This is a genomic window from Mycobacterium sp. E3247 (genome assembly GCF_001667785.1).
Taxonomy (GTDB): Bacteria; Actinomycetota; Actinomycetes; order Mycobacteriales; family Mycobacteriaceae; genus Mycobacterium.
This window is the reverse complement of record NZ_LZJG01000491.1, coordinates 1-41837: the sequence shown is the minus strand read 5'-3', so window position 1 is coordinate 41837 and position 41837 is coordinate 1. Positions and strand designations below refer to the sequence as shown.

Genomic DNA, 41837 nt, shown 5'->3' with positions numbered 1-41837 from the left:
TTCGCGCTGGTCGGACTCGATGTCCATGTCGATGTCGGGCGGCCCGTCGCGGGCGGGCGACAGGAAGCGCTCGAACAGCAGCTCGTTGGCCACCGGGTCCACCGCGGTGACACCCAGGGCGTAACAGACCGCGGAGTTGGCCGCCGATCCCCTGCCCTGACACAGGATGTTGTTTTCCCGGCAAAACCGGGCGATGTCGTGGACCACCAGAAAGTAGCCCGGAAACCGCAGCTGCGCAATCACTTTAAGCTCGTGTTCGATCTGGGCGTACGCGCGCGGCGCGGCGTCGGGCAGCCCGTAGCGGTCACGCGCGCCCGTCATGGTCAGCTGCCGCAGCCAGCTGTCCTCGGTGTGCCCGCCGGGCACGTCGAAGGGCGGCAGCTGCGGGGCGATCAACGCCAGCCCGAACGCGCACTGTTCGCCGAGCTCGGCGGCGGCGCTCACCGCGTCGGGGCACCAGGCGAACAGCCGGGCCATCTCCTCGCCGGACCGCAGGTGCGAGCCCCCCAGCGGGGCCAGCCACCCGGCGGCGGCGTCCAGGGACTGCCGCGCCCGGATGGCGCCCATCGCCATGGCCAGCCGGCGCCGCGACGGGCCCGCGAAATGCGCCCCGGTGGTGGCGACGACGCCGACACCGAAGCGCGGCGCGATCCCGGCCAGCGCCGCGTTGCGCTCGTCGTCGAGGGGTTGACCGTGGTGGGTCAGCTCGATGCTGACCCTTTGCGAGCCGAACCGGTCCACCAGGTCGGCCAGCGCGCGGGCCGCCGCGTCCGGGCCGCCGTCGGAAAGGGCTTGGCGGACATGGCCTTTGCGGCATCCGGTCAGGATGTGCCAGTGCCCGCCGGCGGCCTCGGTCAGCGCGTCGATCCCGTAGCGCGGCTTGCCCTTCTCCCCGCCGGCCAGGTGCGCCGCGGCCAGCTGACGGGACAGCCGCCGGTAGCCTTCCGGGCCGCGGGCCAGCACCAGCAGGTGCGGGCCAGGCGGGTCGGGGGCCTCGGTGCGGGCTGTGGATCTTTGCGAGGGCCCCAACGACAGTTCCGCGCCGAACACGGTGCGCAGCTCGAGTTCGGCGGCCGCCTCGGCGAACCGCACCGCCCCGTACAGGCCGTCGTGGTCGGTCAGCGCCAGGGCGCGCAACCCCAGCCGGGCGGCCTCCTCCACCAGCTCCTCCGGCGTACCGGCCCCGTCGAGAAAGCTGAACGCCGAATGCGCGTGCAGCTCGGCATACGGAACGGAATGAGTGACGGACGAGCGGGCCGCCCGGGTACCGTCCGGCGGCCGGTACGTTCCGCGCTTGGGCGACAGGGGGGCATCCTCCCCTGGCGCCACCGGCACGCCGGCATGGCGCGGCTTGCCGTTGAGCACCCGCTCCATCTCCGCCCAGCTCGGCGGGCCATTAAACCAACCCACGGTTCGCAGTCTATCGAAAATATGTTCGAATTGCCTCTCGCCTGCGCCAACCGTTGTTAAACCGATCTTCAACTCCTAAACAAGGTCTTAACGCCGCGTGCCTACCGCGGAAGCGGGGCAGGGCAGACACTGGTAACCGGGCAAAATTTCCGGCGGGGGCGAGCATGGCGCAGGTGAGGGTATTGGATACGGCACTCCTGAAGGCTCAGGATCCCGACCAGCACGCCGGCCTGGCGATCGGCGCGGTGGCCATCGTCGATGGCGGCACACCCGATTACCGTCGACTCGAATGCCTTCTGGCCGAACGCATTCGGTCAATACCCCGCTGCACGCAATTGCTGCGGCCCCACCCGGCGCACCACGAGTGGGTCGACTGCCCGGGATTCGACCTCGGCCGCCACGTGCGCCGGGTGGCGATCCCCCGGCCGGGTGACGAGGCCGAGCTGGCCGCGGCCATCGCCCACGCCCTCGAGCGACCCCTACGCCCGGACCGTCCGCCCTGGGAATGCTGGGTGATAGAAGGCCTGAAGGGCAACCGCTGGGCGATCCTGATGAAGACCCATCACCGCCTGACGGACGGCAACTCGCCCGCGCAGCTGCTCACCCGGCTGTGCGACGACGCCGACGCCGCCGCCTTCGCCAACACCCCTGCCGCCGAACCCGTTTCGCGCGCGCCACGGCGCCGAAACGACTGGCCCGACGCGCTGTGGCGGATGTCCTGGACCGCGACCGGCGCCGTCCTCGGCGCGGTCTGGCCCGCCTTGCGGACACACGACCGGGCCGCCGTCCTGCGGCGCTACGCCACGGTGCGCGTCCCGATCGCCGACGTCGACCGGGTCTGCCGCAGGTTCGGTGCCACCGTCAACGACGTCGCGCTCGCCGCGACCGCCGAGGGCTTCCGCACGGTCCTGCTCGGCCGCGGCGAGGAACCGCGGGCGGACTCGCTGCGCGCCCTGGTGCCGACGCCGGTCCGGTCACCGTACCTGCCCGTCGAACACGACGACCCGGTCCAGCGGTTGCGCACCGTGCAGACCCGCTGGGGCGCCGGGGGAACCGACCCCACACCGTCCGGCGGCATCGTCGAGGCGGCGCTCAACTGCCTGCCGAACATGGTGCGCGACGGCGTGATCCAACTGCTGTCGCGACTGCCGCAGCGTCCCATCGTGACGTTGACCACGAACGCGCCTGGGCCGCGGCACCGGCTGCGGCTGATGGGTCAGACGATGGAGCGCGTGCTGCCCATCCCGCCGACCGCCGTCGAGTTGAGCACCGGGGTCGCGGTGCTCAGCTACGGCGACGAACTCGTGTTCGGTATCACCGCCGAGCGCGGCGCCGCGTTCGACGTCAAGCAATTGGCCGCCGGCATCGAGCTCGGCATGGCACGCCTCGTCGCGCTCAGCCAGGACTCGGTCCTGCTGTTCGGCGATCGTCGCCGCAAGCGTTCCCACCGCGCCTTCCCCGGCCGCACACCGGGGCCGCGCCCGCCTTTCCCGGGACAAGCGCGGCACTGACCCACTCCCGGCCGGACCGATCCTCGTGAGAAGGTTGGGTCATGCCAGAGTCGGGGTCGGTCGTCATCGACCCGCGTCGCCACGACGCGGTGCTGTTCGACGCGCCAGAGCCCGCGCTGGACGGCCGGTTGCATGAGATCGGCGTGGCCACCGCCGTTTTCTCCTCGGCCGAGGACCTGTCGAGGGCTGCCGACGACGTCGGCGCGCTCCCCGGGCGGGGCGTGGTCGTCACGACCCACGAAGCGGTCGTCAAGGCCGCGCGCGCCGGCGGGTTCGCGTTGGTCATCGGCGTCGGGCACGGTGACGCGCTGGCAGACGCCGGCGCGGATGCGGTCGTCGCCGACGCTCGCGAGGTCACGGTGCGCACCGGGGACCTCCGGATGTCGCAGCTGCCCGACGCGCTGACGGTGCTCGACGACCTGGCCGAGCGCAGGCCGGCGGTGTTCTTCGACTTCGACGGCACACTCTCCGACATCGTCAACGACCCCGACGCCGCCGTCCCGGTCGCCGGGGCCACCGAGGCGCTGCGGCAGCTGGCGGCGCGGTGCCCGGTCGCGGTGCTGTCGGGCCGCGATCTGGCCGATGTGACGAAACGTGTTGGCGTTCCCGGGATTTGGTATGCCGGCAGCCATGGTTTCGAGTTGACCGCGCCCGACGGCGCGCACCATCAGAACGACGAGGCGGCGACGGCCGTCCCAGTGCTGGAACACGCGGCCGCCCAGCTGCAGGAGCGGCTGGGCTCCATCCCCGGTGTGGTGGTGGAGCACAAGCGTTTTGGCGTCGCCGTGCACTACCGCAACGCCGCGCGGGACCGCGTCGGCGAGGCGGCGGCCGCCGTGCGCGCGGCGGGCCGTCGCGACGGCCTCCGGGTGACCACCGGACGCGAGGTCATCGAGCTGCGCCCGGACCTGGACTGGGACAAGGGAAAGACGTTGCGCTGGGTGCTCTCTCACCTGACCGAGGCCGAGTCCGGCGCCCTGACGCCGGTCTATCTCGGCGACGACATCACCGACGAGGACGCGTTCGACGCGGTCCGCGACGGCGGGGTGCCGATCCTGGTGCGGCACTACGACGACGGTGACCGCGCCACCGCGGCGCGGTTCGCCCTGGACAGCCCGGCGAAGGCCGGCGAGTTCACCGCCCGCCTGGCGGGCCGGCTGTCGGGCTAGGCCTGGACGTATTCCACCGCGCCGTCGTCGAGCGCCACGCGAGGGCCGGAACCCTCGGCGCCCGAGGCCTCGGTGCGAAAGACCGCCTTGCCCGGTTCGGTGCGCCAGATCAGCGTGGTCAGCGTCTCGCCGGGGAACACCGGTGAGGTGAACCGCGCGTCGATCGACGTGACGTTGGCCGCGACGCCGCCGCCGAGCTCGGCGACCAGCGCGCGACCGGCCACCCCGTAGCTGCACAGCCCGTGCAGGATCGGCTTGGGGAATCCGGCCAGCTCCTTGGCGAACCAGGGATCGCTGTGCAGCGGGTTGCGGTCACCGGACAGCCGGTAGATCAGGGCCTGATCCTCGCGGGTGGGCAGGGCGACGCGGGCGTCCGGCTCGCGGTCCGGGAACTCGGGGGCGATCGGGCGCTGGCCCGGCGATCCGCCGAAACCGCCCGCCTGGCGGATGACCAGCGTGGTCAACGTCTCGGCGATCAACTCGCCCGAGTCGGGGTCGGTGCCCCGGCCGCGCAGCACGATGATGGCGTTCTTGCCCTCGCCCTTGTCCTGAATGTCCGCGACCTCCGAGACCACCGACAGCTTCCCGGCGGGCGGCAGCGGCGCGTGCAGCCGGATGCCCTGCGAGCCGTGCAGCAGGAGGGCGTGGTTGAACGTCCCGATCTTGCCCGCCGCGGCGAAGGCCGGGGAGCAGATCACCGCGTAGGTGGGCAGCACCTGCTGGTCGATGTCGTGGCTGTTCTCGGTGGTGAACGACAGGTCGTCGATGCCGGCGCCGACACCGAGCGCATAGAGCATGGTGTCGCGGTCGGTCCATTCGAACAGCATGGGTTCGGTCACCGCGCCGACGGCACTCGGTTCAATCGCCATCTGAGTCTCCTTCTGACGTATTTTCTCCACCTAACCATCGCAAACCCTTCCCACCGAAGCCGTCGGCAGGGCAGGCTATCGACATGCCGAAGCGCAGGTTGGTCCGGAATGTGTCGAAGGCGGTCGCGGCGCTCACCGCGGCCGTAATCGTCGGCGCCTGTGGCGGATCGCCGCAGGCACGCAGCATCACGGTGACGTTCATCCGGCACGCCGAGTCCGAAGCCAACGCCAGCGGGATCATCGACACCTCGGTGCCGGGCCCCGGCCTGAGCCCGGAGGGCAAGGGGCAGGCCCAGCAGGTCGCCCACCAGGCGGGCCACAAGGACTACGACGGCATCTACGCCTCGACCATGGCCCGAACCCAGCAGACCGCCGCGCCGTTGGCCGCCGAACTGGGCAAGCAGGTCGAGGTATTGCAAGGCATCCAGGAGATCAACGCCGGCTGGTTCGAGGGCAAGCCGGTTGCCCAGGAGAACGCGACGTACCTGCTGGCCCCGGCGGACTGGCTCAGGGGGGACGTCCAGGACAGCATCCCCGGGTCGATCAACGGCAAGCAGTTCAACGACGGATTCACCGCGGCCATCCAAAAGGTCTACAACAGCGGCCAGCACAATCCGGTGGTGTTCTCGCACAAGTTCGCCATCGAGTACTGGACGCTGATGAACGCGAGGAACGCAAAGGACACCCTGCTGACCAGTCACCCGCTGCCCAACATCGGGCGCGTGGTGATCACGGGTAACCCGATGACCGGCTGGACTCTGGTGGACTGGGACGGCATCCGCGACTTCCACAGCTAGTTGACGGTGGCGACCCGCCGCGCCCGGCTCACGCAAGCAATAGGACGCCACTTTGAGTATTAGCTTATCGGGTTCATGGGTCAGTCGCCGATCACGCCGGCGACCATCCGATGCCTCGCACCGATGGAGGTCAGGTGAAACGCAAGAGCTTCGAGCCCGAACGCAATGAGTTCGGCAACACCGCGCGCTCGTTCTTCGAAACCTCCTTTGTGCCGCCTATCGAGGAGTCGTAGCAACGCGGCCACGTCGACCGAGAAGTAGGCAAGCTGGGTCTGCTGAACTGGGAGACGCCCGAGAAGCACGGCGGTGCCGACATCGTCGACTTCCGCTTCAACGCAATCATCACCGAGGAGTTCCGACTCGCCGATGCCGTGGGCTGGGCATCGCTCTGCAGAACGCATCGTGTTTGGCTAGCTATGCGATCTCACTACGGCAGCGGTGCCGCACCTGGCATATAGTACACTCTTTATTGGGGCGTCGGCCGTGGCTCACGGACGATTACCGCCAAGCCCCGTGGGCCGAAACGCCGAGAAAAATGCCGTTTCGCCGCCCGCCGATGAGCGCATTCGACCGCGAGCACATGGGAGCCAGCACCGCAATGAGCAGACTCAAGGGACAGGTGGCCATCGTGACCGGCGCCGGCCAGGGCATCGGCCGAGGGATCGCCGTGCGGTTGGCCGCCGAGGGCGCATCGGTGTGCGCGGCGAGCCGCACGCACTCCCGGGTGGCTGACGTCGTCGAGCAGATCACCACCTCTGGCGGAACGGCGATCGCCATCGGTTGCGACGTGTCCGACATCGACGCGCTGAAGGGCGTTATCGACCGCACGGTGTCAGAATTCGGCTCACCGACAATCTTGGTCAACAATGCCCAGAGCGGGGTGAGCGCGGGAGTACCCGTCCCGTTGGAGGACACCACCAGTGACATGGTGCGGTCGGCGATGAATGGCGGACTGTTCCCCACCTTCCATGCCATGCAAATGTGCTTGCCGTACATGAAGGAGACCGGCGGCACCATCGTGAACATGGCGTCGTCCACCGGTGTCGACGGTGACCCGGGGTTCTCCGCGTACGGCACCAATAAGGAAGCGATCCGCGGGCTCACGAAGCACGCGGCCAAGGAATGGGGCCGCTACGGGATTACGGTCAACGTCTTGTGCCCTGCCGCCCTGACCGAGAACGTGGCGAAATACGCCCAGCAGCATTCCCGCTGGTTCGACGGTGTGCTGAAGAAGGTCCCACTCGGTCGGCTGGGCGATTCCGAAACTGACATCGCACCGGTCATCGTGTCTTTGGCCACGGATCTGCGCTACGTGACGGGGGCCACTCTCATGGTGGACGGTGGCCGCACCCTGCTCCGCTGAGCGCCCGATAGCTAGCGAACCGCGAAGGACACCGCATGCGGACATACGACCGCCTATTCATCGACGGACAGTGGCTCAAGCCGCACACCGACACCTACGTCGAGGTTCAGTCACCCGCCACCGAATTGCCGATCGGCCAAGTGCCGCTAGCCGCTGTCGCTGACGTCGATCGGGCGGTGCGCGCGGCCCGGGCGGCCCACGAGAGTCGTGAGTGGCTCGAGCTTGGGCCCGCAGAGCGCGGCGAGCGCCTCGCCCGATTGGCCAAGGCGCTCAAAGCGCGCGGTGACGAACTGGCGGAACTCATCTCCGACGAGGTGGGCAGCCCGCGCGCCTGGGCCGCCAATGCCCAAGTCGGCTCGGCGATCGGCGTACTTCGCGTGCATCAACGACTCGCCACCACCTATCCATGGCGGGAGACACGCCCGGCACTGACCGGCGGGACCGTGCTGGTCCGACGTGAGCCGGTCGGTGTCGTCGCCGCCGTAGTCCCATGGAACGCACCACTATTCACCACTGCACTCAAGATCGCACCGGCGTTGCTGGCCGGCTGCCCGGTGGTACTCAAACCGTCGCTAGAGGCCCCCCTGTCGCTGTTCGTGCTCGCTGAAACCGCCGAGCAGGCTGGAATCCCGCGGGGCATCCTCAACGTCGTCCCCGCCGACGACGCCGTCAGCGCACATCTGGTGGCTCACCCGGAAATCGACAAGGTCAGCTTCACCGGATCGACGGCAGTGGGCCGCCGAATAGCGGAGGCTTGCGGCCGCGACCTTCGCCGCCTCACCCTGGAACTCGGGGGCAAGTCCGCCGCGATCGTCGCCGACGATGCCGAAATCTCCGACGCGCTAATCGACGCGCTGGTGCTCGGCGCGATGGCTGGTAGCGGCCAAGTATGTACATCGTTGTCCCGCATACTGATTCCCAGGACACGGTATGACGACATAGTCCGCGCGCTCGCCGAGCGTGTCCGGTCCCTTCGCGTCGGAGATCCCGCGGATCGCGCCACCGAAATCGGCCCCGTCATCTCGGCACAGGCACTGGAACGGATCGAAGCCACTGTCCAGCAGGGCGCAAAGACCGCCCGACTCGTCGCCGGCGGACGTCGACCGGCGGACCTGACCACCGGCCACTACTTCGAGCCGACGTTGTTCGCCGACGTCGACACCACGTCCGCGCTGGCCCGCAACGAGATCTTCGGCCCGGTGGCGCTCGCCATCGAATACTCCGACGACGACGACGCCGTCCGGATCGCCAATGACACGCCCTACGGTTTGGCGGCCAGCGTGTGGACCTCCGACCCGACCCGCGCCGAACGCCTCGCCGCCCGGCTACGAGCCGGTTCAGTCGCCGTAAACTCCTCAGCCCCAATCGATCTAGGTAGCCCCTTCGGCGGTTTCAAAGAATCAGGCATCGGCCGCGAAGGTGGCCCCGAGGGCGTCACCGGCTTCATCGAATACCAATCGATCCTGCTAGCCGGGGCCACCGGCGAATGACCCAAACCCACGACCGTCCGACCGACACGAAGGTAGCGCGCGATGGCATCCGTTGACAGCACACCCACAATTGACCTCGACGACCTGAGCTGGTGGACCAGACCGGCCAACGAGCGAGACGCCGCGTTCGCATGGCTGCGCGCCAACGAACCCCGCCCGTACTGTCCAGAGCGCGACACGCAAGGCAACCCGCGCGGCGGCGGCTTTTGGGCGTTGACGCGCTACGACGACATCCGGGAGGTAAGCCGCCGCGCCGGAGACTTCTGCTCGGGGCAGGGCACGCTCATCTTCGATCAGTCGCAGGCCATGCTCGAGTACCGCAGTTCGGTGATCACTATGGACGACCCCGAGCACACCCGCGTACGAAAGATCGTCTCGCGCGGCTTCACTCCCCGCTCGCTCGAGCGCGTGCGCGCCGACGTCGATCAACAGAGCCGGGCAATCCTCGATGGCGTGCGCGAGCGTGGCGCATGCGACTTCGTCACCGAAGTTGCGGCCCTACTTCCGCTGCGCATCGTCAACGACATGATGGGGGTTCCGCGCAGCCACGAACGGCGCATATTCGATCTCACCAACATCATCATGGGCGCTAGCGATCCTGAATACGTCCCCGACCAGAGCCCGCGAGCGGTCGGCTCGGCCATCTACGCCGCCAGCGACGAACTCGCCGCGCTGCTAGCAGAACTCGCCAACGATCGGATCAACAATCCCCGTGACGATGTGATCACCGCACTTGTCGCGGCGCGCAATGAGGACAACCTCAGCCCCCAGGAACTTGCCGCGTTTTTCATCCTGCTCATCACCGCGGGCAACGAGACCACCCGTAACGCAATCGCGCACGGCATGCACGCCTTGACGTTGTTTCCCGATCAGCGGGCGCTGTGGCTGTCGGATCCCCAGACCCATACCAAGGCTGCCGTCGAAGAAATCGTCCGGTGGGCCTCGCCGGTCTTGCACATGCGGCGCACGGTCACCCGCGACGGTGTAATGCTCGGCGACCAGGTATTCGAGCGCGGAGACAAAGTAGTGCTCTGGTACCGCTCTGGCAATCAGGACGAAGACTACTTCGAACGCGGCACGGAATTCGACATCACCCGAAAGCAAATCGCGCACTTGGGATTCGGAGCCCCCGGACCTCACTACTGCCTGGGCGCGAACCTAGCCCGACTCGAGCTTTCCATCTTCTTCCTCAAGCTCTTCTCGACGCTGCCAGATATCCGCACGGTGGGCGAGCCGGACTACCTGCGGGCCAACTTCGTGCACGGGATCAAGCACCTACAAGTCGAGTACATGCCGCGCTGACCGCGAGTGACCGGTGAGAAGCCGAGGCCTGGGCGCCGGCCGATAGATACTGGGCGTGCGCGGCGGCCGCTGTCGATCCACGCAGCAACCGACCGAGCGGAGCGCGGATCGTCTGTACATCCTGGGCCACCATGTCTTGCGGCATTCCACCGATCGAGGTCCGGGGAAACAGCGTTTCACACCGACGTCGATATGAGTTCGATGGCCTGCGACGCGCCGGCGTGTGTGGCGCAACGAGGAACCGCAGCTGTGCTGCCCCGACGACTACGGGCCCAACGTCGTTGAACCGGCGACTTGCACCGCGGGCTAAGCGGACTACTCATTTAGGGGCCGGTCAGGTGACTGGACAGCGGTCGCGGCGGCTCTCGCGCAACCTCACTTGACAGCGTATAGTTGATGTCGACGAGGGATTGAGACCCCGATCCGTGCTGGCGAGCAGGTTGCCGCAGCCTCGAACAGAGAAGGGACATAATGACGAAACTTTGGGCCAATTCCGGTGACTCGCACTTCCTGGAGCCCGACGAATTATGGCGGGACAACTTGCCGCCTCACCTCGCCGAACGCGTACCAAGATCCGTCAAGGACCCCGACGGCGAGTGGGAGACTGTCCATATCGACGGTATGGCGTTCCGGCGCAAACTTCCCACCAGTGCCGCACGCAAGTTCATGGAGATGACCGTCGGCGCTCCGGGCGGCAAGGACGTGTCGGTCCGCATCAACGACCTGGACAACGAGGGCGTGTGGGGCGAGGTGGTCTACCCTTCCCTCGGGTTGTGGTGCTCGTCGTTCCGCAGCCCAGAACTGCTGCGTGAGGCTTTGCGGGTCAGCAACGACTGGGCGTACGAAACCCTGGAGAAAGCCAGCCCGCGGCTGGTCACCGTCGGTCAAGTGTCCACACTCGACATCGGCGACGCGGTCAAGGAACTGGAGCGCATCGCCGAGATGGGCTACCGCGCGGTCTTCCTGCCGACCCTGCCTCATCCCATGCAGAAGGACTACAACTATCCCGAGTGGGAGCCATTCTGGGACGCATGCGATGCCGCGAACATGGTCGTCGCTTTCCATATCGGCAGCGAGCCCGTCGATCTGAGTGACAAGACACGGAACCCTGGCCAGAAGTACCGCGGTCCAGGCGGCGCCGTCCTCAACTACACCGAGACGACGTTCGAAGGCCAGCGGGCGGTCATGAAGCTGGTCGCGTCCGGCGCACTGGACAAGCGACCGAACCTCAAGGTGTTGGTCTCCGAAGGCGGCGCCACATGGGTTCCGTTCATCGCCGACCGCATGGAGGAGGGCTATCGTCAGCACCACATGGCGGTGCGGCCCAAGCTCGAGCGTCCGATCCGCGAACAGATCTTCAGCCAGGTGTACGCCTCGTTCCAGCACGACAAAAGCGCGGTCGCGGCCGCGACCTACATGGGCTACCACAACGTCATGTGGGGCAGCGACTACCCCCACATGGAGGGGACGTTCGGCCACACGCAGGAGACTCTGCACGAGTTGTTCGACGACGCCGATCCGAAGGTGGCCGAGCGGGTCATGCGCGGCACGTTCTACGAACTGTTCCCCGATGTGCCGCAGGTTCCCGTCGAGGAGCCCGTGGGTGCCGGCGCCTGATGTCCGACAATGTCCTGCACGATTCGCCGAGGGAGTTCTTATCCGACGCGGTGTCCTCGGGTGAATGCGACGTGCAGTCCGTCATCCCGCTCGACGATGGGACTTACTCTTGCGGCTGCTCGTGTAAGGACTGGGTGATGACCGCCGAAAGCCTGCAGGCCGGGCTCGAGCTGGCCCGCAAACACACCGCCGAGACCGCGGCCGCCAAAGCGGTCTCGGCCAGGGCAGGCGGTTAGGTCTGCCGGTCTGTTGACGAGATGAAGCGCCGGCCGAAGATTCCGGCCGGCGCTTTCTTGCCGCGCGAGGTCAGCGCAGGGCGATACGAGCGCCGCCCGGCGTCGACGTCACTTCGCCCGCCACACCAGTAGGCTGCCGGTCGAACCGCGTCGCGCGTGGCCCCACCGTGGACACGACAAGCTGTCCATCGACGGTCTCGAGCGCCCACTCATCCTCGTCGTACTGCAGTCCCGCACGATCAGGCGCGGTGACGGCCACGGCCGGACCCAACCGGACGTACAAACCCGCCTCGATGCCGAGGTCGTTGATCACCGGCAGCGCCTCCGGCCTGGCCAAGATGGTGCCAACAGAGCCGAGCCGAACGGCGGCATCGGTGATTTGCCCCATGGCTGTGACCGTTTCGGCACTCAGCCCGATCACCATTTCAGTGTTCAGCCGGCGGATGTACATCTCCGAACGACGCGCGTCCCAGTTCCACGGTTCGGCGTTCGAATACACCGCGCCCGCCACGCCAGCACCGACGCGAAACGCATCAATCCACGGCGTCTCAGATGGGGTGGCCGTCACCAGAACGTGACTTCCCTTGCTGATGCCGTGACCGCGTAAGACCTGCGCAGCCCAGGCGGTGTCGCGCGCGAAGTCGTCTTCGCTGACGGTGAAGTCGATGACATCGTCACCTATCCGGTAGCGCCCGATCCAGGCGATCCCTGGCCGCTGAAGCTTTGCAGCCCTGGCGATGGTTGATTGTTGGCTCATGACTTCGCAATCCTCGGAATCTTGGCCGCCGATGACGCACGGGCGACGATTTCCTTCTCCTCGAGCAATTCGACGGTGGGGGAGATACCGACCGCTTCGGCCAAACCTGCGCAGATCCGCTCACGCAGTTCGGCGGTGTCCTTGGTCAAATCCGGCGCATAACCCACGCGCAAGCGCAGCTCATCTACCTCTTTCTGCGGCCGGATGATTTGGAACAGCGCCGAGCGGGTCTCGTCGAATTGCTCGATAACCGCCCATACTTCCAGCGGCATGACCGATTTGCCCCGTACGATCGTCAGGTCGCCCGCCCGTCCCAGCGGCCAGAACCGGGCATGAGTACGACCGCATTCGCACTGCTGCCGATTCACTCGCACCAGATCCTCAGCGCGATAGCGGATCAACGGCGCAACGAGGTTATCGAGGTCGGTCGTGACCAATTCGCCGACTTCCCCTTCGATTACCGACTCGTTCTTGTCGGGGACGAGGTCCTCCACCAAGACGGTGTCCTCGTGGACGTGGTATCCGTTGTGCTGCTTACATTCCCACGCGGTTCCGGTGTCGCCGGCGCTCGTCCACATCACCAGGTCGGTGTCCCATTCCTCCCGGACGGTCTGCTGCATGCGCGACCCCATCGGCTCACCGGCGAAGGTCATGAACTTCAGCGGAGCCAGCGCCTCACGCATGTCGCGGTGATGACTGAGACGCTCGAGTTCCGAAATCAGCGGTCCCACAACATGGATCTGCCTGACGTCGTACCGCTTGATGGCGTCCAGCACCGCATCCCATTGGCCAAACCAGCTGTCGATCGCTATCGGTACGACACCGAGGATTCGGTGCTCGTGGCAGGACGCACCGCGAAACGTCGCTGACCCGGTGATCGCGTGGTCGCCCGGTCGCAGGCCGTGCTCCCAAAGTGCCCGCACCCAACCCACCATCAGCGGGATGTACTCGTCATATTGCTCGTTGAAGAACGTCGGGTCACCGGTGGTCCCCGAACTCGACGCGATCGACGTCAAGTCGGCCGGGTCGACGCACAGGATCCCTCCGTACGGGTCGCCGGTCTTCTCCCGGTAGTCGCGGATCATGTCCTTGTTGATGAACGGGATTCGCTCCTTGAAATCCTGCAACGACCGGATGTCGGCTGGCTTGACCCCCGCTTCATCCCAGTGCATGCGGTAGAAGTCTGACCGCTCGTAAACATACGGAATCAGCTCGAGAACGCGTTGCTCCTGCAGTTGTTCGAGTTCCGGCCGTGGCATGGCCTCGATTTCAGGTTCGAACAGATCTTCTTTACTCATCGGTCTCCGGGGATTCGCCGTCGATAGTTAAACAGTATACTCATTGTCCATACCACATCATGGCTTGAGCCGCCGAGCGAGTCAAGGCGCGCCGGCGCTGACATCGCACCCGCCGCTGCCGCTTCCCCGCGCATTACCATGGTTGGGAATGGATTCGGTCCGGTGACCTCCGACGGCCTGTCAGGACCCAAGCAGCCCTCATTTCGGCGCCAACACCTGCACGGCCGCCAACGGATACCCCTCACCGGGGTCTAGCCACGTCACGCCTTCTCGGACAACGCTTTTCGCAGCTCGACGCGGCGAACCTTGCCCGACGACGTCAGCGGCATGGCTTCGATAGGAATCCACTTTTTGGGCACCTTGAACGAGGCGAGCCGCTCCCGCCCGTACTCCATCAACCGTGCCTCGTCCATGTCATAACCGGCATTGAGCAGGACAAATCCCACAGGCACCTCACCCCAACGGACGTCGGGTTGACCAACCACCGCCACGGCAGCCACCGATTCATGCGTGGACAGCACAGCCTCGACCTCATCCGGGTAAATGTTCTCGCCGCCGCGAATGATTACGTCTCGCGCACGCCCGTGCGACGTCACGTACCCGTTTTCGTCCATCGCTCCGAGATCCCCCGTGTGCAGCCATCCGTCGTCATCGACGACCTCGGCGGTTGCCTCAGGTTGGCCAAGATAGCCGACCATGCGCATGTCCGAACGGGTACAAATCTCCCCCACCACACCGTCGCGAGCCGTAACGCCGTTGGGCAGGGCGATGCGTACGTCGCGGCCTGCCAACGGTCGTCCCAGCGATGTCGCCTTCAGCTCAGGCGGGTCGTCGCGGCTCGATTGCAAGAACGCCGGGGCTTCGCTCTGCCCATAGCTGACTATGCACTCCACGCCGAACCGCGATTCGATCGTGCGGATCGCCTCCGGCGGAACGTAGGCGCCTCCCCCCATGACGGTGCGCAAGGAGGGTAATTGATCCGGGCTGAAGCCGGGTCGCTCGAGCAGGTCGTAGAGGATGGTCGGCACCGCCGCCACGACGGTCGCCGCGGTGTTCTTGACGAAGGCGATCAGCTGATCGACGTCGTAAGTTGCCAAGGTGCCGAACGACGAGCCGGCGGCAAGCGCACCCAGCACAATCGCCACCGAACCGCCGATGTGGTGCAACGGCGCCGCGGTCACCAGGATGTCATCGGCGGTATGCCCCCAGCCCCCTACCCACAGTGCCCCCGCGTTGACCGATGCAGCGTGGTCGAGCACCGCGCCCTTTGGTCGTCCCGTCGTGCCGGAGGTGTACTGAATGATGAAGGGCGCCTTGGGATCGACGGTGGGCAAGGAGTTGGTGCCGTCGGTCGATCCCGCCCAGTCGACCAGCTCCAGGACCTGCGGGCGCCCCGCGCATGAGCCCGCCGCCGACCGCAGGGAGTCGACGACGCCCCGTCCGCGGAACTCGTTCACCGCCAGCACCACACGGCTGTCGGTCATGTCGAGGATGTGAAGGAACTCGTCTTCACGCATCGCTGGATTCATGGGCACCAACACCACGCCCGCGAGGGCGCAGGCGTACTCGAGCAATACCCACTCGATCGAATTGGGGCCACAGACCGCGACCGCCTGGCCTGGTTCGACTAACTCGAGCAGTCCTCGGGCAATCCTGCACGCGTCGCGATAGACGTCGGCGTACGTCAAAGCGGTGATCGTGCCGCCGGCGGCCGACCAGTACAGCGCAACCCGGCCCGCGTCGTGGCGCGCGCGGTGTTCCAGTAAAGCACCAACGGACTGGTCGATCCAGGGGAAGTCGGGATCACGCAACCACAACGACAGACCGTCGACCTTGCCCATCGCTACCTCCAGCAATCTGTCATCACCCACTGATACGGCACTATATTCGGCGCGTATCCGGGCGGCGAAAATAGTGTCCTAGATTGCGCTTCTGCGGCTCGCTTGCGCTCCTCTCATCATCAACAGGATCGACTGGCAGGCGCCCAATCCGGCCGATAGGCCGCCGCACGGTCGACCGCCGGAATCCGGCCAATATCGCTGTTTACCTCGGACTTTAATCATTCTCGAAACCGGCTAAGCCGGCCGCGACGCGGCGCTGGGGAGCTCACCCTGGCGCGAAATACCCGGATGCGCGGCACCGACGGGAACGGGGTTCGAATAGAGTGCTCTTTGTTGTACGCTCGATGAGCGGTTGACCAACGTTCACCTACGATCTGGTCTCGCCAGCATGCGACAGGAGACCCACATGGCGCTCGTACAAGACGCCGTCGGCGAATTGCCCGACCGTTGGGGCGTTTGGGTGAGCTTGGACCAACACAGCTACGACGCGTCCGGGCGCGAAGTGCTGCTGGCCGGCGACCCGCGTGGTGAGAGCCCGCCGACTTCTACGAGCGCGTGGCCGGTGCGTCCCGGGGTGAAAGATGCGCCCGCCGGCTTCACCGGTCGCGACATGCTCGACATCCGTTAGAAACGACCACGGCACTTATCGCAAGATCAAAACATCAGGAGATCAAAGAATATGGAGACCAAACTCGAGCCGTTCGATTTCCGGCTCTCGGAATACGGTAAGGCGACCGAACACGTCCAGCCTCCACAGCCGTATCTCGCGCAAAAGGTCGCCGATCTTCGGTACGAGCGTGTCGAAGAGGGTGTCGTCTATCTCTACCGCCACGACGATATCATCAGGATCAATCGACACCCCAAGGTCCTTGGCGTGGGTGGCCGCGGGCCGGCATTCGGGGTTCCCATGCCCCTGATCCCACTCGAGATCGACGGCGACGACCACGCCAAGTGGCGGCGCATCCTCGATCCGATGTTCACGCCCAAGCAGGTGGCACGTCTCCAGGATGCGGTGCGCCAGCTGGCCGGTGAGCTCGTCGATGGGTTCGCAGGAGACGACGTCGTGGACATCACCCAGCGCTATTGCGTGCCGCTTCCCTGTCTGACATTTCTGCAATTGTTCGGTGCTCCCACAAAGGATCTCGATTTCTTCTTGCAATTCATGAAGGACATCCTTCATCCCACCGGAAAGACCCCCGAAGCGAACCAGGAGATCGGAGCTGCCGCCGGCATGCGCCTGGTCACCTATTTCACCGAGCACCTCGCTCATCGTCGCGCCACCGAGCCCCGCGATGACGTCCTGGGCATCCTGCTGGAGACCGAGATTGACGGCGAACGGTTAAACGACATGGAGCTGATGAACATCATCACGCTGATGATGTTTGCCGGCCTCGACACCGTGACATCGTCACTTTCGTTGATGATCGACTGGCTCGCTCGGCATCCCGACGAACGCGCCCGGGTCATCGCCGATACGTCGCTGATTCGCGGATTGGTTGAGGAACTACTGCGCTACGAGTCGCCGGTGCCTGTCGGCACGCGCTACCCGACCGAGGACATTGACCTCGGTGACGGCCTCGTGATCAAGGCCGGCGAGGCCATCGTCGCATCGTGGGCGACAGCGAACCTCGATGCGTCGGTGCATGACGATCCCTTGCGTATCAACATCGATCGGCCGCGTCATCAGCACATCGCTTTCGCCAGCGGCACGCATCGTTGTCTGGGCTCCAATCTCGCCCGCATGGAGCTCAAGATCGCGATCGAAGAACTGCACAAGCGCTTGCCACACTATGAGCTCGCGCCTGGCGAAGACGTCCGATACGTTAACCTGCCGGTGCGCAGCGCGGAGTACCTGCCCCTCAAATTCCTGAACGGCTGAACGGCGGTCCCCGGCCGCAGCTCAACAAGAACGGACGGGCGGGGCCGCCGCTCGTTGGCAGGCGCCTATTGACTGCGGGTACCTCCGCCGGGGTAGCCACCGCCACCGAACTTCTGGTCCAACAGCGCATAGTCCTTGCCGCCGGTGACCAAACGTGGGAACGCGTCGAGGAATTCGACGAATTTTGGTTTCTTGTACGACGCAATGCGCGCCTTGCAGTGGGCGATTACGTCTTCTGCCGTGACCGTGTGTCCCGGCTCAACGACGATGATCGCCTTGACCGATTGCACGTACTGGGCATCCGGCACACCAATGATGGCCGCTTCCTTGACCGCATCGAGTTCCTCGATACACCGCTCGACTTCCGCAGGATAGATGTTCTCGACACCGGACTTGATCATCTGTGTCTTGGGTCCGATGAAGTTGATGATGCCGTCTTCGTCCCGCAATCCGAGGTCGTTGGTCCGCCAGCCGCGACTGCGGGTGCGTTCGGCGTTGATCTGCGGCCTGTTCCAATACCCCGCATGAACCATCGGACCGTCGAACGTGATCTCGCCGACTTCGCCCTGCGGCACCTCGCGACCGTCTTCGTCCAGGATGTAGACGCGCGTCCACGGCGATGGACGCCCAGCCGTCGAAACCCCTGCCTTGCCGCCGTATCCGGCGAAGCAGTTGAATCCCGTAGCCTCGGTCTGACCGTATCCACCACGGAAGAACGCCGACGTGTCAGGCGAGACCATGTCGACCCAGCCGGGCATCGGAAACGGCGACCGGAAGCTTGTTAAGTCGTGCGCGCCATCGGCGTTGAGTTCGACGATCTTCTCGATGGTGGGGGGGAGCACGAATCCCGACACGCAACGCTCGCGGCTGATTACCTCCATCACGTGCTGCGGATCGGCTCGCGCGATGAATACGTTCGTTCCGCCGATGTGAAAGGTGGCCACTGTGAACATCAGGCTGCCAATGTGAAACAACGGTCCGCAGTTCAAATACACGTATTCCGAAGTGATCTCGGCGAGATAGAAGAGGTTCGCGTCCTGCGTTAGCAGCCCGAGCTGCGTGATCATTGAACCGTTCGGGCGACCACCGAAAGCCGCGGTGTACATCACCACGACCGGCAATGCCGGATCGACATCGCCGAACGAGGAGTTCGGTTCATTCGTGGCGAGCAAACGCTCGTAGCCGTCTTCGCCATCGCCGTCGTGCTGAACCCACAGCGCGGCGCCGCCGACCTTGGTGCGGGCCTCCTTCGACACGTCGCCGAGGGTGTCCTCCTGCCAGAGCACGACCTTGGGGTCGAGGTCTTCGATCACGAACACTAACTCGTCGACGGACTGCCGCCAGTTCACCGGGCATGTCATCGCGCCCAGCCTCGCGCCTGCCAAAATCAACTCGAGCAACCGGTGGCAATTCTGGCCCAGCCACAGCAGCCGATCGCCCTCGCCAACGCCGGCCTTGTTAAGGCAGCCCGCCAGCCGATCGACCCGTTCCCTCAGTTGGCGATAGGTGTAGCGGTGTTCGCCACACACGGTGGCGACCTTGTCGGGATAGGTGCGACTGTTCTGATCCAGAACATCACCCAGCGTCAACCGATACATACGACACTCCTCATGGATCGGGCCTTCGGCGCGACTTTGAGCAGGCGGAAAAAGTGCGCGCATCGCGGGAATCTATTAAGTATCCTCAATCGGGGAGGATAGCATGAGCCCAGATTTCCCCGAGGAAGCTGGATCAAGCACTGGTTAGCGCGGGATCCACCACGACGCGCCGGCTGGCAGTACGCTCTGTGCAACTCACTGACCGTATGGAGCACACTCAATGACTTCGCCCAGCTTGTCGGCGGCCGATACGAACGGCGTACGCGGCTCGAGGGGCAAGCTCGCCCAGTTGACCGCCAAACGGATCGAATCCGACATCATCCGTAGACGGTGGCCCGTCGGTACTCTACTTGGCTCCGAGGGGGAACTACGCGAACGATACGGGGTCAGCCGGGCCGTGCTGCGCGAAGCAATCCGCCTCACCGAGCATCACCAGGCCGCCACGATGCGTCGCGGCCCCGCGGGCGGATTGGTAGTCCGAGCTCCAGAACCCAGCGGCGCCACCCGGGCGATGGTCATTTATCTCGAGAGCATCGGCACCAACCTCGAAGACCTCATCGGAGCACGGCTCCTGCTCGAGCCGCTGGCGGTGGCACTTGCTGTTGAGCGCGTCGACGAGCAGGGTGTCGAACATCTGCGTGCGGTTTTGGCGGCAGACGATTCCGACTTGCTCCATCGCGGCCGTTCCGGCCATGTCGTACACGTCGCGATCGGGGAACTGTCTGGGAACCCGGCAGTCGCGTTGTTCATCGAGATCCTGGCTCAGCTCACTGAGCGCTACTCGAAGGTGACCAAGGGCGGCCAGCGTGCCGCGACCTCGGCGGAGATGGGTCACGAAGCCGTCAACGCCCATCGCGCGGTCGTCGAAGCGATCATCGCCGGCAACGCAGCGCGCGCCCAATTCGTCATGCAGAACCACCTTGAGGCCATGGGTGCGTGGTTGGCCGATCAGGCGAAGATGCTGTCGTATCAGGGGCGCCCATCGGCCTCTGAGAACGTCATCAGCGGCGACAAGCTGGCCGAGGTTGTAGCAGAACGAATTCGACAGGACATCCGGCACGGCGACGGACGAGTCGGCGACGTGCTGGGCTCGGAAAGCACCCTGCAAGGCCGCTACGCCGTAAGCCGGTCGGTATTGCGCGAAGCCATCCGCTTGCTCGAATTCCACTCCATCGCGGAGATGCGGAGGGGACCTGGGGGCGGACTCGTCGTGTCAGCACCCGACGCCGAGGCGAGCGTGGAGACGATGAGCTTGTACCTCGACTACCGTCACATCGAGGTCCGCGACCTGCTCGGGGTGCAGGAGTCCATTGAGCTCGGCTGCCTGGACAATGTCGCGGCGCGCATCAACGAACCCGGCGTTGCCGACCGGCTGCGCGGATCGCTGTTAATCGACGAGTGCACGCCGGAGTCCGATGTGTTGGAAGCCGCCCGGGTATTCCACACCGAGCTCGCCGATCTCAGCGGCAATCCGATTCTTGGACTGTTCCTGACGGTGCTACTGGAACTGTGGGAGCGTCACAGCGCAGCGCTTCCCGTGACGAACCCCGCGGCCGGGCCCCGCGCACCCGAGTTGGCCGCCGTGCACGCCGCGATCGTCGACGCGTTGCTGGTCAACGACCCCGGCCTGGCCAAGAACCGACTGCGCCGCTACCTGCGTGCACTCGCCGACTGGTGGCACGCCTGATCATGTCCGGTCGGACCCGCCGATCGCACTTAGGCATTCGCGACGTCGAGCCCGCGACTCAGCATGCCGGTCGAGCGTTCGGCGAACTGCCCCGCCTGTCGCTCGTCGACTCCGGCATTCCGCAACAACGTCGCCAGCCGACTGTTGATCAACGAGAATACAAGAGCGGCAAGCACTTCGAAGTAGTTTATGTTCTTGACCGCGCGGCCCCGGAAAGACTCGTAGCGCTCTAGTATCTCGTCACGAGACGGGATACCCGGCAGTCTCGTCAGCCCGCTGGCCTCACAGATGTACTCCTCGAACATTAACCACCACCCGACGTCGATGCCGGCGGGGCCGATGGTAGCGGCCTCCCAGTCAAGCATTGCGGCCACGGACAGATCCGCTCCGAAGATCATGTTGCCGATGCGTGCATCGCCCCACACCACCACCGGCGCGACATCACCGGGTAGGGCGCGTTGCACATAACGCAACGCTTCTGCGATGCAGGACCGGTTGATCTGCAGATCAGCGTCCGCCCACCTCGCCCATGCCGTCACATGTTCGACGTAGGCCTGCAAGGGGCTGCCGGTCGATGACATGGGCGAAAGCACAGGTGCAACCCGCCGCTGATCTAGCTGATGCAGCTCGGCCAGCTTTGCAACCGCATTGTCGTAGAGGCGCGCACGCTCGGCGGCTGATAATTCAGCCACCCAGCCACGCTTGTGATAGCTCGGCACATCGGTCGGTATCCGGCCATCGATTCGATTCATCAGGTAGAACGCGGCACCGAACCACTGCGACTCGGACTCGGTGAAGCGGATTTGCGGCAACGGAAGTCGGCAAGCGCGAGCCAGCGCCTCCGTGACCGCGGCCTGATGCAGCGCGTCGCTGGTCGGGAAGAGCTGATGGTGGGTCGGCTCAATGCGCAGCACCAGACTGTCATCGTGTTCGTTCGACGCGGCATCCGACCACCGCACGCGACACATGAAGGTCTCGTTGGAAAACCCGCTCTTCGACGGCGTCACTTCCACATCGTGGACGACGCGCGCACCCGCCCTGGCAACGAACCAGCGGTGCAGCGTGCGACCGGTGGCATCGATGTCGCGCTGCGTGGCAATGGTCACAGACGTCGCCTTCCCGGACCGACCGACACCGATGCCTGATCAATGGCGATAATAGAGTATAAGGAAACGATGGGAACCCTCGAACCTCATGGTTCGCCGCATGATCGGTTCGGCGCATACCTCCTGCCGGGACGCGTACTGGATCCGCGCGTTGCAATCGGGCAGGCGCGCGCGGCAGAGCAAACGGGACTGTCGACCGCGTGGATCAGTGAACGGTTGGGCAACAAGGACATCGGGCCGCTCGCCGCTGCCGTCGCGCAGGCGACTACCACCATCAAGGTTGCCTCCGGCGTGACCAACATCGGGTTGCGTCATCCGCTTCAGGTGGCCTCGACAGCCATGACGCTGCAGGGCTTGGCCAGTGGCCGCTTCGTCCTGGGATTGGGCCGCCTGAATCCGGCGGCGGCAAAGGCTTACGGTCTACCCCCCGTCACGAACGCGGTCGTCACCGACACCGCAGACCTGCTGCGTCGGCTGTGTCGGGGCGAGAAGGTGTCCTATTCGGGCCCCGCGGGGACCTTTCCCAAGCTCCGCCTCACGGACTTGCCCAACGTCGCTCCACCGCCGCTGGTGTTCGGAGCGATCGGGCCCAAGAGCCTCGAATTGGCGGGCACGCACTTCGACGGGGTGCTGTTACACCCCATGCTGACGGTGGATGCGGTGGCCCGCTCGGCCGCCGCCGTGCGTGACGCCGCGGACCGCAGCGGGCGCGACCCGAGCGAGGTGCGGGTGTATGCCTCTGTGCTGGTGGCGCCCGAACTGCCCGAGCGCGAAGAGATTGCCACTATCGCCGCTCGCGCCGTGACCTATTTCCAGATCGCCGGCTACGGCGAGAGCTTGACCGCCGCCAACCATTGGGATCCGTCCCCTTTGACACAACTGCGCGCACACCCGTTCTTTGGCGGTAGCACAGCGATAGCCGACTACCGGTTCACCCGATACGACCTCGCCGACGTCGCCAAGCAGTGCATTCCCAGCGCATGGATCGAGTCGGCGGCGGTGGTGGGCTCGGCTCGGCACTGCGCCGAACGACTCGTCGAATACCTCGCCGCGGGGGCGGATGAACTCGTGCTGCACGGCGCGACCCCAGAGCTGCTCGGACCGCTGATGGCTCATGCCGCCGAGTGCACCGGGTCGTCCGGTCCGGCGATTTAGGGTTGCGGCAACGCAAGTATCGAGCCGAGTTGAGCTGCGCCCGAACCGAATATCTGATTAAGGACGTGCGCCCGCTCAAGATAGAGGTGGATGTCGTGCTCGTAGGTGAACCCCATACCACCGTGCAGGTGGATCGCGCTCGCGGCGTTCTCGATCGCGGCGCGGCCCGCGATGAACTTGGCCGCCCTGGTCTGTAGTTCGGCGTTGGGGTGCTTTCCCGACACGGTGACCGCAGCGAAGAGGGTCTGCTGCAGCGCCGCGTCCGCCGCCACTGCCATGTCGGCGCACCTGTGCTTGACAGCCTGATTGACCCCGATCGGCCGGTCGAACTGAATTCGCGTCTTGGCGTGCTCGGCGGTGATCGCCAACGCGCGCTCAGCGATTCCAGCCAGCTGCGCCGCCGTCAGCACCCGCGCGAGATGCAGTGCAGGATGCGAGTCCGAAGCGGCCCAGTACGACACTGGCACCTCGGCGGCGTGCGCGCGGGCGATGCGGCTACCGGGATCGATGCACGGCACTGAAACCACCTCAGTAAGGTCTGCGATCCTGACCAGGCCGATACCGGACTCGCTGTAGACCACGGCGATTTCGGCATCGACCGCATCCACGAGCTGAACAGTCCCGGTCAGTCGCGAGGCGTCCACGGCGGCGCCCACAGCGTTGACCACACCGGCCCGGGCCGAGCCGTCAACGAACCGGGCGCCCAGCTCGACGTCCCCGCCGTGGCAGGCGAGCTCGGCAGCGACCACGCATGCAACGAAGGGACCCGGCAGCAATGACTTTCCCACCTCGCGGAACACGAACGCGTGATCCTCAAGGCGTTGCGCTTGGCCACCGATGTGTTCGGGCGCGCTCAAACCAAGGAAACCGAGTTCGGCCCCCGCGTGCCAGACCTTCGGTTCGACCGCCGACGGGGCGTCAGCCCGTTCCCGCAGACCGCTTAGCGCGCCGTGCTCAGCGCAGAACTCTGCGGCCGCTGCGGCCAATTCAAGCTGTTCTTGTGACGGCGACATGTCCATTTGTCGATCAGTCCTTCGCGCTCGCCCTCACCGGGGCAGACCCAGCACACGTTCACCGATGATGTTGCGCTGGATCTCCGATGTACCGCCGGATATCGGCACCGAATAGGAATAGAGGTAGTGACCCGACCAGCCCATCGGTCGTCCCCAACGCGAATTAAATTGCAGCCCTTGGGTTCCGAGGATATCCATGGCCAGCTTGGCGACCGACACGGCGATCTGGCTGTAGAACAACTTCAGCATCGATCCCCCCGGACCGGGGGTGCCGGTGCGGGCGTTCGCGCTCACACTGGCATAGGTCATCGCGCGCATTGCGGCGACCTCGGCTCGTGCAGTCGCCAGCCTGCGTGCGATCTCGTCATCGGCGATGGCCGGCCGCCGGTTGTCCGGCCCGGTGGTCTCATGCGCCAGCATGATGAGACTCTCCACGGTGTTCGACAGCCTGACTTGGCTTGCGGTGAAAGCTGTTCCGCGTTCGAACGCAAGAGTCGACATGGCGACGGCCCAACCGTTGTCGATCTCGCCAACGACGTTGGCGACCGGAATCCGCACGTCGTCGTAGAACACCTCACAAAACTCGGCACCGTGGTCGATGGTCCTGATCGGACGGATATCGATTCCAGGCGAGTGCATGTCGCAGATCACCCACGTGATGCCGTGATGCTTCTTGCCGTCCGAGGTGGTTCGCACGAGCAATTCCTGATAGTCGGCGACGTTGGCGAAGCTGGTCCAGATCTTTTGTCCGTTGACGACCAGCTGGTCACCGTCGACGACTGCCCGCGTCCGCAGCGATGCCAAATCGGAGCCCGCCGACGGCTCGGAGAACCCTTGGCACCAGATGGCCTCGCCACGAAGGATCCTCGGGAGGTGGAAACTGCGTTGTTCGGGCGTCGCCTTCGTCATCAAAGTCGGACCGGCGTGACTGAGGCCGACAAAGCATGCATCGATAGGCGGAAGTCCGGCCCGCGCGTACTCCTCGTACCAGATGAGCTGCTCGACTAGCGACAGGCCGCGCCCACCGTATTCGACCGGCCATGAGATCCCGGCCCAACCACCACCCCACTGGGTGCGCTGCCACCCGAGGTCGTACTCACGGATCAGGTCGGGCACATCGGGCCGCTGCTCGGTGGGCGCATTCTCGTCCAACCAGGTACGCACCTCGTCGCGGAACTCGATGTGCCCCGCTGAGAACGTCAGATCCATTGCCTCACCATCGTCGTCCAGCTGCCCATCAGCGGTCGATTATCGCAATCATGATACTCATGATGATTAAGCACGGGCCCGGCAGCCCCCGCAAGTGTAAGGTAACGGGTTAATGAGCATCCTCAATAGCACTCCAGACCGCGGTTGCGTTCCGACGGGCTGTCGCATGGCTGACCGCCTCGTCGTGTGTGCCAGCCACAGCCCCGGCAAGGACCGCGACACCGAACGTCGCGAAGGGACGGAGTTTCGTGCAGCGCTCGCCGATGCGGCGCAACGGTGTCAGGGGTTCGATCCCGACGTCGTGGTGGTATTCGGCGGCGACCACCGCCGCGCCTTCAATCACGTCGTGCCGACGTTCGCCGTGGCGCTCTCCGCGACGATCATCGCCGAGGGACCGCACCCCGGTGGAACGCTCGACGTCGCCACCGACGTCGGCCTCGCTGCTTGTGAGTTCCTGCTCGGCGCGAATTTCGACGTGGCGGTTTGCCGCGACATCGCACTGGACCACGCCTTCGCGCAACCGTTACGAGACCTCTTAGGCGACGTCGCCGCCAAGCCCGTCATTCCGATACCCATCAACTGTGCGACCGCCCCGCTGCCCACCGCCGCGCGAGTGCTGGATTTCGGTGTGGCGGTGGCCGAGTTCCTTGACCGGCAGCACCTGCGTGCGTTGGTGATCGGTACCGGAGGGCTATCGCACTCGCCTCCCAGCCTCGATGTCGATGCATATCAGCTCACCGATGATGAGCGTCGCCGGCTTATCAGCGAAGGCATGCCCGCCGCACGCGAAAAGATCCGTCCCGACTGGGACGAGGAAGTGCTCGCCGCATTCGCGCGATGGGATCCCGAAGCGCTCACCCACTTGGTCGATACAGCGCGTATACGTGGCGGATCGGGCGCCAACGAGGTGCGGACCTGGCTGGCCGCAGCCGCAGCGGGCGGCGGCCAGCCGCTGCGCACACTTGTCTATCAGCCAGTGCCGGAATGGATTACCGGCATGGCCGTGGCGGTCTCGGCTTAGCCTGACTCACCGAAGAATCCGCGCCGCACACAACTGGTCGTCAACCTCACAAGCTCCTCACCCGAAACAGGATGCAGGATTTCCTTGGCCTTGTTGAGCACGCTGGTGGATGACGCCCGCAAAATCAGCGCCGACACCACCGGATCGAAGGGGTAATGCTGCGGGGCTCGTGCCAGCATCGTCGCAGCAGCGGAGTCGAAGTGGGCCTCGCTGGCGCGTCCGATAGCGGCGATCAGCGGGCTATCTGTGACACCGCCGTTCCACGCCTCGATGGAACCGAAATGACATTCGTAGAAATCGTAGGAGCGCATCAGCCAATCAAATAAACCTTCGGGGTCGGTAACCGGATCGAGCGCATCGGCCGCGCCCGCAATCGCGGCGAGCTGATCACGCATATCGGCACTGATAGCGACGAGCATGTCCAACTTGTCGGCGAAGTATTTATAGAACGTTCCCCGAGCGACTTGCGCCGTATCGATGATGTCCTCCACCGATGTCCGGCGATACCCGTAGGCGTTAAACCGCGTGGTCCCGGCGCGAACCAGCCCCTCGACCGTTTGCGCCGACCGTTTGCTCAGTTTCGCGATCCGGTCTTCGACGGACAGGCCGGTCAGGTCGGGCAGCGCAGGCTGCGCGAACGCAATCGTCCCGCGCTGTTCAGTGCGACCAGGCGGGTCGAGACCGCTCAACACCTCGGGCCGCGTTGCCGGGTAGAGCATCGACTGCAGGAATACCGAAAGTGTGTCGACGACATCTTGCGTGCTGCGCCCGTACGCGCGGCCGGTGTGAACGAACAGGTTGACGTCGTGGACGAGCCCGGTGATCATCATTGCCGCGGCCTCGGGATCGAGGCCCTCCATCTCGGACGCCTTCAACCTTGCGGCGATGAGGCGGTTGTAGCCACGGATCGACCGCGTGATCTGGTCGCGCGCGGTCTGATCCATCGACGCGACGGCGGACCATTGGATGAACATCGTCGAGTACTTCTCGAAGACCCAGCTCCACTCCCCCAACCACCAGTGCAGATTGTCGAAACCAGTCGCATCGGCGCCAAGCGGGCCGATTCGGCGCGACACCCGGTACAACGCCTCGCGGCATTCCTCGAGTAACTCCAGGAAAATGTCGTCCTTACCCCGGAAGTATTGGTAGAGGGTGGCGCGCGACACGCCTGCCGCCCTGGCCAGAGCATCGACAGAGGTGTCGACATAGCCGATGCGTCCGAACAGCTCGAGGGAAACCTCGGCGATGCGTCTGCGGGTCGTGGCACCGCGACTGCCGATGCGCGGACTGGTCGGGCCGTAACTCGATCGACGAACGACCTCGGCCCCGGACATGGTCGTTCAGTCTAGGCGGAAGCGCCCACTGGTGCGGGGCGTCGATTCGTCACGGCGCCTGCAGGTAGTCCGCCGAACCCGATACCGCTACGGTGCCATCGGGCCGGATCACGCTTATCTCGACTGTCACCCGATTGCGGTCATGGTCGATGGCGGTGACGCGACCGGTGCAAGTAAGCGTGTCACCCGGCCACACCTGTCCCCTGAATCGCACACCGTAGCGTTGCAGTTGCCATGGCCCTAGCCAATCCGTCACGAAGGTGGCGAGCAGCGCGGCGGTGAACATGCCCTGCCCGAATGCCGACGGATATCCCGCCGACCGCGCCAGATCGTCGTCGTAGTGCATCGGGTTGAAGTCACCCGAAGCACCGGCGTAGCGCACGAACATCTCCTTGGAGAGCGGGCCGAACTGCCGCGGCGGGGCCTCGTCACCCAGCGCGAGCGTCGCCAGTACCGGCGAGTCTGGTATCACGCGCCGGCCTCGCGTTCGATGTAGGTTGCCTTGGCTTCCGCCACCAGCGTGCCGTCAGATCGACGGAATTCGGTGAGGACAACCGCGAAACGCATGGCTCCGCCGCGTTTTCCGGGCTTCTCGAACCGGTCGGCCACCCGTTCGCACACTGTCAGCACATCACCCGCGCGCGGCAGCGCGCCATGAAAGGTGTACTCCTGCTCACCGTGCAGCAGCCGCTTGCGGTTGAAGCCGACGGCCACCCGGCTACCCGCGGGCGCCCAGCGCGCCGCCGAGATGAGGAATGTCGGCGTTATCACTGCATCGGGCCCGCGGTACGCGGGGTGGTCTGATTGCATCGCGGTCGCGAACTCGTTCAGCTTGCCCCGCTCCACGACCATCTCCCACGCCTGGCTCACCGTGCCGACAGGAGCCGGTTCTGCGACGTTGGCAGCGTTGACCATAGTAGTCAATACTGTCAGAAATAGGTTTGATGTCAAGCCAGTATCAGCAGTACACGTAGTTGTAATAGCAATACAGTGATGCCAGAATTGGCCCGACCAATCAGGTAAGTCGTCATCGTCGGCCCGTCCGGCAGCCGCGCAGCCCCAGGAGGGACCCAGGGTGCACACACACGCCGCCGTTCTGAGCGAACGCGGGAAGCCATGGATCGTCGAAACGATCGAATTGGATCCGCCCAAGGCGCCCGAGGTGCTCGTCGAGATGCACGCCTCGGGAATCTGCCACTCGGACGAGCATCTGGTCACCGGAGACATGCCGCTGCGGCTGCCGTGCATCGGAGGTCACGAGGGCGCCGGTGTCGTGCGCGAGGTCGGCGAACACGTGACGTGGCTGCAACCGGGCGATCATGTGGTCTTCAGCTTCGTCCCCTCTTGCGGCCGCTGCCACTCATGTTCGACGGGTCATCAAAGCCTGTGCGACCTGGGAGCCCGGATGTATCTGGGCACCCAGCTGCACGACAACACCTCCCGCCATCACCTCGGCGATGTCGACCTCGCCCTAGCGTGCAGTGTCGGGTCGTTCGCGCACCACACCGTGGTGAACGAGGCTAGCTGCGTCAAGGTCGATCCCCATGTCTCACTGACCAGGGCATGTCTGCTGGGGTGCGGCTTCGTCACGGGGTGGGGTTCGGCGGTGTACGCGGCCGACGTCCGCCCGGGCGATACCGTGGCGGTCGCCGGCTTCGGGGGCATTGGCGCGGCCGCCGTTCAAGGCGCTAAGCTCGCCGGGGCCCGCGCCATCGTCGTAATCGACCCGTCCGAGACCAAGTGCTGCACCGCAGTGACGATGGGCGCCACCCATACCAGCCTCAATTGGGATGACGCGACATCGGTTGTGGCAGCGGCGACGTGGGACCGTGGAGTCGACCGATTCATCTGCGCGATGGGCGTTGGTGACGGCGAGTTGGTAGGCAAGGCGCTGTCGATGACCGCCAAACGAGGACGCGTGGTGATCACCAACATTCACCCGATGCTTGACCGGTCGATCACGGCCAACTTCATGGATCTGACGCTGACCGAAAAGCAGCTCGTCGGAACGCTTTACGGCTCGGGCAACCCGCGAGCGGACATACCCAAGATCCTCGAACTCGCCTCGCAGGGGCAGGTCGATCTGGATGCGATGGTTACACGGGAATACCCGCTCGATGGGGTGAACGAGGCGTTCGACGACCTTCGGTCGGGCGCTAACGTGCGTGGCGTGCTTGTGTTTCCGGCCGGCAGGGAGGATCGGTGATGAGCGGAATTCTGAGTGATTCCTCCGACGGCGTCCTGACGATCACCCTCAACCGGCCGAAAGCGGCCAACGCGCTCCGCCCAGAGGATCGCGATCAACTGATCGCGCTGCTGCACAACGCCGATGCAGACGAGCTCATCCGGGTCGTCGTGGTGCGGGCCGTCGGCAAGCACTTCTGCGCTGGCGCCGATGTCGCCGCTCTCGCCAAACGACGCGACGAATCGCCCAAACGGGTGCTCGATCCGATGCGCAGGATCATGACAGGAGCCCAGCGATTGGTCGCCAGCGTACTGGACTGCCAGAAGCCGGTCATCGCGGCGGTGCAGGGCGCGGCGACCGGCCTCGGCGCTCACCTCGTGTACGCCTCAGATCTGGTCATCGCCACAGAGCAAGCATATTTCGCCGAGGCGTTCGTCAAACGCGGCCTCGTTGTTGACGGCGGCGGGTGTTATCTGCTTCCCCGCCGTATCGGGATGCAGAAGGCCAAGGAATTGGCGTTCTTCGGCGAGCAGCTTTCAGCATTTGGGGCACTTGCGCTCGGCCTGGTGAACCGCGTCGTTCCGGAGTCCCAATTGGATGCTGCGATCGAAGATTTCGCGCGGCGCTGCGCAACTGGCCCAACAAGTGCCATCGCTTTGACCAAGCGCCTACTCAACGACTCCCTGGACTGCGACCGTTCAGCCGCCTTCGTCACCGAGGCGATGGCACAGGAGATTCAATCGCACTCGCACGATTCCACCGAGGGCGTGCGTGCCTTCGTCGAGCGGCGTCCGACGCAGTTCACGGGGTGGTGACCCGATGGCGCGCAACGACATTCCGATGATCGACAGCACGAGCCGACCGTATTGGGAGGGTGCGCGCCGCGGTGAGCTCCTCATCGCCCGCTGCCGGGCCTGCTCGTCGGTGCATCACTACCCGCGGCCACTGTGCCCGCGCTGCTGGAGTCCCGACGTGGCCCCGACACCCGCAAGTGGTAAGGGCACGATCTACACCTATTCGACGATCCACGTCAACGACATGCCGCCGTTTCGCGACTGGGTGCCCTACGTCGCGGCCATCGTCGAACTCGCGGAGGGGCCCCGCGTGATGACCCTGATCGAAGGCTTCGACCCCGGCACCCTGTCGGTCGGCATGGCGGTGATTGCGGGCTTTCGGCCCGTCGACGGCGCCGACGACGAATCTCCATACCTGACGATCTTCATTCCCGACACCACTGATGAGGAGAACGAATGAGCCGCCTGCTGGATGGACTGGTCGCGCTCGTCACCGGGGCTGGCCACGGCATAGGCCGCGGCCACGCGCTGGAGCTTGCCAAGCATGGGGCCACGGTAATTGTGAACGATCTGGGGACCACCCTCGACGGGACGGGTTCCGGCAAGATCGCCGACGAGGTTGTCGACATCATCAAGAACCGCGGCGGAGCTGCGTTCGCCGATTTCACCGATGTCGGTGACGAGAACGCGGTTGACCAGTCGGTGAGCCGGGTGTATGAGCGCTACGGTCGACTGGACATCGTGGTGAACAACGCCGGAATCGTTCGGGACAAAGCGATTTGGAATATGTCATCGGAGGACTTCGACCTGGTGATGCGCGTACATGTACGCGGGAGTTGGCTGCTGAGCCGGGCGGTGGCACGCCGCTGGCGGGCCGAGTCCAAGGAGACCGGGGGCCCGGTGTACGGCCGTATCATCAACACCACTTCGGGCGCCGGTCTGCACGGCAACTTCGGACAGACCAACTATAGCGCGGCGAAGTCGGCCATCGTCGGGCTGACCCAGACGCTGAGCGTGGAACTGGCTTCGATCGGCGCCACCGCCAACGTGATCAGCCCCGGTGGACGGACGCGGATGTCGGCGTCCATGCCGGGTGCGGCACCGGCCATCGAGCCCGATGAACGCGGTGAGGACGAATTCGACCCCAAGGATCCCTCCCTGGCATCACCCGTGGTGGCATGGCTGGCCAGCCCACAGGCCGGGCACGTCAGCGGGCAGGTGGTCCGAGCGATGGGCGAGAACCTGCAGCTGCTCAAGGGGTGGCATCCGGTCGCGGCGGCCTCCAACGGCGGAACGCGTTGGGACGCAGATAAACTGGGCTCCATCTTCGCTACCGAAATCTTCGGCACGCGCAATACCGGCCTGCGGCTGGGCGGGTGACCCACACCCCGAGTGCGCAAATTCCGCCAGAACACCGCTCCGTCACCACTGCGATGGCCGTGGTGTGATCACGACCAAAGGCAGCTCCCGGCCCAATTTCGCCGCACTGTCCCGATACCCGTGCAAGTGCGGGTGGCTACGTCCGATCCGGTCGAACAGCACTTCCCGTTCTTCACCTTCGCTGACCCGGGCCACCGCGGGCACCCGACGCCGCCTCGAGCCGCCGCCGCAGTGCGGCGCGATCAGGTTTGAACATCGCCGTCAGCGGCAGTTCGTCGACGATGACGAGTTCGTCGGGAGCCTTGTAGTCGGCGAGTCGGTCCGACACCCAACCGCGAACATCGAAAAGCGAAGGCGGTTCTCCCGCCGGCACGACGAAGGCCACACCGATCTCGCCGATAACAGGGGCCGGCCGCGACACCACCGCGACGCGCGCGACGCCAGGATGCCTGGCCAACACCCGTTCGACCTCCAACGGGTGCACGTTGAATCCGCCGCGAATGTACATATCGCCGCTCCTGCCCAGCAGGCGCAGACAGCCGTCCTCTCCGATCTCGCCGACATCCCCGGTCCGCAACCATCCGTCCCGTACGGTCTCGGCCGTCAAGTCAGGTTGGCGCCAATATCCACGCATCACGCACGGACCGCTGACCTCCACCAATCCGTCGTTGATCCGGACCGCCATCCCCGGGGCCGGTCGGCCCACCGTCGTGCACAGCAGATCGGGCGGATCGTCGGGATCGGTGCCGCTGATCGTCGGGCATTCCGTCATCGCGTACCGCACCACGAGCGGAACGCCAATCCGCTCGCCGACCCGCCGGACGAGCTCGGGTGAAGCCGGAGCACTGGCAACCACGCCAATTCGCAAATGGCTCAGCGACTCTCGGCTGACATCGCTATCTAAAAGCTTCTCCCACTGGGTGGGCACCGCGCCGGCGACCGTGATCCGCTCCTCGGTCAGCCGAGCCACCATCGACTGCACCGACCACGGCGTATCCGGGATGACCAGAGTCGAACCCCACACGAGCTGATCCCATAACTTGAACATGTAGCCCGCGTGCGAAAACGGCGTCGAGGTGAGCCGCCGGTCGAAGGGCTCGCTCATCACCCCCGATGCGAGGGCCCCGGCCGCGAGATTGTCAGCGTCAAAGATCGCACCCTTAGGCTGCCCAGTCGTTCCGCTCGAGAAAATAAGTGCCACAGGATCACTGCGCGTTGTCGGAGCCGGCGGGACCACCGCGCCGACACCAGACGCCAGTTCGGCACGGCGCAACGTTGGGCAGCCGGCGAGCTCGGCTTTTGCCGTAGCCTCGTCGACCACCACCAACGCCGGGTCCGCCCGCGCGAGGATCCCGATGACTTCGTAGGGGCCCAGCCGCGGATTGACACCGGTGGTGATCGCGCCGAGCAGCGCGGCGGCGCCGTAGCACACCGCGTAGTCGATACCCGACGGCAACAACAACGCGACGACCTCACCGGCACCCACCCCGCGCCTGCGCATCTGCGCTGCCACCGTCTGGGACCGCCGGTACCACTCGGCGAAGCCGATCCGGTCGCCGCGGTCGACGTAGGCGATCCGGTCGCCATATGCTTGCGCGGCGGCCGCGAATAATTCAGCGGTACCGGCGAATTCGTCGGGGTTCAGGGGTGGGACGGCCATCAGGCTAGGGTGCTCCACGACCAAGGATCATCGTGCCGCTGGAGCAAAACCAGCCGCCGGTCGCGCTCACGCAGGCCAGCGTCGCGTCCGGAACTTGGCGCGGACCACAGTCTCCACGTAACTGCCGGGCCGCCTCCACCAGGAGGAAAAGCCCGCGTTGGCCCGGGTGACACGCCGACAATCCGCCGCCGTCGGGGTTCGTCGGCAAGGCGCCACCAAGCCGCAACGCACCGGACTCGACGAACGGACCGCCATCGCCCTTCGCGCAGAACCCGAGATCCTCCAGCGTGAGCAGTGCCATGTAGGTGAAGGCGTCGTAGATCGTGGCCACGTCAATCTCGTCCGGACGCACGCCGGCGCGTTGAAACGCCAGCGGGCCGCTGACAGCGGCGGGTCCCACAGTCAGGTCATCCCATTGCGAGGTCAGCATGTGCGACGTCGTCTCCGCCGAGCCCAGTATCCACACCGGATCGCGCGGCAGGTCCCTGGCCCGGTCCGCACCGACCAAGACCACCGCCGCCGCGCCGTCACTGCGGATGCAGCAGTGCAGTTTGGTGAACGGATCGGCAATCATCGGACCGCCCAACACGTCGTCGATCGTGATCGGATCCCGGTAGAAAGCCTCCGGATTGAGCGCGGCGTTCGTCCGCGCGGACACCGCGACCTCCGCAAGTTGCTCGATGGTGGTGCCGTACTGGTGCATATGCCGGCGAGCGGCCATGGCGTACTTCGAGATCAGCGTGTGCCCATACGGCGCCTCCCACTGCATCGGGCCGCGGGCGCCCCACGCGATTCCGGCCCCACGCAACCCGCGTCGCAGATCCGAACGGGCAGTTGACCCGTAGGTGAGCAGCACGACGTCGACGTGACCGGCGGCGATCGCATCGGCTGCATGCGATGCCATCACCTCCCAGGCCGCACCGCCCACCGACGTCGAATCCAGCCATGTCGGTCGCAGCCCCAAATAATCGGCCACCTCGACGGGAGCCAACATTCCCTGCCCAGTGGAGGCCAGCCCGTCAATGTCAGCGGCAGTTAGCCCCGCATCGTCCAGCGCGCGCCGACTCGCTTGCGCGATCAAGTCATAGGGGCTGCGGTCACCGACGGTACCCAGTTCCGACAGTGCCACCCCGGCAATGGCAACAGCGCGGCTCACCGCCACACCTCCGCAGAGCCAGTGGGCGCCTCACGCACCTCTTCGTAAGTATCGACAAGCCGCTCCGCACCGCGCGCCAACAACGTGACGTCGGCGCCCACAAGCAGAAAGCTCGCCCCCCCGGCAAGATATCGGCGGGCAAGAACTTCGTTAAATGCGTTGACACCTGCAGGTTTTCCGGCCGCCGCGATGATCACGAGGGCACGTTCCACGGCGGCCACCACCTCGGGATGCTCGGGGTCGCCCAGGTGGCCCAGTGCCGCCGCCAGATCGGCCGGGCCGATGAACACGGCATCCACACCTTCGACGGCAACGATCTGCGGAAGCGCAGCAAGGCCACGGTCGGACTCGACCTGGACCGTCACCGAGACATCGCGATCAGCCGTGCGCAGGTAATCTGTCCGGCGATTCCACCGCGACGCCCGCGCCAACGCACTGCCTACTCCTCGAATGCCCACCGGCGGATAACGAGTCGCAGCCACCGCGGCCAAAGCCTGTTCCGCGGAATCGATCATCGGCAACATCAGATTGCACGCTCCGATGTCCAGCAGCTGTTTGATCACGACCGGATCAGCAACGGGCGGCCGAACCACCACCTCGGTATCCGGATACCCAGCGGCGGCCTGCAATTGAGCGAGCGTACTGCGCAAATCGTTGGGGGCGTGTTCCTGATCGAGCAACACCCAGTCCACCCCCGAGCCCACGCAGATCTCGGTGACATACGGGCTGCCCGACGCCACCCACATGCCGATCTGTCGGGTCCCGCTACGCATGCGCTGCGTCCACTGACTGTTCATCGTCACAGCTCCGCGAACGTGATCGACACCGTTCCCAGCTCCCCGAAGTCGGCGACAAATTCGTCGCCAGGGTCGGCAAAAATGGCCGCGGTGAACGACCCTGATAGCACGACATCACCCCCAGACAGCGAGATTCCATATCCGGCAATGCGATTGGCCAACCACGCGACCGCGTGAGCCGGGTTGTCCAGCACCGCCGCCGATACCCCGGACTCTTCGATGACACCGTTGCGCAACAGCAGCGCCGGCACCCAGCGCAAGTCCAGCTCCGCAGGACACGCCGCCTGAGAACCCAGGACCAATCCCGCATTGGCGGCGTTATCGGCTATCGTATCGACGATCGTGCGCCGGTGCCCGGTGTCGCGGTCGGTCATATCCACCCGGGCGTCAAGGATCTCCATAGCCGGCACGACGTGGTCGGTGGCCGCCACTACGTCAGCCGCCGTAACGTCGGGACCACGCAGTGCGTGCCCCAGCACGAAGGCCAGTTCGACCTCGATTCGTGGGCGGATAAATCTGCCCAGCGGTACCCGCCCGCCGTCGGCGAAGAACATATCATCAAAGAGCGCGCCGAAGTCGGGCTCGTCAATCGACACCGCCCGCTGCATAGTCTTAGAGGTCAGACCTACCTTGCGGCCCTTAATGACTCGACCATCAGCAACCTTCAGTCCAACCAGTGCCCGCTGCACCGCGTAGGCGTCCTCAACCGTCATCTCGGGATACCTCAGCGACAGCTGAGAAATCGTGCGGCGTTCGCGCTCAGCACGGTGCAATTCCGCAGCGAGGACATCGATATCGGCGGGCGACGGCCGAGTCATCGGCCGGCGAGGAACGCGACAGCCGCGGCGTTGAACATGTCCGGGTCCTCAAAGTGTGGCCAATGACGTACCTCGGGCATCTCCAAAATCCTGGCATCGGGGATCAGTGCCGCGATCGAAGTAGCGGTTTCCTGATACACGCCGTGGTCGCGCCCCGAGGCAACCACCGTGACCGGCGAGCTGATCGATCGCCAATCCGCCTCCGCAATCAGATTACGGTCTCGTGCATCCGGATCCTGCAGGATCAGCAGATGATCGATGCTGGCCCGGGTGTCCTCACGTTGGTAGATCGCCTGCCGCAGCCCGATGAGATCAGGCAGCCGGTTGCGCTCATCGGCAATCAGATGCGCGAATACCGCGTGCAGCGACTCCCACGTGGGCTCGTTGACCGCCTTGGTCCGCTCGGCGCGGATACGGGCCATATTGGTCGCCGACGCCTCCTTACCGGCCGGCGACATCAGGATCAGCCGGTCGGCCCGCTCCGGATAGCGAACCGCGATGGCCGCGGCCACCCACGCCCCGAGCGACATCGCCACCAGGTGCGCCCGCTCGATGCCGAGCGCGTCCATCACCGCAAGCACATGTTCGACGTAGACGGGGATCTCGTAGTCGAAATCCGGCTTCTCGGTGAACCCGTTACCGACCATGTCCAGCGCGATGCAATGAAAGTGCACAGACAGCTCGCCAAGATTGGGCGCGAAGGTTTCCCAGTGACCACCGGTGCCGTGCAGGAGGACCACGTGCGGCATCGCCGGATCGCCGGCTTCGGCCACCCGCGTGCGCACCACCTGCCCGTTGACAGGCACCGTCAGATAGCGCTGGGAAAACGACAATTGCTTGAGGTACATCCAGATGCTGCGGTAGGCCTCTTCGGACGCGGCGGGTCCAACCGTGGCGGGTTGTGTCACTGGGACGGGCTCCCTCATCTATACATTTCTGACATTATTGTCACTACTCAATCACCAAACATTGGTACCGATAGTCTGCATGTCCAAGCCGGTGAAGCGCAATGACGCCCTCCCACTCGCCCAGCGTTGATTCTGACAGTGCTATGCGGTAATACTGGGGTGACCCCTGATCCAGACGAGTCGAAAGAAGCGGTATCGATGAGCGGCGACAAGGATGCGCAGGCAGACGTCCCGCATCCAGCGCCCGGTCGCCGCAAACCACTAGCCGACGTGGTCAATGAGTTCGCCGGGGTGCGCCTGTGGCTGGATTCGAACGGCAACGGTGACCGGCTGGCGATCGAAGATCTCGACAGCGGGGATCTGGTGTTCTTATGCCCTTTGGAGTTGGCCAGCATGACGCGGTCCACCGAAAGCGATCGCGAGCGGTGGCTGCACGTGGGCACCTACCGCGCAGAACGCAAGTACAGCGCGGGCTAATGGGCACCGACGTCGACATTGCGGGTCTGGGCATGACGCCGATGTCCTTGCGACCCGGCGCGACTCCCGCGCGCCTGGCATGCGACGCGATCGTCGCAGCGCTGCGCGACGCGAGCATCAGCCATGCCGATGTGGACGGCCTTCTGGTGGCCTCCTCCCAGGGCGTGCGACCCGAGCGGGTGGGGGTCGGGCTGGCTGCCACCGCGGGACTTGTCGACCTGCGATTGCTCGAGCACCTCGAGATCAAGGGCGCCACCACCCTGGCCATGCTGCAGCGAGCCCACCACGCGATCACCTCCGGTGAGGCGCACACCGTCGTCTGCGTATTCGCCGACGCCCCGATCGTTGCAGGACGCGGTTCCGGTTCGACCTACGCCCACAGCGGCGGCCACAGCGGCACCCGAGGCCTGGAGCGGGCGTCGGGACTGCTTGGCTCGGTACCGACCTATGCGCTGCTGGCCCAGCGCTGGTTCCACGTCATGGGTGGGTCTGCGATGGATTTGTGCACGGTCGCCGTCACGGCACGCCGCTGGGCAGCCGGCAATCCCGATGCCGTGGATCGCAGTCCGCTGGATGCTGACAGTTACCACGCCGCCCCGATGATCGCCGAGCCGCTCCGCCGCCCGGATTGCGCCCGCCCAGTCAACGGTGCCGTCGCCGTGGTAGTGACTGGTGACACGGCCTTGGGCCACAATAGGATTCGACTGCGCGGATTCGGCCGGTCGCACCCCGTGCGGCGCAGGCGCGCTGGGGCGGAGTCATGGTTCGGCGGTGGACGGAGCGCCGTGAACACCGCATTGGCGCAGGCCGGCATGGCCAGGTCGGACATCGACGTCGTCGAACTCTACGACCCGTTCTCGATCGTGACACTCATCCTGCTCGCCGAATACGGGTTGACCAACGACGCGCCCGTCGGCGCATTCGTCCAGGAAGGCCGCATCGGGCCGGGCGGCGATCGGCCTGTCAACACCGGCGGAGGCCAGCTGGCCGGTTTCTACCTCCAGGGCATGACACCGCTCGCCGAAGCCATCCTGCAGCTGCGCGGACTGGGCGGTGCTCGCCAGGTTTCGGATGCGTCCACCGCACTGGTCAGCGGGCTTGGCGGGCGAATGGACCACCACGCGGTGGTAGTCCTGGAGCGTGCTGCGTGAGTATTCCGGACACCTCCGTGGACCCGACAGCCGCGCACTGCGCAGCCGACTGGTTACTCGCAGAATCAGTGGCGCCCCAAGTGCAGGGCGATCCCCTCCAGCCGTTGTACGACTTCGCCGCGCACGGGGTGCTGGCAATGCCTTTTTGTGCGCATTGCGATTTGGCGCTTGAGCTCGAGCAACAGCGGTGCGACGGCTGCGGCGCACTCGAAGTGCTGTGGCGCGAAGTCGAAGCGGTCGGCAAGGTCCACGCCGCCACCATGATGCATCGGCACGAACGCGGGCTAGTCGTTGCCGAGCGCCCGTATCCGATCGTCGACGTCGAACTCGCCAGCGGTCACCGCATCGTGGTCACGACCGTGACGCCCTGCCCCGCTGCCCCCCCGATCGGAACCAAGGTCTTCCTGAGCTTCAGACGCCTTGGAGCGACCACCATCCCGGCCATCGAGTACAGCAAAGGATCGTCGTGACGACAGTCGAGAAATCAAAGCAGCCCACACCCACGCCCCATGACGACATCGCCGACGTCGTGCGACCAGACCGAGTGCACGGATCGGTCTACACCTCGCCGGCCATCTTCCAGCGCGAAATGGACACCATCTTCCGCATGGGATGGGTTTACGTCGCCCACGACAGTGAAGTGAGCGAACCCGGTGACTACCTCACGCGAATGATTGGCACCGACCCAGTGATCGTCGTGCGCGGCCGCGACGGCGTGGTCCGAGTACTGCTCAATCGCTGCAGCCACAGAGCCAACCGGTTATGCAACGCAGACAAGGGGAATGCCAACGCGTTTCGCTGCCCCTACCACGGCTGGACTTTCAAGAACACCGGCGAGCTCAGCGGCGTCCCCATGCGCGAGGCCTACGGCGATGCTTTCGAACAGGTACGCGGCGAGCTCGGCCTGGCCCTCACCCCCCGGGTGGACAGCTACGGCGGATTCATCTTCGCGTCGTTGAGCGCGGACGGACCGACGCTGGCCGAGCACCTCGGCAACGCCACGCACGCCATCGACAGGTTGCTGAACCTGTCCCCCACCCGCCGCATCGATCTGCGGGCCAACTGGATGAAGCATCTCCACCACGCCAACTGGAAGATGGTGGTGGAAAACAACGTTGATGGCTACCACGCCCTGTTCACCCACGCATCGGTGTACGACGCGATTCGCCCCGCCAAGGTGTCGCACGTACCGACCAAAGTCGACGTCGTCGTCCGCGACATGGGCAACGGGCATTCGGAGATCGACTATTCCGACGAATACCGCAAACTGGACGAGGAATTCGTCTGGTACGGGCGCATCCCCCGGGCCAAGCTGGCTGGCTATGTCGATGCCCTCGAGCGCGCCTACGGACCCGACCAGACCCACGACGCCCTCGTGGTGGGACCCCCGCACACGCTAATTTGGCCCAACCTCTTTCTCGCCGAGATGAACGTCATGTTCGTCGAACCGCAGGCCGTCAACCGCACCGTGGCCTACACCACCGCAGTGCTTATTCCGGGCCATGACAACCTCAACCAGCGCACCATGCGCCGCGCCGAGGGCGCCATGGGCCCGGCCGGGTTCCTGATCGCCGACGACGGCGAGATCGGGATGCGCAACCAGGCCGGGCTGGCCGCGACGACGCCGGAGTGGCTGGTGCTGTCCCGAGGGGTGACCACCGACGTCGTCGACGAGACGGGAACGGTCAACTCGGACAAGAGCGCAGAGACGCCGCAGCGGGGCTTCTACGCTCGCTGGGCGCAGGTCGTCAGCGGAGCAGCCTCGTGAGCACGAAAGCCGACACCGCTACCGGCGATCGCTCCGCCGCGATCGCGGCCGCGATGCGCCCCGTACCCGATTCCGACATCCTGTCGTTTCTCTACCTCGAGTCAAGACTGGCCGACGAAGGCCGGTACTCGGATTGGGAGTCGCTGTGGGCCGACGACGCCGAATACCGAGTACCGATGAATCCCGACGACGATCCGCGCACATCGTTGGCCTACATCAACGACAACCGGCGGCGCATCAAAAGCCGCGTCGCGCAATTGAACACCGGAAACCGGCACTCGCAGGTCCCACCGTCACACCTGCGCCGGCTGCTGTCGAACTCCGAGGTCGTCGGCTCGAGCGCTGACACCATAACCGTGGAGTCGAACTTCGCCTTGTTCGAATACCGTGTGCGACAGCGTGTCTGGGCGGGCCGGGTGGTGCATACCGTCAGGCGCGCGGACGCCGATGGCGAGCTGTGGCTGGTCCGAAAGATCGTCCACCTCATCGACGCGAGCGGGCCCGTCGACACGCTGGCTTTCCTGATCTAGGGGAAACGTTGCTGCTCATCCACGACATCGCCGCCAACAACGCCCGCCGCTACCCCAACAAGATCGCCTTAATCGATGGTGACCGGCGGCATTCCTGGTCGCAGCTGGACGACCGTGCCCGCCGACTGGCTAACGTCCTGCTCGATCGGGGTCTTCAGGCCGGCGACCGCGTCGTCGTCATCGCCCGGAACTGCATCGAATGGCCAGAGATCTCCTTCGGTCTGTCGTATGCGGGGCTCGTCGCCATCCCCGTCAACATCCGGCTCGCCCCTGACGAGGTCGTGCACATCGTGGATGACTCGGGTGCCCGCGCCGCCATCGTGCACGGCGACCAATTCGACAGGTTCGCCGTCCCGCTGGTGTAGAGGATGACGGCCATATCGTCGGGCGACGTCGCGCATGGCGGTGCGGCAGGGGACGCGTTGGCCAGGCGGCGCTCGTAGTCGTTGCCAATCATGAACGGGTCCAAGGTATCCAGCGGGACGGCGAACCTGTCGAATTGGTCGCCGTGCACGATGGCGGCGCGGGCACCCGAGTCATCCACGATGTGC

Annotated in this window: 40 protein-coding genes and 1 pseudogene; 24 read left to right on the top strand and 17 right to left on the bottom strand. The window is 65.3% G+C overall.

Going from position 1 to position 41837, the window contains the following annotated elements; translation table 11 throughout:
* Positions 1-1410, bottom strand: a 1410-nt coding sequence (locus A9X04_RS24865; protein WP_197509367.1) for a PHP domain-containing protein, incomplete at its 3' end; no start/stop codon positions are given.
* A 164-nt stretch (positions 1411-1574) separates the two neighbouring features.
* On the opposite strand from A9X04_RS24865, the gene A9X04_RS24860 reads away from it, so the two are divergent.
* Positions 1575-2921, top strand: coding sequence for a wax ester/triacylglycerol synthase domain-containing protein (locus A9X04_RS24860; protein WP_067926471.1), 1347 nt, complete (start codon positions 1575-1577; stop codon positions 2919-2921).
* A gap of 41 nt (positions 2922-2962) precedes the next feature.
* Positions 2963-4090, top strand: a complete 1128-nt coding sequence (gene otsB, locus A9X04_RS24855) for a trehalose-phosphatase (protein WP_067926468.1) — start codon at positions 2963-2965, stop codon at positions 4088-4090.
* Here otsB and A9X04_RS24850 read toward each other — a convergent pair.
* Positions 4087-4959 carry a MaoC/PaaZ C-terminal domain-containing protein gene (locus tag A9X04_RS24850; RefSeq protein ID WP_067926465.1) on the bottom strand — a complete coding sequence of 291 codons (873 nt, stop codon included), beginning with the start codon at positions 4957-4959 and terminating at the stop codon, positions 4087-4089. The two genes, otsB and A9X04_RS24850, sit on opposite strands and share 4 nt — an antisense overlap.
* An 83-nt stretch (positions 4960-5042) precedes the next feature.
* Between A9X04_RS24850 and A9X04_RS24845 the strand changes: the two genes are divergently transcribed.
* The 7 genes from A9X04_RS24845 to A9X04_RS24815 all read left to right on the top strand — a co-directional run bounded on the left by A9X04_RS24845 (position 5043) and on the right by A9X04_RS24815 (position 11764).
* Complete coding sequence (locus A9X04_RS24845; protein WP_067926462.1) at positions 5043-5756, top strand: histidine phosphatase family protein; 714 nt, start codon at positions 5043-5045, stop codon at positions 5754-5756.
* 266 nt (positions 5757-6022) lie between these two features.
* Positions 6023-6214: a hypothetical protein gene (locus A9X04_RS31760; RefSeq protein WP_082962992.1), complete on the top strand. Its 192-nt coding sequence runs from the start codon at positions 6023-6025 to the stop codon at positions 6212-6214.
* A gap of 140 nt (positions 6215-6354) precedes the next feature.
* On the top strand, positions 6355-7119 hold the full coding sequence (locus tag A9X04_RS24835) for an SDR family NAD(P)-dependent oxidoreductase (RefSeq protein ID WP_067926487.1): 765 nt from the start codon (positions 6355-6357) through the stop codon (positions 7117-7119).
* A 35-nt stretch (positions 7120-7154) separates the two neighbouring features.
* The gene (locus tag A9X04_RS24830) at positions 7155-8609 is read left to right on the top strand and encodes an aldehyde dehydrogenase (protein ID WP_067926456.1); all 1455 of its coding nucleotides are present in this window, start codon (positions 7155-7157) and stop codon (positions 8607-8609) included.
* A gap of 213 nt (positions 8610-8822) precedes the next feature.
* The gene (locus A9X04_RS24825; RefSeq protein ID WP_231984411.1) at positions 8823-9911 is read left to right on the top strand and encodes a cytochrome P450; all 1089 of its coding nucleotides are present in this window, start codon (positions 8823-8825) and stop codon (positions 9909-9911) included.
* Between the two features lie 471 nt (positions 9912-10382).
* The gene (locus A9X04_RS24820; protein WP_067926450.1) at positions 10383-11528 is read left to right on the top strand and encodes an amidohydrolase family protein; all 1146 of its coding nucleotides are present in this window, start codon (positions 10383-10385) and stop codon (positions 11526-11528) included.
* The gene (locus tag A9X04_RS24815; RefSeq protein WP_067926447.1) at positions 11528-11764 is read left to right on the top strand and encodes a hypothetical protein; all 237 of its coding nucleotides are present in this window, start codon (positions 11528-11530) and stop codon (positions 11762-11764) included. Before A9X04_RS24820 ends, A9X04_RS24815 begins: the two co-directional genes overlap by 1 nt.
* 70 nt (positions 11765-11834) lie before the next feature.
* On the opposite strand, the gene A9X04_RS24810 is transcribed toward A9X04_RS24815, so the two are convergent.
* The 3 genes from A9X04_RS24810 to A9X04_RS24800 all read right to left on the bottom strand — a co-directional run bounded on the left by A9X04_RS24810 (position 11835) and on the right by A9X04_RS24800 (position 15660).
* Complete coding sequence (locus A9X04_RS24810; protein WP_067926444.1) at positions 11835-12521, bottom strand: hypothetical protein; 687 nt, start codon at positions 12519-12521, stop codon at positions 11835-11837.
* Entirely contained in the window at positions 12518-13819 is a 1302-nt protein-coding gene (locus tag A9X04_RS24805; RefSeq protein WP_067926441.1) for a phenylacetate--CoA ligase family protein, read from the bottom strand. Before A9X04_RS24805 ends, A9X04_RS24810 begins: the two co-directional genes overlap by 4 nt.
* A 260-nt stretch (positions 13820-14079) precedes the next feature.
* The gene (locus A9X04_RS24800) at positions 14080-15660 is read right to left on the bottom strand and encodes a class I adenylate-forming enzyme family protein (RefSeq protein ID WP_067926439.1); all 1581 of its coding nucleotides are present in this window, start codon (positions 15658-15660) and stop codon (positions 14080-14082) included.
* Positions 15661-16066: 406 nt separating this feature from the next.
* Here A9X04_RS24800 and A9X04_RS24795 point away from each other — a divergent pair, with 406 nt between their 5' ends.
* Both A9X04_RS24795 and A9X04_RS24790 read left to right on the top strand, forming a co-directional pair.
* A complete protein-coding gene (locus A9X04_RS24795) occupies positions 16067-16288 on the top strand; it encodes a hypothetical protein (RefSeq protein ID WP_156764523.1) in 222 nt (73 codons plus the stop codon).
* A gap of 51 nt (positions 16289-16339) precedes the next feature.
* On the top strand, positions 16340-17539 hold the full coding sequence (locus A9X04_RS24790) for a cytochrome P450 (RefSeq protein WP_067926433.1): 1200 nt from the start codon (positions 16340-16342) through the stop codon (positions 17537-17539).
* Positions 17540-17604: 65 nt separating this feature from the next.
* Here A9X04_RS24790 and A9X04_RS24785 read toward each other — a convergent pair whose 3' ends face one another.
* Complete coding sequence (locus A9X04_RS24785) at positions 17605-19137, bottom strand: AMP-binding protein (protein WP_067926430.1); 1533 nt, start codon at positions 19135-19137, stop codon at positions 17605-17607.
* A gap of 220 nt (positions 19138-19357) precedes the next feature.
* Between A9X04_RS24785 and A9X04_RS24780 the strand changes: the two genes are divergently transcribed.
* Positions 19358-20824, top strand: a complete 1467-nt coding sequence (locus A9X04_RS24780) for a FadR/GntR family transcriptional regulator (protein WP_067926427.1) — start codon at positions 19358-19360, stop codon at positions 20822-20824.
* A 29-nt stretch (positions 20825-20853) separates the two neighbouring features.
* Here the strand turns inward: A9X04_RS24780 and A9X04_RS24775 are convergent, their stop codons facing one another.
* Entirely contained in the window at positions 20854-21930 is a 1077-nt protein-coding gene (locus A9X04_RS24775; protein ID WP_082975224.1) for a phosphotransferase family protein, read from the bottom strand.
* 69 nt (positions 21931-21999) lie between these two features.
* On the opposite strand from A9X04_RS24775, the gene A9X04_RS24770 reads away from it, so the two are divergent.
* Positions 22000-23085, top strand: coding sequence for a TIGR03857 family LLM class F420-dependent oxidoreductase (locus A9X04_RS24770; protein WP_067926421.1), 1086 nt, complete (start codon positions 22000-22002; stop codon positions 23083-23085).
* Here the strand turns inward: A9X04_RS24770 and A9X04_RS24765 are convergent.
* Together A9X04_RS24765 and A9X04_RS24760 are read right to left on the bottom strand one after the other, a co-directional pair.
* The gene (locus A9X04_RS24765) at positions 23082-24104 is read right to left on the bottom strand and encodes an acyl-CoA dehydrogenase family protein (RefSeq protein WP_067926418.1); all 1023 of its coding nucleotides are present in this window, start codon (positions 24102-24104) and stop codon (positions 23082-23084) included. The genes A9X04_RS24770 and A9X04_RS24765 overlap by 4 nt on opposite strands.
* Positions 24105-24131: 27 nt before the next feature.
* Positions 24132-25307: an acyl-CoA dehydrogenase family protein gene (locus tag A9X04_RS24760; protein ID WP_067926415.1), complete on the bottom strand. Its 1176-nt coding sequence runs from the start codon at positions 25305-25307 to the stop codon at positions 24132-24134.
* Between the two features lie 166 nt (positions 25308-25473).
* Between A9X04_RS24760 and A9X04_RS24755 the strand changes: the two genes are divergently transcribed.
* A complete protein-coding gene (locus A9X04_RS24755; protein WP_067926411.1) occupies positions 25474-26328 on the top strand; it encodes a 3-carboxyethylcatechol 2,3-dioxygenase in 855 nt (284 codons plus the stop codon).
* Here A9X04_RS24755 and A9X04_RS24750 read toward each other — a convergent pair.
* The 3 genes from A9X04_RS24750 to A9X04_RS24740 are packed head-to-tail and all read right to left on the bottom strand — an operon-like array spanning position 26325 to position 28577.
* On the bottom strand, positions 26325-27662 hold the full coding sequence (locus tag A9X04_RS24750) for a TetR/AcrR family transcriptional regulator (RefSeq protein ID WP_067926408.1): 1338 nt from the start codon (positions 27660-27662) through the stop codon (positions 26325-26327). The two genes, A9X04_RS24755 and A9X04_RS24750, sit on opposite strands and share 4 nt — an antisense overlap.
* Before the next feature lie 49 nt (positions 27663-27711).
* Positions 27712-28134, bottom strand: a complete 423-nt coding sequence (locus tag A9X04_RS24745) for a MaoC/PaaZ C-terminal domain-containing protein (protein ID WP_067926405.1) — start codon at positions 28132-28134, stop codon at positions 27712-27714.
* Positions 28131-28577 (bottom strand): MaoC family dehydratase N-terminal domain-containing protein, encoded by a 447-nt coding sequence (locus A9X04_RS24740; RefSeq protein WP_082962988.1) that lies wholly within the window; start codon positions 28575-28577, stop codon positions 28131-28133. The genes A9X04_RS24745 and A9X04_RS24740 overlap by 4 nt, the downstream gene beginning before the upstream one ends.
* A gap of 160 nt (positions 28578-28737) precedes the next feature.
* On the opposite strand from A9X04_RS24740, the gene A9X04_RS24735 reads away from it, so the two are divergent.
* Genes A9X04_RS24735 through A9X04_RS24720 form a run of 4 tightly spaced genes read left to right on the top strand, consistent with a single transcriptional unit; the run spans position 28738 to position 32021 of the window.
* Complete coding sequence (locus A9X04_RS24735; RefSeq protein ID WP_067926402.1) at positions 28738-29868, top strand: NDMA-dependent alcohol dehydrogenase; 1131 nt, start codon at positions 28738-28740, stop codon at positions 29866-29868.
* Positions 29868-30662 carry an enoyl-CoA hydratase/isomerase family protein gene (locus A9X04_RS24730; RefSeq protein WP_067926399.1) on the top strand — a complete coding sequence of 265 codons (795 nt, stop codon included), beginning with the start codon at positions 29868-29870 and terminating at the stop codon, positions 30660-30662. Before A9X04_RS24735 ends, A9X04_RS24730 begins: the two co-directional genes overlap by 1 nt.
* A 4-nt stretch (positions 30663-30666) precedes the next feature.
* The gene (locus A9X04_RS24725; protein WP_067926396.1) at positions 30667-31101 is read left to right on the top strand and encodes a Zn-ribbon domain-containing OB-fold protein; all 435 of its coding nucleotides are present in this window, start codon (positions 30667-30669) and stop codon (positions 31099-31101) included.
* A complete protein-coding gene (locus A9X04_RS24720; RefSeq protein WP_067926393.1) occupies positions 31098-32021 on the top strand; it encodes an SDR family NAD(P)-dependent oxidoreductase in 924 nt (307 codons plus the stop codon). Before A9X04_RS24725 ends, A9X04_RS24720 begins: the two co-directional genes overlap by 4 nt.
* 172 nt (positions 32022-32193) lie before the next feature.
* On the opposite strand, the gene A9X04_RS24715 is transcribed toward A9X04_RS24720, so the two are convergent.
* Genes A9X04_RS24715 through A9X04_RS24695 form a run of 5 tightly spaced genes read right to left on the bottom strand, consistent with a single transcriptional unit; the run spans position 32194 to position 37300 of the window.
* On the bottom strand, positions 32194-33681 hold the full coding sequence (locus A9X04_RS24715; protein WP_067926390.1) for a class I adenylate-forming enzyme family protein: 1488 nt from the start codon (positions 33679-33681) through the stop codon (positions 32194-32196).
* A gap of 4 nt (positions 33682-33685) precedes the next feature.
* The gene (locus A9X04_RS24710; protein ID WP_067926482.1) at positions 33686-34837 is read right to left on the bottom strand and encodes an acetyl-CoA acetyltransferase; all 1152 of its coding nucleotides are present in this window, start codon (positions 34835-34837) and stop codon (positions 33686-33688) included.
* A complete protein-coding gene (locus A9X04_RS24705; RefSeq protein ID WP_067926387.1) occupies positions 34834-35634 on the bottom strand; it encodes an aldolase/citrate lyase family protein in 801 nt (266 codons plus the stop codon). The genes A9X04_RS24710 and A9X04_RS24705 overlap by 4 nt, the downstream gene beginning before the upstream one ends.
* A 2-nt stretch (positions 35635-35636) precedes the next feature.
* Positions 35637-36452 carry a 2-oxo-hept-4-ene-1,7-dioate hydratase gene (hpaH, locus tag A9X04_RS24700; RefSeq protein WP_067926385.1) on the bottom strand — a complete coding sequence of 272 codons (816 nt, stop codon included), beginning with the start codon at positions 36450-36452 and terminating at the stop codon, positions 35637-35639.
* Positions 36449-37300: an alpha/beta fold hydrolase gene (locus A9X04_RS24695; RefSeq protein WP_231984412.1), complete on the bottom strand. Its 852-nt coding sequence runs from the start codon at positions 37298-37300 to the stop codon at positions 36449-36451. The genes hpaH and A9X04_RS24695 overlap by 4 nt, the downstream gene beginning before the upstream one ends.
* Positions 37301-37558: 258 nt before the next feature.
* Between A9X04_RS24695 and A9X04_RS24690 the strand changes: the two genes are divergently transcribed.
* The 6 genes and pseudogenes from A9X04_RS24690 to A9X04_RS24665 all read left to right on the top strand — a co-directional run.
* Positions 37559-37837: a hypothetical protein gene (locus tag A9X04_RS24690; RefSeq protein ID WP_067926379.1), complete on the top strand. Its 279-nt coding sequence runs from the start codon at positions 37559-37561 to the stop codon at positions 37835-37837.
* A complete protein-coding gene (locus tag A9X04_RS24685; RefSeq protein ID WP_067926376.1) occupies positions 37837-38988 on the top strand; it encodes a thiolase family protein in 1152 nt (383 codons plus the stop codon). Before A9X04_RS24690 ends, A9X04_RS24685 begins: the two co-directional genes overlap by 1 nt.
* Positions 38985-39458 (top strand): OB-fold domain-containing protein, encoded by a 474-nt coding sequence (locus tag A9X04_RS24680; protein ID WP_231985812.1) that lies wholly within the window; start codon positions 38985-38987, stop codon positions 39456-39458. Before A9X04_RS24685 ends, A9X04_RS24680 begins: the two co-directional genes overlap by 4 nt.
* A complete protein-coding gene (locus tag A9X04_RS24675; protein ID WP_197509365.1) occupies positions 39455-40756 on the top strand; it encodes a Rieske 2Fe-2S domain-containing protein in 1302 nt (433 codons plus the stop codon). Before A9X04_RS24680 ends, A9X04_RS24675 begins: the two co-directional genes overlap by 4 nt.
* 53 nt (positions 40757-40809) lie before the next feature.
* Positions 40810-41286, top strand: coding sequence for an aromatic-ring-hydroxylating dioxygenase subunit beta (locus A9X04_RS24670; RefSeq protein WP_067926473.1), 477 nt, complete (start codon positions 40810-40812; stop codon positions 41284-41286).
* 11 nt (positions 41287-41297) lie between these two features.
* Positions 41298-41633, top strand: a pseudogene (locus A9X04_RS24665) (AMP-binding protein); the annotation flags it as partial.
* Positions 41634-41837: the final 204 nt, after the last annotated feature.

Bases quoted from the DNA above. Each gene is read 5' to 3' on its own strand.
- A9X04_RS24860 (WP_067926471.1), top strand. From the start codon at position 1,575: ATGGCGCAGGTGAGGGTATTGGATACGGCACTCCTGAAGGCTCAGGAT.
- otsB (WP_067926468.1), top strand. From the start codon at position 2,963: ATGCCAGAGTCGGGGTCGGTCGTCATCGACCCGCGTCGCCACGACGCG.
- A9X04_RS24850 (WP_067926465.1), bottom strand. From the start codon at position 4,959: ATGGCGATTGAACCGAGTGCCGTCGGCGCGGTGACCGAACCCATGCTG.
- A9X04_RS24845 (WP_067926462.1), top strand. From the start codon at position 5,043: ATGCCGAAGCGCAGGTTGGTCCGGAATGTGTCGAAGGCGGTCGCGGCG.
- A9X04_RS24835 (WP_067926487.1), top strand. From the start codon at position 6,355: ATGAGCAGACTCAAGGGACAGGTGGCCATCGTGACCGGCGCCGGCCAG.
- A9X04_RS24830 (WP_067926456.1), top strand. From the start codon at position 7,155: ATGCGGACATACGACCGCCTATTCATCGACGGACAGTGGCTCAAGCCG.
- A9X04_RS24820 (WP_067926450.1), top strand. From the start codon at position 10,383: ATGACGAAACTTTGGGCCAATTCCGGTGACTCGCACTTCCTGGAGCCC.
- A9X04_RS24815 (WP_067926447.1), top strand. From the start codon at position 11,528: ATGTCCGACAATGTCCTGCACGATTCGCCGAGGGAGTTCTTATCCGAC.
- A9X04_RS24810 (WP_067926444.1), bottom strand. From the start codon at position 12,521: ATGAGCCAACAATCAACCATCGCCAGGGCTGCAAAGCTTCAGCGGCCA.
- A9X04_RS24805 (WP_067926441.1), bottom strand. From the start codon at position 13,819: ATGAGTAAAGAAGATCTGTTCGAACCTGAAATCGAGGCCATGCCACGG.
- A9X04_RS24800 (WP_067926439.1), bottom strand. From the start codon at position 15,660: ATGGGCAAGGTCGACGGTCTGTCGTTGTGGTTGCGTGATCCCGACTTC.
- A9X04_RS24795 (WP_156764523.1), top strand. From the start codon at position 16,067: ATGGCGCTCGTACAAGACGCCGTCGGCGAATTGCCCGACCGTTGGGGC.
- A9X04_RS24790 (WP_067926433.1), top strand. From the start codon at position 16,340: ATGGAGACCAAACTCGAGCCGTTCGATTTCCGGCTCTCGGAATACGGT.
- A9X04_RS24785 (WP_067926430.1), bottom strand. From the start codon at position 19,137: ATGTATCGGTTGACGCTGGGTGATGTTCTGGATCAGAACAGTCGCACC.
- A9X04_RS24780 (WP_067926427.1), top strand. From the start codon at position 19,358: ATGACTTCGCCCAGCTTGTCGGCGGCCGATACGAACGGCGTACGCGGC.
- A9X04_RS24770 (WP_067926421.1), top strand. From the start codon at position 22,000: ATGGGAACCCTCGAACCTCATGGTTCGCCGCATGATCGGTTCGGCGCA.
- A9X04_RS24765 (WP_067926418.1), bottom strand. From the start codon at position 24,104: ATGGACATGTCGCCGTCACAAGAACAGCTTGAATTGGCCGCAGCGGCC.
- A9X04_RS24760 (WP_067926415.1), bottom strand. From the start codon at position 25,307: ATGGATCTGACGTTCTCAGCGGGGCACATCGAGTTCCGCGACGAGGTG.
- A9X04_RS24755 (WP_067926411.1), top strand. From the start codon at position 25,474: ATGGCTGACCGCCTCGTCGTGTGTGCCAGCCACAGCCCCGGCAAGGAC.
- A9X04_RS24750 (WP_067926408.1), bottom strand. From the start codon at position 27,662: ATGTCCGGGGCCGAGGTCGTTCGTCGATCGAGTTACGGCCCGACCAGT.
- A9X04_RS24740 (WP_082962988.1), bottom strand. From the start codon at position 28,577: ATGGTCAACGCTGCCAACGTCGCAGAACCGGCTCCTGTCGGCACGGTG.
- A9X04_RS24730 (WP_067926399.1), top strand. From the start codon at position 29,868: ATGAGCGGAATTCTGAGTGATTCCTCCGACGGCGTCCTGACGATCACC.
- A9X04_RS24725 (WP_067926396.1), top strand. From the start codon at position 30,667: ATGGCGCGCAACGACATTCCGATGATCGACAGCACGAGCCGACCGTAT.
- A9X04_RS24720 (WP_067926393.1), top strand. From the start codon at position 31,098: ATGAGCCGCCTGCTGGATGGACTGGTCGCGCTCGTCACCGGGGCTGGC.
- A9X04_RS24715 (WP_067926390.1), bottom strand. From the start codon at position 33,681: ATGGCCGTCCCACCCCTGAACCCCGACGAATTCGCCGGTACCGCTGAA.
- A9X04_RS24705 (WP_067926387.1), bottom strand. From the start codon at position 35,634: ATGAACAGTCAGTGGACGCAGCGCATGCGTAGCGGGACCCGACAGATC.
- hpaH (WP_067926385.1), bottom strand. From the start codon at position 36,452: ATGACTCGGCCGTCGCCCGCCGATATCGATGTCCTCGCTGCGGAATTG.
- A9X04_RS24695 (WP_231984412.1), bottom strand. From the start codon at position 37,300: ATGTACCTCAAGCAATTGTCGTTTTCCCAGCGCTATCTGACGGTGCCT.
- A9X04_RS24690 (WP_067926379.1), top strand. From the start codon at position 37,559: ATGAGCGGCGACAAGGATGCGCAGGCAGACGTCCCGCATCCAGCGCCC.
- A9X04_RS24685 (WP_067926376.1), top strand. From the start codon at position 37,837: ATGGGCACCGACGTCGACATTGCGGGTCTGGGCATGACGCCGATGTCC.
- A9X04_RS24670 (WP_067926473.1), top strand. From the start codon at position 40,810: ATGCGCCCCGTACCCGATTCCGACATCCTGTCGTTTCTCTACCTCGAG.